Source organism: Nocardia pseudobrasiliensis NBRC 108224, assembly GCF_001613105.1.
GTDB classification, from domain to species: Bacteria; Actinomycetota; Actinomycetes; order Mycobacteriales; family Mycobacteriaceae; genus Nocardia; species Nocardia pseudobrasiliensis.
The window spans coordinates 1-57671 of sequence record NZ_BDBS01000027.1; the positions used below are offsets into that span (position 1 = coordinate 1).

General features: G+C 67.8%; 51 protein-coding genes and 1 pseudogene (1 of these 52 running past the window's edge). 24 read left to right on the top strand and 28 right to left on the bottom strand.

The window, feature by feature from the left end:
- Both NP4_RS41685 and NP4_RS20905 read left to right on the top strand, forming a co-directional pair.
- A pseudogene (locus tag NP4_RS41685) lies at positions 1-262 on the top strand (hypothetical protein); the annotation flags it as partial.
- A gap of 11 nt (positions 263-273) precedes the next feature.
- The gene (locus NP4_RS20905; protein ID WP_068000267.1) at positions 274-816 is read left to right on the top strand and encodes an HIT family protein; all 543 of its coding nucleotides are present in this window, start codon (positions 274-276) and stop codon (positions 814-816) included.
- Here NP4_RS20905 and NP4_RS20910 read toward each other — a convergent pair.
- Together NP4_RS20910 and NP4_RS20915 are read right to left on the bottom strand one after the other, a co-directional pair.
- Positions 806-1651 carry a phosphotransferase family protein gene (locus tag NP4_RS20910; protein ID WP_211335838.1) on the bottom strand — a complete coding sequence of 282 codons (846 nt, stop codon included), beginning with the start codon at positions 1649-1651 and terminating at the stop codon, positions 806-808. The genes NP4_RS20905 and NP4_RS20910 overlap by 11 nt on opposite strands.
- Positions 1652-1875: 224 nt before the next feature.
- Positions 1876-2862 (bottom strand): heme o synthase, encoded by a 987-nt coding sequence (locus NP4_RS20915; protein WP_062511888.1) that lies wholly within the window; start codon positions 2860-2862, stop codon positions 1876-1878.
- A gap of 278 nt (positions 2863-3140) precedes the next feature.
- On the opposite strand from NP4_RS20915, the gene tkt reads away from it, so the two are divergent.
- Genes tkt through NP4_RS20950 form a run of 7 tightly spaced genes read left to right on the top strand, consistent with a single transcriptional unit; the run spans position 3141 to position 10550 of the window.
- The gene (gene tkt, locus NP4_RS20920) at positions 3141-5285 is read left to right on the top strand and encodes a transketolase (RefSeq protein ID WP_068000269.1); all 2145 of its coding nucleotides are present in this window, start codon (positions 3141-3143) and stop codon (positions 5283-5285) included.
- Positions 5286-5289: 4 nt separating this feature from the next.
- A complete protein-coding gene (tal, locus tag NP4_RS20925; protein ID WP_068000274.1) occupies positions 5290-6420 on the top strand; it encodes a transaldolase in 1131 nt (376 codons plus the stop codon).
- Complete coding sequence (gene zwf, locus NP4_RS20930) at positions 6417-7988, top strand: glucose-6-phosphate dehydrogenase (protein WP_082876091.1); 1572 nt, start codon at positions 6417-6419, stop codon at positions 7986-7988. The genes tal and zwf overlap by 4 nt, the downstream gene beginning before the upstream one ends.
- Positions 7985-8893 carry a glucose-6-phosphate dehydrogenase assembly protein OpcA gene (opcA, locus tag NP4_RS20935; protein WP_174556161.1) on the top strand — a complete coding sequence of 303 codons (909 nt, stop codon included), beginning with the start codon at positions 7985-7987 and terminating at the stop codon, positions 8891-8893. The genes zwf and opcA overlap by 4 nt, the downstream gene beginning before the upstream one ends.
- Positions 8886-9620, top strand: coding sequence for a 6-phosphogluconolactonase (pgl, locus tag NP4_RS20940; protein ID WP_068000276.1), 735 nt, complete (start codon positions 8886-8888; stop codon positions 9618-9620). Before opcA ends, pgl begins: the two co-directional genes overlap by 8 nt.
- Positions 9621-9643: 23 nt before the next feature.
- A complete protein-coding gene (locus NP4_RS20945; protein ID WP_068000279.1) occupies positions 9644-9994 on the top strand; it encodes a hypothetical protein in 351 nt (116 codons plus the stop codon).
- Positions 9995-10004: 10 nt separating this feature from the next.
- Complete coding sequence (locus NP4_RS20950) at positions 10005-10550, top strand: nitroreductase family protein (RefSeq protein WP_068000282.1); 546 nt, start codon at positions 10005-10007, stop codon at positions 10548-10550.
- Here the strand turns inward: NP4_RS20950 and NP4_RS20955 are convergent, their stop codons facing one another.
- The 3 genes from NP4_RS20955 to NP4_RS20965 all read right to left on the bottom strand — a co-directional run bounded on the left by NP4_RS20955 (position 10551) and on the right by NP4_RS20965 (position 12762).
- A complete protein-coding gene (locus NP4_RS20955; RefSeq protein WP_114755590.1) occupies positions 10551-11174 on the bottom strand; it encodes a class I SAM-dependent methyltransferase in 624 nt (207 codons plus the stop codon).
- A gap of 8 nt (positions 11175-11182) precedes the next feature.
- The gene (locus NP4_RS20960; RefSeq protein WP_068000301.1) at positions 11183-11740 is read right to left on the bottom strand and encodes a DUF6508 domain-containing protein; all 558 of its coding nucleotides are present in this window, start codon (positions 11738-11740) and stop codon (positions 11183-11185) included.
- Between the two features lie 68 nt (positions 11741-11808).
- A complete protein-coding gene (locus tag NP4_RS20965) occupies positions 11809-12762 on the bottom strand; it encodes an alpha/beta fold hydrolase (protein WP_245997482.1) in 954 nt (317 codons plus the stop codon).
- 75 nt (positions 12763-12837) lie between these two features.
- Here NP4_RS20965 and NP4_RS20970 point away from each other — a divergent pair, with 75 nt between their 5' ends.
- Positions 12838-13692, top strand: a complete 855-nt coding sequence (locus tag NP4_RS20970) for an SDR family NAD(P)-dependent oxidoreductase (RefSeq protein ID WP_068000303.1) — start codon at positions 12838-12840, stop codon at positions 13690-13692.
- An 8-nt stretch (positions 13693-13700) separates the two neighbouring features.
- Here the strand turns inward: NP4_RS20970 and NP4_RS20975 are convergent, their stop codons facing one another.
- Positions 13701-14081, bottom strand: a complete 381-nt coding sequence (locus NP4_RS20975; protein ID WP_147287905.1) for a hypothetical protein — start codon at positions 14079-14081, stop codon at positions 13701-13703.
- Between the two features lie 74 nt (positions 14082-14155).
- On the opposite strand from NP4_RS20975, the gene NP4_RS20980 reads away from it, so the two are divergent.
- Positions 14156-14719, top strand: a complete 564-nt coding sequence (locus NP4_RS20980) for an ArsR/SmtB family transcription factor (RefSeq protein WP_068000304.1) — start codon at positions 14156-14158, stop codon at positions 14717-14719.
- A 3-nt stretch (positions 14720-14722) separates the two neighbouring features.
- On the opposite strand, the gene NP4_RS20985 is transcribed toward NP4_RS20980, so the two are convergent.
- Positions 14723-15556 carry a LysR family transcriptional regulator gene (locus NP4_RS20985; protein WP_068000308.1) on the bottom strand — a complete coding sequence of 278 codons (834 nt, stop codon included), beginning with the start codon at positions 15554-15556 and terminating at the stop codon, positions 14723-14725.
- 70 nt (positions 15557-15626) lie between these two features.
- Here NP4_RS20985 and NP4_RS20990 point away from each other — a divergent pair, with 70 nt between their 5' ends.
- Positions 15627-16736, top strand: a complete 1110-nt coding sequence (locus NP4_RS20990) for a YbfB/YjiJ family MFS transporter (RefSeq protein WP_245997484.1) — start codon at positions 15627-15629, stop codon at positions 16734-16736.
- On the opposite strand, the gene secG is transcribed toward NP4_RS20990, so the two are convergent.
- On the bottom strand, positions 16720-16956 hold the full coding sequence (gene secG / locus NP4_RS20995) for a preprotein translocase subunit SecG (protein ID WP_062511905.1): 237 nt from the start codon (positions 16954-16956) through the stop codon (positions 16720-16722). The two genes, NP4_RS20990 and secG, sit on opposite strands and share 17 nt — an antisense overlap.
- 52 nt (positions 16957-17008) lie before the next feature.
- Complete coding sequence (locus tag NP4_RS21000; protein ID WP_068000314.1) at positions 17009-18625, bottom strand: MFS transporter; 1617 nt, start codon at positions 18623-18625, stop codon at positions 17009-17011.
- Positions 18626-19231: 606 nt separating this feature from the next.
- Here NP4_RS21000 and NP4_RS21005 point away from each other — a divergent pair.
- The gene (locus tag NP4_RS21005) at positions 19232-20017 is read left to right on the top strand and encodes an META domain-containing protein (protein WP_068000317.1); all 786 of its coding nucleotides are present in this window, start codon (positions 19232-19234) and stop codon (positions 20015-20017) included.
- 59 nt (positions 20018-20076) lie between these two features.
- A complete protein-coding gene (locus NP4_RS21010) occupies positions 20077-22809 on the top strand; it encodes a thiamine pyrophosphate-dependent enzyme (RefSeq protein WP_425464076.1) in 2733 nt (910 codons plus the stop codon).
- Between the two features lie 167 nt (positions 22810-22976).
- Here NP4_RS21010 and NP4_RS21015 read toward each other — a convergent pair whose 3' ends face one another.
- On the bottom strand, positions 22977-24155 hold the full coding sequence (locus tag NP4_RS21015; RefSeq protein ID WP_068000320.1) for a cytochrome P450: 1179 nt from the start codon (positions 24153-24155) through the stop codon (positions 22977-22979).
- Between the two features lie 94 nt (positions 24156-24249).
- Between NP4_RS21015 and NP4_RS21020 the strand changes: the two genes are divergently transcribed.
- A complete protein-coding gene (locus NP4_RS21020; protein ID WP_068000323.1) occupies positions 24250-25062 on the top strand; it encodes an SAM-dependent methyltransferase in 813 nt (270 codons plus the stop codon).
- Positions 25063-25132: 70 nt separating this feature from the next.
- On the opposite strand, the gene tpiA is transcribed toward NP4_RS21020, so the two are convergent.
- The 7 genes from tpiA to rapZ all read right to left on the bottom strand — a co-directional run bounded on the left by tpiA (position 25133) and on the right by rapZ (position 32255).
- The gene (gene tpiA / locus NP4_RS21025) at positions 25133-25918 is read right to left on the bottom strand and encodes a triose-phosphate isomerase (RefSeq protein ID WP_068000325.1); all 786 of its coding nucleotides are present in this window, start codon (positions 25916-25918) and stop codon (positions 25133-25135) included.
- 3 nt (positions 25919-25921) lie between these two features.
- Positions 25922-27133 (bottom strand): phosphoglycerate kinase, encoded by a 1212-nt coding sequence (locus NP4_RS21030; RefSeq protein WP_068000329.1) that lies wholly within the window; start codon positions 27131-27133, stop codon positions 25922-25924.
- A 4-nt stretch (positions 27134-27137) separates the two neighbouring features.
- Complete coding sequence (gap, locus tag NP4_RS21035; protein WP_068000333.1) at positions 27138-28157, bottom strand: type I glyceraldehyde-3-phosphate dehydrogenase; 1020 nt, start codon at positions 28155-28157, stop codon at positions 27138-27140.
- Positions 28158-28338: 181 nt separating this feature from the next.
- Complete coding sequence (locus NP4_RS21040; protein ID WP_068000335.1) at positions 28339-29184, bottom strand: hypothetical protein; 846 nt, start codon at positions 29182-29184, stop codon at positions 28339-28341.
- 193 nt (positions 29185-29377) lie between these two features.
- Positions 29378-30361, bottom strand: a complete 984-nt coding sequence (whiA, locus tag NP4_RS21045) for a DNA-binding protein WhiA (protein ID WP_068000337.1) — start codon at positions 30359-30361, stop codon at positions 29378-29380.
- On the bottom strand, positions 30352-31398 hold the full coding sequence (locus tag NP4_RS21050; protein ID WP_062511865.1) for a gluconeogenesis factor YvcK family protein: 1047 nt from the start codon (positions 31396-31398) through the stop codon (positions 30352-30354). Before NP4_RS21050 ends, whiA begins: the two co-directional genes overlap by 10 nt.
- Positions 31395-32255: an RNase adapter RapZ gene (rapZ, locus tag NP4_RS21055; RefSeq protein ID WP_373863855.1), complete on the bottom strand. Its 861-nt coding sequence runs from the start codon at positions 32253-32255 to the stop codon at positions 31395-31397. The genes NP4_RS21050 and rapZ overlap by 4 nt, the downstream gene beginning before the upstream one ends.
- Between rapZ and NP4_RS42685 the strand changes: the two genes are divergently transcribed.
- Positions 32248-32442: a hypothetical protein gene (locus NP4_RS42685; protein WP_245997685.1), complete on the top strand. Its 195-nt coding sequence runs from the start codon at positions 32248-32250 to the stop codon at positions 32440-32442. The two genes, rapZ and NP4_RS42685, sit on opposite strands and share 8 nt — an antisense overlap.
- 53 nt (positions 32443-32495) lie before the next feature.
- On the opposite strand, the gene uvrC is transcribed toward NP4_RS42685, so the two are convergent.
- Together uvrC and NP4_RS21065 are read right to left on the bottom strand one after the other, a co-directional pair.
- Positions 32496-34469 (bottom strand): excinuclease ABC subunit UvrC, encoded by a 1974-nt coding sequence (gene uvrC, locus NP4_RS21060; RefSeq protein WP_068000343.1) that lies wholly within the window; start codon positions 34467-34469, stop codon positions 32496-32498.
- Between the two features lie 10 nt (positions 34470-34479).
- Positions 34480-35367, bottom strand: a complete 888-nt coding sequence (locus NP4_RS21065; protein WP_082876093.1) for a LysR substrate-binding domain-containing protein — start codon at positions 35365-35367, stop codon at positions 34480-34482.
- Positions 35368-35438: 71 nt separating this feature from the next.
- On the opposite strand from NP4_RS21065, the gene NP4_RS21070 reads away from it, so the two are divergent.
- Together NP4_RS21070 and NP4_RS21075 are read left to right on the top strand one after the other, a co-directional pair.
- Positions 35439-36455 (top strand): bile acid:sodium symporter family protein, encoded by a 1017-nt coding sequence (locus NP4_RS21070; RefSeq protein WP_068000345.1) that lies wholly within the window; start codon positions 35439-35441, stop codon positions 36453-36455.
- 84 nt (positions 36456-36539) lie between these two features.
- On the top strand, positions 36540-38093 hold the full coding sequence (locus tag NP4_RS21075; RefSeq protein ID WP_245997492.1) for an APC family permease: 1554 nt from the start codon (positions 36540-36542) through the stop codon (positions 38091-38093).
- On the opposite strand, the gene NP4_RS21080 is transcribed toward NP4_RS21075, so the two are convergent.
- The 4 genes from NP4_RS21080 to NP4_RS21095 form a co-directional block, all read right to left on the bottom strand.
- Complete coding sequence (locus NP4_RS21080; protein ID WP_068000699.1) at positions 38090-40009, bottom strand: CocE/NonD family hydrolase; 1920 nt, start codon at positions 40007-40009, stop codon at positions 38090-38092. The two genes, NP4_RS21075 and NP4_RS21080, sit on opposite strands and share 4 nt — an antisense overlap.
- Positions 40010-40075: 66 nt before the next feature.
- Positions 40076-41599 carry an FAD-dependent monooxygenase gene (locus NP4_RS21085; RefSeq protein ID WP_245997507.1) on the bottom strand — a complete coding sequence of 508 codons (1524 nt, stop codon included), beginning with the start codon at positions 41597-41599 and terminating at the stop codon, positions 40076-40078.
- A 19-nt stretch (positions 41600-41618) separates the two neighbouring features.
- Positions 41619-42848, bottom strand: coding sequence for a winged helix-turn-helix domain-containing protein (locus tag NP4_RS21090; protein ID WP_068000351.1), 1230 nt, complete (start codon positions 42846-42848; stop codon positions 41619-41621).
- A gap of 30 nt (positions 42849-42878) precedes the next feature.
- Positions 42879-43709, bottom strand: a complete 831-nt coding sequence (locus NP4_RS21095; protein WP_068000705.1) for a hypothetical protein — start codon at positions 43707-43709, stop codon at positions 42879-42881.
- A gap of 280 nt (positions 43710-43989) precedes the next feature.
- Between NP4_RS21095 and NP4_RS21100 the strand changes: the two genes are divergently transcribed.
- On the top strand, positions 43990-44808 hold the full coding sequence (locus NP4_RS21100) for an IclR family transcriptional regulator (RefSeq protein ID WP_245997509.1): 819 nt from the start codon (positions 43990-43992) through the stop codon (positions 44806-44808).
- Here NP4_RS21100 and NP4_RS21105 read toward each other — a convergent pair.
- Positions 44754-47672, bottom strand: a complete 2919-nt coding sequence (locus NP4_RS21105) for an ATP-binding protein (RefSeq protein WP_147287906.1) — start codon at positions 47670-47672, stop codon at positions 44754-44756. The genes NP4_RS21100 and NP4_RS21105 overlap by 55 nt on opposite strands.
- 295 nt (positions 47673-47967) lie before the next feature.
- Between NP4_RS21105 and NP4_RS21110 the strand changes: the two genes are divergently transcribed.
- Positions 47968-49638, top strand: coding sequence for an FAD-binding dehydrogenase (locus tag NP4_RS21110; protein WP_068000358.1), 1671 nt, complete (start codon positions 47968-47970; stop codon positions 49636-49638).
- Positions 49635-50333 carry a haloacid dehalogenase type II gene (locus NP4_RS21115; RefSeq protein ID WP_068000360.1) on the top strand — a complete coding sequence of 233 codons (699 nt, stop codon included), beginning with the start codon at positions 49635-49637 and terminating at the stop codon, positions 50331-50333. Before NP4_RS21110 ends, NP4_RS21115 begins: the two co-directional genes overlap by 4 nt.
- Positions 50334-50335: 2 nt before the next feature.
- Here the strand turns inward: NP4_RS21115 and NP4_RS21120 are convergent, their stop codons facing one another.
- Entirely contained in the window at positions 50336-51373 is a 1038-nt protein-coding gene (locus NP4_RS21120; RefSeq protein WP_068000363.1) for a beta-ketoacyl-ACP synthase III, read from the bottom strand.
- Between the two features lie 92 nt (positions 51374-51465).
- On the opposite strand from NP4_RS21120, the gene NP4_RS21125 reads away from it, so the two are divergent.
- On the top strand, positions 51466-52050 hold the full coding sequence (locus NP4_RS21125; protein ID WP_068000367.1) for a TetR/AcrR family transcriptional regulator: 585 nt from the start codon (positions 51466-51468) through the stop codon (positions 52048-52050).
- A 4-nt stretch (positions 52051-52054) separates the two neighbouring features.
- On the opposite strand, the gene NP4_RS21130 is transcribed toward NP4_RS21125, so the two are convergent.
- A complete protein-coding gene (locus tag NP4_RS21130) occupies positions 52055-52759 on the bottom strand; it encodes an HAD family hydrolase (RefSeq protein ID WP_211335839.1) in 705 nt (234 codons plus the stop codon).
- 49 nt (positions 52760-52808) lie between these two features.
- Between NP4_RS21130 and NP4_RS21135 the strand changes: the two genes are divergently transcribed.
- Positions 52809-53609, top strand: coding sequence for an ABC transporter ATP-binding protein (locus NP4_RS21135; RefSeq protein WP_068000370.1), 801 nt, complete (start codon positions 52809-52811; stop codon positions 53607-53609).
- Between the two features lie 3 nt (positions 53610-53612).
- On the opposite strand, the gene NP4_RS21140 is transcribed toward NP4_RS21135, so the two are convergent.
- On the bottom strand, positions 53613-55079 hold the full coding sequence (locus NP4_RS21140) for an amino acid permease (protein WP_068000372.1): 1467 nt from the start codon (positions 55077-55079) through the stop codon (positions 53613-53615).
- A 225-nt stretch (positions 55080-55304) separates the two neighbouring features.
- Between NP4_RS21140 and ggt the strand changes: the two genes are divergently transcribed.
- Positions 55305-57254, top strand: coding sequence for a gamma-glutamyltransferase (ggt, locus tag NP4_RS21145; protein WP_068000374.1), 1950 nt, complete (start codon positions 55305-55307; stop codon positions 57252-57254).
- A 66-nt stretch (positions 57255-57320) separates the two neighbouring features.
- Here ggt and NP4_RS21150 read toward each other — a convergent pair whose 3' ends face one another.
- Positions 57321-57671: the 3' portion of a DUF4333 domain-containing protein gene (locus NP4_RS21150; protein ID WP_068000378.1), read on the bottom strand. 165 nt of this gene lie beyond the right edge of the window; 351 of the gene's 516 nt are visible here — the last part of the coding sequence; the start codon falls outside the window, past its right edge; the stop codon is at positions 57321-57323.

A 57671-nucleotide genomic window follows, 5' to 3' on the forward strand; every position in this document is an offset into this window, starting at 1 on the left:
GGTCCCCTTCGACCCCCGCCCGCCCCAACCACCCCGCCGCCGCGGCCGAGGTATCGTTCCGCTGATCATTCTCATCTTCCTGGTGGTCATTCTCGCCATGGCCGCCCTGTGCACGGGCGGCTCGAAGAAACCCGCCCCCGCCCCGTCCTCCCCCGGCACAACCCACACCACCAACACCCCCTTCACCACCGCCCCGAACAAGACCATCCCCACCCAAACCCCGGGCCCGGCTTGCTATCCGTTCCAGCCTTGCCCTGGATAAATACGGTATTCATGAAGCCACAGCACAGGATCGGGACGATCGATACCGACGCCTATATCGACAGAATCCAGGCCGACAACGCCGCCGGTCGGTGCTTCATCTGCGAACTGGCCGACGAACAGACGACTCGCACACGCGAAACCGTCGCCTACCGCGACGAACACTGCGTCGTGTTCTTCCCGCCTTGTCCCCGCCTCTACGCCTACTGCCTGCTCGCACCTCGACGCCACGCGACACATGTCGTCTCGGATTTCACCGACGACGACTACCTCGCACTCCAACTGCGCATCCATCGCCTCGGCCGGATCCTCACCGAGATCACACCCACCGAACGCCTCTACGTCTTCAGCTTCGGCAGCATGCAGGGCGTCGCACACGTGCATTGGCACTTGGCGCCACTCCCGCCCGGGACTCCCTTCCGCGAACAGCAATTCGCCGCGGTAGACACACCCGACTATCTCGTCATCGAAAAGCCGGAGCTCGAGGAACTGGCGCAGCGGATCGGAGCTGGCATGGCCCATGCCGAACGGGCGACCCGCGGTTTCACGTCATAGTTCTGATGTCCTCGGCGATTCCGGGCAATGGGGACATGTTGCCGATGGAGGCAAACCAATCCCAGAGCTCCAGGGCGTGATAGAGCCGGTACAGCGCGAATCTGTCCGGCCAATCGTCGGGCAGTGGCCCATACCCGTCGAACAACCCGGTGCGTTTGTCGGCGTTGCCTTGGATGGCGTAATAGTCGGTCTTGGCGAGGTCGATCAGCGGATCTGCGGCGATGGCGTTTTCGACGTCGATGAAGCCGGAGACCTCCCAGCCGTCCGGCACAGGGCGGATCAGGACATTGCCTTCATGGAAATCGTTGTGGCACAGCACGGGAGCGGCGCATCGAGCGAAGCTTTCGATGCGCGGATCGAGATAGCGGCCGATCGCGTCGTGCACTTGCGGGTCGCCGCCCAAGTGGCGGAATTCTCGTAGCTTCTTCGTGAACTGACGGATCATGTAGCTGGAGTTGTCCGGCTCGGGATCGATCACCTCGGTGGTGAGATAGCCGTAGTGGACTTGCCGGATGCGATGTATGGCAGACAAATTCGCGCCCAGTTGACGATAGATCCGGATGAGGTCGGCGCTGTCGAGGCCCGCGGAGATCTGCGAAAGAGGTTGTCCTGGAACGACGGTCATGACGGTGAACGCGGCTCCGATAACCCGTGTGTCATGCTCGGCGTACAAGATCTCGGGGGCCGATCCGATGTCGTGATGATCGAGCACCCTGTAGACGTGGACTTCCTTGGCCTGCTTCCAGCGCCACCGCTCATCGTAGATTTTCACGATCACGCTTGCCGCCGGCTCGGCGCAGCACACTTCGTAGACGCCACTGAGCTGCCCACCCATTCGTAGCAGCACCTCACCGACAACCACGTCCGGCCAGATGGGGCGCAGGGCCCGCGCGGCGTCAGCGGTACCGAGTGGGTGTGGTCGCATTCACCGCACTGTAGGCACGGCATCCGCGATGATCGATCGAATTTCGTCACTCGGCACGAGCGGGCCGATCTCGCCGGGCGGTGCGCGCACCGAGACTCGGATGATGCTCGATTTGGCCGGGGGCGGTTAGGTTTTCAGCCGAACAGGCTGTGGCCGATGGTGTGCCAGCCGAGCACCGAGTCCACGGCCAGGCCGCAGAAGACCACCGCGAGATAGTTGTTGGACTGCAGGAACAGCCGCAGGGGCTTGACCGATTCGCCGCGGCGGACGCCGGAGTAGAGCTGATGGGCCATCAGCAGGAACCACGCGCCCGCGACGATGGCCACGGCGGCGTAGACCAGACCGGTGGCGGGGATCAGGGCCAGGGTGGCCAGCACGGTCAGCCAGGTGTAGATGACGATCTGCTTGGTGACCGCGCGCTCGGTGGCCACGACGGGAAGCATCGGAACGCCCGCGGCCCGGTAGTCCTCCTTGTAGCGCATGGCCAGCGCCCAGGTGTGCGGCGGGGTCCAGAAGAAGATCACCAGAAACAGCACGATCGCGGGCCAGCCGATGGTTCCGGTCGCCGCGGACCAGCCGACCAGCGCGGGCATACACCCGGCCGCGCCACCCCACACCACATTCTGCGAGGTGCGGCGCTTGAGGCCGAGGGTGTAGACGAAGACGTAGAACAGAATCGTCGCGACCACCAGCAGACCCGAGAGCAGATTGGCCTGCCACCACAGCCACGCGAACGACCCCGCGCCGAGGACGACACCGAAGATGAACGCGTTGCGCGTCGGCACCGCCTCGCGAGCCAGCGGCCGACGCGAGGTCCGCTTCATCACCTTGTCGATATCGGCATCGGCGACGCAGTTGAGCGTATTGGCGCTCGCCGCACCCATCCAGCCGCCGAACAGCGTCGCCAGGATGAGCCGGATATCGATATGCCCGCGATCGGCCAACAGCATCGTCGGGATGGTGGCGACCAGCAGTAGCTCGATGACGCGCGGTTTGGTGAGCGCGATGTAGGCCAGCACCCGCCGCGTCAGCGCCGCGACCGGACCCGTGCCGGTGACACGGTCGGCCAGCGCCGTCGCGGAGGAGCCATGTGCACCACCCGGCTGTTGCCCAATCCGCACTGTCTCTCCTCGCAGGTGGTGCACTCGATCCGATAGGAACTACTACGCACGATGGTAGACCCCGCACCGGTGTGGTCTCGCACGCACCCGCCGCGAATCCGCCCGTGCCGCAGGCATGGTCCGCGTTCGGCGCGGTAGTCATCCACCGTAACGAAGCCGCCACGACGAGCCGAGAGCGGGCGGGGTTCCCGCATCGGGAGATTGCGCCGACCTCTAGGGTGGTGGGTAAACAAAGCCGCCGCGACATCATTGACGAGAAGGTCAGGAGAAACCCGGTCGTGTCAGTCACAGACGACATCCGCGCCCTTACTCAGCCGAACCACCCGGACGACTGGACCGACCTGGACACGCGTGCCGTCGACACGGTCCGTGTCTTGGCCGCCGATGCCGTGCAGAACGCCGGCAACGGCCACCCCGGTACCGCGATGAGCCTCGCGCCGCTGGCCTACACCCTCTATCAGCGGGTGCTGCGCTACGACCCGAGCGATACGGACTGGACCGGCCGCGACCGCTTCATCCTGTCGGCGGGTCACTCCAGCCTCACCCAGTACATCCAGCTGTACCTGTCGGGTTCGGGCCTCGAGCTCGACGATCTGAAGCATCTGCGCAAGTGGGGTTCGCTGACCCCGGGCCACCCCGAGTACCGGCACACCCGCGGCGTGGAGATCACCACCGGCCCGCTCGGACAGGGTCTGGCCTCCTCGGTCGGCATGGCCATGGCCGCCCGGCGCGAACGCGGTCTGTTCGATCCGCAGGCCCCGCAGGGCAAGAGCCCGTTCGATCACTTCGTCTACGTCATCGCCTCCGACGGCGATATCGAGGAGGGCGTCACCTCCGAGGCCTCCTCGCTCGCGGGCACCCAGCAGCTGGGCAATCTGATCGTCTTCTACGACGACAACCGCATCTCCATCGAGGACGACACCACCATCGCCCTGTCCGAGGACACCGCCGCGCGCTACCGCGCCTACGGCTGGCATGTGCAGGTGATCGAGGGCGGCGAGGACATCGTCGCGATCGAGAAGGCCGTCGCCGAGGCCAAGGCCGTGACCGATAAGCCGTCGTTCATCCTGCTGCGCACCATCATCGGCTATCCCGCGCCGAACAAGATGAACACCGGCGCCTCGCACGGCGCCGCGCTGGGCGCCGACGAGGTGGCCGCCACCAAGAAGATCCTCGGCTTCGATCCCGAGCAGAGCTTCGAGGTCGACGACGCGGTCATCGCGCACACCCGCGCCAACGCCGCCGACCGCGCCAAGGCCGCGCGCGCCGCCTGGCAGGAGCAGTTCGACGCGTGGGCACAGGCCAACCCGGACAACAAGAAGCTGTTCGATCGCCTCGAGCAGCGCAAACTGCCCGAGGGCTGGGTCGACGCACTGCCGAGCTTCGAGACCGATCCCAAGGGCATGGCCACCCGCAAGGCCTCGGGTAAGGTCCTCGCCGCACTCGCGCCCGTTCTGCCCGAATTGTGGGGCGGCTCGGCCGATCTCGCCGAATCCAACAACACCACCATGCCCGATCAGCCGAGCTTCGGCCCCGAGTCGATCTCGACCGGCATGTGGAAGGCCAACCCGTACGGCCGCACGCTGCACTTCGGCGTCCGCGAGCACGCCATGGGCTCGATTCTCAACGGCATCGCGCTGCACGGCCCGACTCGCCCGTACGGCGGCACCTTCCTGGTGTTCTCCGATTACATGCGCCCGGCGGTCCGCCTGGCCGCGCTCATGCGCGTGCCCGCGATCTACGTCTGGACCCACGACTCGATCGGCCTCGGCGAGGACGGCCCGACCCATCAGCCGATCGAACATCTGGCCGCGCTGCGCGCCATCCCGGGTCTGAACGTGGTCCGCCCCGGCGACGCCAACGAGACCGTGCACGCCTGGCGCGCGATCCTGGAACTCGAGAGCACCGAACGGGATTCGCACTTCACCCCCGCGCAGGGCCCGTTCGTCGACGGCCCGTCCGCGCTGGCGCTGACCCGCCAGGATCTGCCGACCGTCGAGGGCACCAGCTACGAGGGCGTCCGCAAGGGCGGCTACATCCTGGCCGAATCGTCCACGGGCACACCGCAGGTGATCCTCATCGCCACCGGTTCGGAGTTGCAGCTGGCCGTGCAGGCCAGGACTACGCTGGAGGCGCAGGGTGTCGGCACCCGCGTGGTCTCGATGCCGTGTGTGGAGTGGTTCGATGCGCAGGATCAGGCCTACCGCGACGAGGTGCTCCCCCCCGCCGTCCGCGCCCGGGTCACCGTCGAAGCCGGAATAGCGATGCCGTGGCATCGGTTCGTCGGAGATGCGGGTGAAATCGTGTCGATCGAGCACTTCGGTGCCTCGGCCGACTTCAAGACCCTGTTCCGCGAGTTCGGCATCACCGCCGACGCCGTGGTCGAGGCCGCCCAGCGTTCACTCGACAAGGTGAAGGGATAAGCGAATGGCACAGAACGAGAAACTCGCCGAACTGTCCGCGGCGGGTGTGTCGGTATGGCTCGACGATCTGTCACGCGACCGCATCCGGTCCGGCAGCCTCGCCGACCTCATCGCCACCCACAGCGTGGTCGGCGTGACCACCAACCCCACGATCTTCCAGGGCGCGCTCAGCAAGGGCCACGCCTACGACGATCAGATCAAGGAACTGGCCGCGCGCGGCGCCGATGTCGACGCCGCGATCCGGACCATCACCACCGATGACGTGCGCGCGGCCTGCGATGTGTTCGCCGAGGTCTTCGACCGCAGCGGCGGCGTGGACGGCCGGGTCTCGATCGAGGTCGACCCGCGCCTGGCCTTCGACGCCGACGCGACGGTCGCCCAGGCGATCGAACTGTGGAAGATCGTCGACCGTCCCAATCTGTTCATCAAGATCCCGGCCACCGAGGAGGGTCTGCCCGCGATCACGAAGGTGATCGCCGAGGGCATCAGCGTCAATGTCACGCTGATCTTCTCCGTGGAGCGCTACCGCAGCGTCATGGGCGCCTACCTCGACGGTCTGCGCAACGCCCGGATCGCGGGCCACGATCTGGCCCGAATCCATTCGGTCGCATCGTTCTTCGTCTCCCGCGTGGACACCGAGATCGATAAGCGGCTGGAGGCGATCGGCACGCCGGAGGCCCTCGAACTGCGCGGTAAGGCGGGTATCGCCAACGCCCACCTGGCCTACGCGGCCTACCAGGACGTGTTCACCAACGGCGCGCACACCTCGACCTTCGACAATCTGTCCAGCTCCGGTGGCAACCGGCAGCGGCCGCTGTGGGCGTCGACCGGTGTGAAGAATCCGGACTACTCCGACACCATGTACATCACCGAACTGGTCGCGCCGAATACGGTCAACACCCTGCCGGAGAAGACCCTCGAGGCCTACGCCGATCACGGTGAGCTGCGCGGCGACGCCGTCAGCGGTAAGGCGGGCGAGGCCCAGGCGGTCTTCGACAAGCTGTCCGCGGTGGGCATCGATCTCGACGACGTCTTCGCGGTGCTCGAGCGCGAGGGCGTGGAGAAGTTCGAGAAGTCTTGGGACGAATTGCTTTCCGCGACGAAGGCCGAGCTCGAGACCACCGGGAGCAACTGACCGTGGTGGCCGCACCGGAGTCGACGGCCGCGACCGGGAATCCGCTGCGCCAGGAGGGCGACAAGCGACTTCCCCGCATCGCGGGGCCGTGCAGCATGGTGATCTTCGGCGTCACCGGAGATCTGTCCCGCAAGAAGCTGATGCCGGCCATCTACGATCTCGCGAACCGCGGGCTGCTGCCGCCCGGGTTCGCGCTGGTCGGTTTCGCGCGCCGGGACTACGCTGACGAGGATTTCGCCAAGGTCGTGCTGGAGGCCGTACAGCAGCATTCGCGCACGCCCTTCCGACAGGAGGTCTGGGACCAGCTGTCGGAGGGTATTCGCTTCGTCCAGGGCACCTTCGAGGACGACGCCGCCTTCACCCAGCTGGCGGCGACGCTCGAGCAGCTCGATCGCGAACGCGGCACCGGCGGCAATCACGCCTTCTACCTGTCGATTCCGCCCAACGCGTTCCCGCAGGTGCTCAAGCAGCTCTCGCGCACCGGACTGGCCCAGCCGCCGGATCCGGGCCCGGGTAAGCCCAAGCCGTGGCGGCGTGTGGTGATCGAGAAGCCGTTCGGGCACGATCTGAAAAGCGCCCAGGAGCTCAATGCCCTGGTCAATCAGGTCTTCCCGGAGGAGACGGTCTTTCGCATCGACCACTATCTCGGTAAGGAGACGGTGCAGAACCTGCTGGCGCTGCGCTTCGCCAACGAGATGTTCGAGCCGATCTGGAATTCCAACTATGTCGACCACGTGCAGATCACGATGGCCGAGGACATCGGATTGGGCGGGCGCGCGGGGTATTACGACGGTATCGGCGCGGCCCGCGATGTCATCCAGAACCATCTGCTGCAGCTGCTGGCGCTGACGACGATGGAGGATCCGGTCAGCTTCCAACCTCGGGAGTTGCAGACCGAGAAGATCAAGGTGCTCTCGGCGACGAAACTGGTCGAGCCCCTGGATCAGACGACAGCGCGTGGCCAGTACACCGCGGGCTGGCAGGGCAGCGACAAGGTGGTGGGCCTGCTCCAGGAGGAGGGCTTCGATCCGCATTCGCGCACCGAGACCTACGCCGCCATCACCCTCAATGTCGACACCAGGCGCTGGGCGGGCGTGCCGTTCTACCTGCGCACCGGAAAACGCCTGGGCCGCAGGGTGACCGAGATCGCGGTGGTGTTCAAGCGGGCTCCGCATCTGCCGTTCGATCAGACCATGACCGAGGAGCTCGGCCAGAACGCGCTGGTCATCCGGGTGCAGCCGGATGAGGGCATCACCCTGCGATTCGGCTCCAAGGTGCCCGGGTCGAGCATGGAGGTGCGCGACGTCAATATGGACTTCAGCTATGGCGAGTCGTTCACCGAATCCTCCCCGGAGGCCTACGAACGGCTGATCCTCGACATGCTGCTCGGGGAGCCGTCGCTGTTCCCCCTCAACGAGGAGGTCGAATTGTCCTGGCGCATACTCGATCCCGTGCTCGAGCATTGGGCCGCCGACGGCCGGCCGGAGAAGTACGAGGCGGGCACGTGGGGTCCGTGGTCGGCCGATTCGATGCTCGCGCGCGACGGCCGGGAATGGCGGCGACCGTGATCGTCGACATGCCCGCGACCAATACCCGCGACGTCGCCAAGCGGTTGGTGCAGCTGGCCGAGGCCAATGGCGTCATCACCACCGGCCGCGTGCTCACCCTGGTGGTGTGCACACTGGACAGCTCCGAGGCCGAGGACGCGATCGACGCGGCCAACGACGCCAGCCGCGAACATCCCTGTCGCGTCATAGTTCTCGCGCGCGGCGACCGGTTCGCCGAGACCAAACTCGACGCCCAGATCCGCGTCGGCGGCGACGCGGGCGCGTCCGAGGTGATCGTGCTGCGGCTGCAGGGTGAGCTGATCAGCCACGAGAACAGCGTGGTCATCCCGTTCCTGCTGCCCGACGCCCCGGTGGTGGCCTGGTGGCCGCGCGGGGCGCCGGAGTATCCGGCCAAGGATTCGGTGGGGCGCTTGGCGATTCGGCGCATCACCGATGCCACCTTCGCCTCCGATCCGCAGAAGACGATCCGCAAGCGGATGACCTCCTACGCCCCCGGTAATACCGACCTCGCGTGGAGCCGGATCACCTACTGGCGCGCGCTGCTGGCCGCCGCGCTGGACGTACCGCCCTACGAGCCGGTGGAATCGGTGACGGTTTCCGGCCTGCGTGAGGAGCCCGCGCTCGATGTCCTCGCGGGATGGCTTGCGGCGCGGTTGAATTGCCCCGTGCACCGGCGCACCGGCGAGCTGAAGGTGGAGTTGCACCGGCCGACGGTCTCGATCGCGATCTCGCGGCCGCAGACCGGACGCACCGCGACCCTGTCGCGGACGGGCGAGCCCGATCAGCGTTTCGCGTTGGCGCGCAGGGAAACCAAGGATTGTCTGGCGGAGGAGTTGCGCCGCCTCGACGCCGACGAGGTGTACGCCGAGGCGCTCGCAGGGATCGAGAGGGTTGTCTATGAGTGAGCCTGGCATCGAAATCCACGCTGACGCGGCCGCTTTGGCCGTGGCGGCGGCCACCCGGTTCATCGAGACCGTGACCGCCGCACAGCGCGAGCGCGGCTCGGCATCGGTGGTGCTGACCGGCGGTGGTACCGGCATCGCCACCCTGGAGCAGGTCCGCAAGCAGACCAACGACATCGACTGGTCCCGCGTCGACATCTTCTGGGGCGATGAACGTTTCGTGCCCTCGGGCGATGCCGAACGCAACGAGCTGCAGGCCCGCGACGCCCTGCTCGACCACGTGGGAATCGACCCGACCCGGGTCCACCCGGTCGCCGCCTCCGACGGCGAATATCCGGATCCGATCGAGGCCGCCGCGGAATACTCGGCCGCCGTCCACGCCCACCTGGCCGAGCACGGCGCCTTCGACCTGCACCTGCTCGGCATGGGCGGCGAGGGCCACATCAATTCGCTGTTCCCGCACACCGACGCGGTCCGCGAGGAACACGAACTCGTTGTCGCCGTGACGAATTCCCCCAAACCCCCGCCGGTCCGGGTCACCCTGACCCTGCCCGCGGTCCACAAGGCCCGCCACGTCGTCCTGATCGTCGGCGGCGAGGCCAAGGCCGCGGCCGTCGCGGCGGCCGTCGCGGGCGCATCACATCTGGACATCCCCGCCGCGGGCGCCAAGGGCAGCGAATCCACCACGTGGCTGCTGGATACCGCGGCCGCGGCGGATCTGCCGCACTGAACAAGATCGATAGACTGGGCGGCGTGCCGATCATCGAGGTGAGTTACGCGCCGTCCGTGTCCGAGGCCACGTTGCGGGAGTTGTCACAACAACTTCCGCATCTGGTGTCGGTGGCGGTGGCGTGTCCGGAGGAGCCCTACGATCGGAAGCTGCGGCCCGGGGATGCCGAGGTGCGGTTTCGGGAGCGGGGACCGTTCGATCGCGGCGGGCTCGAGGTGACCATCGAGGTGCGGTCGAAATTCTTTGCCAGCCGGGCCGACAACCGGCAGGAGCGGGTGGAGCGGCTGCATCGGGATATCGAGAAGGCCGTGGGGTTGGCGGAGTTCGGGGTGTATCTGTCACTGCCGGTGGCGGCGTGGGAGCAGAGCGAGTAATTGATTCGGGATGAGCGATTCGTCGGCAACCGGTAGCGTCGGCGCGGTGGACGAGGCGATCACGACATTGCGGGCGGTGCGGCATTTCATGCCGAACCCGGTACCGCGGGTAACCATCGAAGAGGTCATCAATGTGGCGCGCTGGACGGGGTCCGCGCGCAATCGGCAGCCGTGGCGGTTCGTCGCGGTCACCGATCCCCGCATGCGGGCGGGTCTGTCGCGGCTCGGCGACTACGCCATGCTGCTGGGCCGCGCCCCGCTGGTGTTGGTATTGCTGTCGGAGGACAACGGTTTCGCCGATACCGAATTCGATCTCGGCCGCATAGCCCAATCGGTCTGCCTGGCGGCCCAGCAGCGCGGCCTCGGCAGCTGCGTGACCACGCTGCATCCCGACGACAATGTGCGCGCCGCCGCCGAAATCCTCGACGCCCCGCCCGGCTGGCTGCCCCGCCACGCCATCGCCCTCGGCTACACCGACGACGACAACCAACGCTCCCCCACGGCGATTCCCGTCGGCCGCCTGCCCGTCGAGGACCTACTCACCTGGGTGCCGTGATCACCCGGGTTTGCGCCACACGAGTTCGTAGCGCCACTGCAGCAATCGGGTGACGCGCGCGCCGGGCAATATCTCCCTGACCTCGCCGCGAATCTCCCGCAGCGTCAGCCGCGGCGCACACATCGGCACACCCGCCTCGTCCAGGGTCCGCCGATACCGCCGCGCCCGTGGAACACACAGCAGCAGCCCGCGCCGACCGTAGACGGTCAGCGCCGACAAGATCTCCGGCAACACATCGCGCGGCAAATCCGCCCGGTGCAGCGCGGTCGCGATCAGCACACCGCCGGGCCGAAGCGCCTCGGCCAGTCTCGGCAGCACATCCGGCAGCGACATATGATGCAGCGCACTGATACTGGTGACCGCGTCATAACTGTCGGCGGTCAGCGGCATCACCGCGATATCGCCGAGCAGACACCGCACATTGCCCGGCACCACCCGCCGCGCCGCCGCGATCATTTCCGGCGCACGATCCACCGCGTCGACCTGCTCGGCGATCCGAGCCAGCCGTCCCGCGAAAACCCCGGTGCCGCAACCGACGTCCAACACGCGTGAGCACGGTCGAGGCAACGCCCGCAACAGCCTCGGGTGATAGTAGGTGTTGTTGTCCCAGGCCAGAAATCCCATCGGATCCATCAGAACGCGCCGCGGCCGACCCGGCGAACAATCCGTCGCCAACGGGATTCCGACGGCCGCCGCTGCCGATCGTGCCAGGTCCGCAGCGCCCGCCAGGCGGCGGGCAGTGTGCCGTCGTTCAGCGCGCCCGCGGTCGTCCCCTCGGTGAATCTGTCGCCGCGCTCGATCGCGGTCAGCAGCCGGAGCACATCCGCGATCGGCGCGGCGGCCACGGCATCGGGCTTACCGAGGTAGCGCTCGATGCCGTCGCGCCAGCGCATCCAGGCGAAGCCGACGATCAGATCCGACTCGTGGAGTACGCGGCTGATCTCGAACATGGTGTCGCTGTAGCGAACCCACGGCAGCCGCATACTTCCGTCGGGAAGACGCTCGGGGGTGATCCAGCGCGCATGGGAACCCGGGTCGTCGATCACGGCGTCGACAGCGCGCCACAGACGATCCCACTGCTCGGGCGATACCGCGCGCAGCCGAGCCTCGAGCGCGGCGTCGTCCGGGCCGTCCACCGGCTGCGGCGACAGCCCGACCCGTCGGCCTTTCTCGCTCTCGTCCTCGGTCACGGCGGCCCCCTTCGATCGTCGAGACGCGATGCTACCCAACACCTACCGGCGGCCGCAGCCGAGACGAATCACACGCGCGCGGGCAGTTCCAGCGCCGCGAGATGTCGCACGAGGAATTCGTTCACCGCCGCGGTGCGCTCCAGCTGCACCAGATGTCCTGCGGCAGGGACTTTTTCGACGGCGCGCAGATCCGGGACATGGGCGCGCATGGTGGCCAGCGGGTCACGGCCGCTGAAACCCTCCATGTCCGGGTCGTTTTCGCCGTAGAGGAAGTGGGCGGGGACCTCGATGGTGGTGGGCAGGTCGGCGGTCAGTTCCCAGTTGCGGTCCAGGGCGCGGTACCAGCTCAGTGGGCCGGTGAAGCCGGTGCGGGTGAATTCGGTTGTCAGCGTGTCGAGTTCGGTTTCGTCGAGCCAGGGCCAGGGGAACGCGGGGGCCTGCGGGAGGACGTCGAGGTAACCGAGGCCGGGAGGGTTGCGCCAGGTGTCGAGGTAGTGGTAGTCGCCGCTGAGGGAGTAGTAGACGCGGGCGAGGAATTCGCGCGGGCGGGCGGCCAGTTCGGCGTCGGCCACGCCGGGGGTCTGGAAGTAGGACAGGTGCAGGAAGTGCCGCTCGGCGGCCTTGGTCCAGAATGCCGACGGCGGTTTCGGCGGCCGGGGGGCGTAGGGATTGTTGAGTACGAAGATCGCCGCCACCCGCTCGGGCGCGCGCAGCGCGAGCTCCCACACCAGTTGCGCGCCGAAGTCCAAGCCCACGAAGACCGCCCGCGGCGCGCCGATATCGTCGAGCAGCGCGAGCAGATCGCCGATCACCGCGCGATTGGTATGCGCCTCGATCCCATCGGGCGATTCCGTCCGCCCATAACCGCGCAGATCCGGCGCGATGGCCCGATATCCCGCGGCCGCCAGTGCGGGCAGCTGCCGATGCCAGATGTACCAGCCGTGCGGAAACCCGTGACAGAAAATCACCGGATACCCCTGCCCCTGTTCGGCCGCATGCAGCCGAACCTCGCTCGTCGTCACGAACCGATGTGTCGGCTCCACTCCGCCTCCCAGGTACTAGAACGTGTTCCTATTTCACGGTAATGTCCCGGAGTCGTGAACGGAATACTCAGCGACCGGGTCGCGGTGGTCACCGGCGCCAGCCGCGGCATCGGCAAGGGCATCGCGCTGGAGTTGGGCGCCGCGGGCGCGACGGTGTACGTCACGGGCCGAACCGAGACCCCGGGGCGACTGCCGGGTACGGTCGCCGAAACCGCCGAGCGGATCACCGAACTCGGCGGCATCGGCATCGCGCGGATCTGCGACCACCGCGACGACGAGGTCGTCGAATCGCTGTTCACCGAGATCCGCGCCGCGCACGGCCGCCTCGACATCCTGGTCAACAATGTCTACAACTCTCCCGCCTCGGCCCGCTGGCTGGGCCGCCCGTTCTGGCAGGTGCCGCCGAAGGCGTGGGACGAGAGCTTCGATATCGGCGTCCGATCCCATTACGTGGCAAGTCATTTCGCCGCCGAGCTGCTCATCGACACGGGCGGGCTGATCGTGAACATCTCCTCACCCGGCGCCGAGCACTACACCCACAACACCGTCTACGGCGTCGCCAAGGCCGCGGTCGATCGCCTGACCGCCGATCTGGCCCACGATCTGACCGATACGGCCGTCACGGTCGTCTCGCTGTGGCCAGGGATCGTGAATACCGAACTGCTGCAGATGGTTCCGCCCGATACCGAGGGCCGCCGTTTTGTCACTCTGCCGGGTGAGGGCACCTTCGATCTGAACGCGGCCGAGACGCCGCGTTTTCCGGGCCGCGCGGTCGTCGCCCTGGCCGCCGACAGCGGCCGTCGCGCTCGCACCGGAAAGCCCTGGCGGGTAGCCGAACTCGCCGACAGCTACGGTTTCACCGATATCGACGGTCGCATCCCTCGCGCGGAGCCGATCCCACCGGCCTGAGCGCCGCTTCACTCACGCCGTCCGCGACATGAGCGCAGCGCCAGATGCGCGCAGACACCCGCGAGCAGCAACTCCCCGATCGCCGAGGCCGCGGCCTGGGTCAGCTCGGCCCCGTAGACCGATGTGGTGAGGTCGAACCAGCAGTCCAGGCCCGCCGCGGCCGCGGTCGCGGAGGCGGTGATCCGATACCGCTCGTCGCCGCGCCGCAGCAGCAGCACGGTGCCGATACAGCCCGCCACCAGGAGCAGATCGAGACCGATCCAGGCCAATGCCCAGTTCCGCACGTGGGTTTCGTCCGGCAGCGTCAGGCTCAGCAACACCATCCAGGGCATCAAGACCCCCGCGGCGACGCCGAGGAAGACCGCCGGCCTCACATCGTTCGTTCGCATGCCGACCACAGTACGAATGCAAAGACTTCTCTGCAAATAAAATTTTGCAGAGAAGTCTTTGCTAGGCTGTCGCCATGGCGAATCGCGATGTCGAGGAGATGACCAGCGCCGAGCGCACGGCGCTGTACCGAACCCTCGCGCATCCGCTGCGCGGGCAGATCCTGCGATATCTGAACGATCACCCCGAGGCCAACTCGACCACGCTGGCCGAATTCCTCGGCGAGAGCACCGGAACGACCAGCTACCACCTGCGCAAACTGGCCGAATCTCGGCTCATCGAGGAGGTTGCCGAGAAGTCGCGGGGGCGTGAGAGATGGTGGCGGGCACTACCGTTCAGCCATATGACGCCGGATCCGGCGACCATGGAACCGGCCGAGCGCGCGGCGGCCGAACATCTGAGCAAGCTCAAGATGGCGGCCGATATCGAACTCTATGCGCGCGCCAACAAGGAGTGGACCGGCCCGGCGGGCTGGGCGCAGGTCTCGCGCTACAACACCTACATGGACCACGACCAACTACAGGCGTTCATGGACGACTATATGGATCTGGTCGAACGCCACAGCTACCGCCGCGAGGACGCGCCGCCGCAGGCGCGCCGCATGGCGTTTCGATTCTTCGCCGTCACCAACGACGAGTGAACCTCACGCCACATCGAGGAATCGCTGCACCGAACGCGCCGGGGCGGGCGTGCTGCGCCAGACCAGATGCACATGCGACGCCGGAGCATCGGGCACCTCCACATAGACCACGCCCGGATGCGGCGCGCGACTACGCGCCAGCTCGGGCACCGCGCCGATGCCGCGATCGGCGGCGATCAGCTCGATCCACTCGTCGAAATTGGTGCAGGTGACGATGGGGCGGTCGGGACGCGGTGCGGCCCAGGAGGTTTCGTCGGTGGTGCCGGTGATGGTGTTGACCACCAAGGGATATCGCGCCACATCGCCCCAGCGCAGATGGCGGGCGCGCGCCAGCGGCGAGCGGGCCGAGACGGCCAGTACTCGCCGTTCCACCGCGATCGCACGGGTCGCCAGTTGCGCGGGCAGGCGAATATCCTTGCGGTACAGGGCGATATCGATACTGCCGGACAGCAGCGCGGCGATCGGGTCGTCGATGCGATGGATCTCCACATGCCCGCCCAGCGCCTCGAATCGGGTCCGCGCGGCGGCGAACCAGGCATCGGGAAGCAGCCACGAGAAGCCCACCGACACCGCCGAGCGCAGCTGCAGATCGGCGACCGCCGAATCCAGATCGGCGATCGTCCGGCGGGCCGCGATCAGAAACTGCTCCCCCTCGTCGGTGAGGTCGAATCGGCGCGAGGTGCGCTCGATCAACCGGCAGTCCAGAATGCGCTCCAGCTGCTGGATCGTGCGGGTCAGCGACGGCTGGGTCATATGCAGGCGCTGCGCGGCGCGGGTGTAGTTGCGCTCCTCGGCCACCGCCACGTAGGACCGCAGATGCCGCAACTCCAGATCCATGCGTCCAGCGTATACACGGTGTCCAGAAAGTATTTCACGGGGGCGATCGCGCGGCCTAGCGTCGAATGGCGTGACGATCATCCTCCCTCGACAGCACAGCATGGCGCCGGCGGTGCGGGCCTCGGCCGGACTGGCGGCGGCCATGGGCATCGGGCGGTTCGCCTATACCCCGCTCATGCCGGTCATGATCGATGCCGGTCGGATCGGCGCGCAGACGGGCGCGGTGATCGCGGCCGCGAACTACGCGGGCTATCTGCTCGGCGCGGTCGTACTGGCTCGTCGCCCACAGTGGAACGGCCGCAACACCTTTCGCACCGCGGCCGGGGCCCTGGTGCTCAGCGAGGCGCTCATGGCGGTGCCCGCGCCCGCGATCGTGCCCGCGGCGCTGCGACTGATCGCCGGGGTCGCCAGCGCGGTGGTGTTCATCGGTTGCGCGGCGATCGCGGCCCGGCACGAGAATCGGCGACGGGCGGCCGGGATCACCTTCGCGGGTGTCGGTTGCGGTATCGCGGCAACGGGCGTGCTGGCCTTGCTATTCGGTCCGCTGGTGTCCTGGCAGGCGCTGTGGCTGGGCGCGGCAGCGCTCACCGCGCTACTGCTGTTTCCGGCGCTGCGCCTCGAGATCGTGCCCGGCACGCGCGCCCATACGGCGACGACCCGGGCGGTGTGGCCGTGGCGGGCGCTGCTGCTCACCTATTTCCTGGAAGGCCTGGGTTATATCGTGATCGGCACCTTCCTGGTGGCCGCCGTGCACGACGAGACCCTCGGCACATCGCTGTGGGTGATCGTGGGTGTGGCCGCCGCACCCGCGACCGTGCTGTGGGGTGTGGTGGCCCGGCGGCGAACTCCGGTGCGCGCCATGGCGATCGCGCTCGTACTGCAGTTCTTCGCGGCACTGCTGCCAGCCCTGTCCCCCGGCACCGTACCGGCGCTGGTGTCGGCCGCGCTGTTCGGCGCGACCTTCATGGGCATCACGATGCTGGCGATCGAGATCGGCGACGATCTGGCCGGAGCCGGGGCCGCCGCCACGCTCACCGCGGGATACGGATTGGGCCAGGTGCTGGGACCGCTGGTGGTGACGCCCGTCCTGGGCTCGAGCTACACCGCGGCGTTCGCGATCGCCGCCGTCGTACTGGCGGCGGCGACCGCCGTGGCGCTGTCGATCAGGACGCGAACTTGATCTCGAAGCCGATGCCGAGAATCGAGATGAGCCAGATCAGTCCGATGAAGATCGTGATGCGGTCCAGGTTCTTCTCCACGACGGTGGAACCGGACAGGCTCGCCTGCACACCGCCACCGAACAGGCTGGACAGGCCTCCACCCTTGGCCCGGTGCAACAGGACCAGCAGCACCAGCAGCACGCTGGTGATGATCAGGAGGATATCCAGGAACAGGCGCATGCCCGACAGTTTATGCAAAGCCCCGCGCAAGTCCCGCATCAGCCACGGCCGATCACCCGCGTCGCCAGGTCCGCACCTGTTGAACGGGCTGCACGGCGACCAGGTGCAGGGTATTGCTCTCCCCGGTCGTGTACTTCTCGATCCGATCCTCGACCAGCTGATCCTGTGCGGTGAGGCGCACCTGATGCTGACGCATATGCTCCTCCCACGACCGGACCACGAATGCCTCGATATAGCGGTCGGCCACCCCTACATCGCGATACAGCCGCCACTCCATCGCACCCGTGCGCTGGCGTGAGCGCCCCACCCGGGCCATCGCCTCGGAGAAATCCGCGGCCGACTCCTCCGGGACGTAATAGGTGACCAGCACCAGCACCGGACCGTCCTCGGGATCGGGTTCGATCTCGAGGATCGGTTCGGGCCAGTACGCGGCGTGCGTGGTGTCCAGCGAGCTCACCCGCACCGGTAGCCACAGAGTGCTCACCGCGCATCCGCCCAGCAGGATCGCGGCACACCACAGCGCGGCGGTCGTGCCGTACGCCCCGGCCACCACACCCCACACCAGCGAGCCGACCGCCTGCCCGCCCATGAACACCAACTGGTACACCGACAGTCCGCGCGCCCGCACCCAGCCGGGCAACAGTAGCTGCATGATCGAGTTCATCGTCGACAGCGCGACCAGCCAGGAGAATCCGCCGAATACCAACGCCACCAATACGATCGCCGCGATCGGCACCGCGGCCGCGGCCAGTGTCGCGACTCCGAACAGCACCGCCGCCAGGGCCAGCAGCCGCGTCGGACTCAACGCCCGCCGCAGCCGCCCCAGTTGCGTCGCCCCGACCACCGCACCCACACCCAGCGCGCCCAGCAGCAGGCCGTATCCCGACGACGACAGTCCCAGCCGACCGTGCGCGATCACCGGCAGCAGGGCCCACAGCGCACTGGCCGGGCCGATGAACAGGATCGATCGCAGCAGTACCCGTCGCACCGCGGGCGAGGCGCGAATGAACCGCAGCCCGGCCTGCAGGGCCGCGATCGGCCGCTCGGCGGGCAGATCCTGATCGTCACTCGGCCGCCGCCACAGGATCAGCACCCCCACGACCCCGAGGAACGACACGGCGTTCACCGCGAACACCAGCGTCGGCCCGACCAGCGACACCAGCACGCCCGCGATCGCGGGCCCGACCGCGCGACCGACATTCTGACTCATACTCCCCAGCGCCGCAGCGGCCGGAATCTCGTTGCGCGGCACCAGCTCCGGCTGAATCGCCTGCCACGCGGGCGCGGTCATCGCCTGCCCGATACCGAGCAGGAACAGCAGCGTCAGCAACAGCAGCGGCGTAATCCGCCCGCTCGCGGTCACCGCCGTGAGCAGCGCCGCACACACCGCCATCGCCGCCTGCGCCCCGATCAGCAACCTGCGCCGATCGAGCAGATCGGCGAGCACCCCCGAGGGAATCGACAACAACATCACCGGCAACGTCGTAGCGGTCTGCACCAACGAAACCCACGTCGCCGCCCCCGGCTCATCCACCAGCAACCACTGCGCCCCGACCGTCTGCATCCAGGTCCCGAGATTGGACACCAACTGCGCGATCCACAACGCCCGGAACACCCGCGACGTCAAGGGAGCCCAGGTCGACACGGCCACTGTCGAAGGAGCGGTCATACCGCGAGCCTAATCAGGCAACCGACCCGCCCCGCAGACGCAAGGCCGCCGCCCCGCCACCCATTCCGCCACACGTGACAGCACCGACCCGCAAAAGCCCGGGGCCGAGCCGATCCCACGAATCACGCCACCACACACGAAAGAAGCGACCGCAGACGCCCGGGCGGAGCCGATCCCACGAATCACGCTGCCACACGCGACAGCACCGACCCGCAAACGTCGGGCCGATCCAATTCCCGACCCGCGCGACAGCATCGCCCACCGCATGTACCCGAGGCCGAGCCGACTCTCCGCTCACGCCACCACACGCGAAAGAAGCGACCTGCAAGCGCTTGGGTCGAGCCGGTTCTCGACGCGCACGACAGCACCGACCCCGCAGTCACCGGGGCCGAGCCAACTCTCGAAGCACGCCACCGCACACGGCAGAGCCGATCCTCACTTCGCGCCGAACCGACTCTCCACACGCGACGGATAGAGACCCCCGCAGGGGGCTGGCCGAGTCAGTTCCCCAGACTCACGCGCCGCACGCGTCGACACTGACCACTCCGGCGAATCGCCGGGTCGTCGGCGGCGCTCGCGTTGCTGGGGCGCGGCTAGGATCGGCTCATGTCCGCCCATGTGCTGCGCTGGATTCCGGTGGTGGCGATCGCGGGATTGGCGATCGGGTGCTCGTCGGGTCATGGTGATTCCGATCGGCCTACGCCGATGGGGCATACGTTCGTTTCCACGAAGGTGGACGGGACGCCGATTCCGGGCGGTGGGCCGCTCGTGCTGACCTTCGCCGACGGGCGGGTTTCGGCTCAGGCGGGATGCAATACGAGTAGCGGGCCGGTCGCTTTCGACGGGGATGTGCTGCGGGTTTCGGGGCTGGCGACCACGATGATGGGCTGTCCGGGGGAGCGCGGCGGGGCCGACGGCTGGCAGACCGAACTGTTGCAGGCCGCGCCGACCTGGAAGCTGGACGGCACCACCCTCACGCTGACGGGCAACGGCAAGACGGTCACCCTGTTGGACAAGAAGGCGGCCCAGCCCGATCGAGCGCTCACCGGCACCACGTGGACGGTCACCACACTGGTGCGACCCAACGGCCAGGTGACCTCGCAGGTGCTGGAACAGACCGAGCCGAATCTCACCATCGCCTCCGATGGTCGGGTCAGCGGCAGCGCGGGCTGCAATCGGATGACCGGAACGGCCGAGGTCGCCGCGGGCGGCCAGGAGGTCACCTTCCGCATCGCCACGACGAAGATGGCCTGCGAACCCGATGTGATGGAGGTCGAGCGGCAGGTGCTCGAGGCCCTGGACGGCCGGACCCGCGCCACCGTCGACGCCGACACCCTGACCCTGCACAACGACGGCAACAACACCGGGCTCGTACTGCGCGCCGAATCCTGATCCGAGCCGGTGTAAAAATTTCGGCCCACGAGGCGCTGCGGCATAACATTATTGGAGATGTGATCAACGAACGAGAAGCAGAACTGGATCGACGGTTTCGCGAGGCGGTACGGGCGGCGGCACCGGGGATCCGGCGCGCCACGACCGATCCCATCCGGACGGGCAGCCACTACACGGGTGTGACCTGCCTCGAGATCTTCGACGCGCAGGCCGCCAGCCGCCATCTCGATCTGGCCGCGCGCGGACTCACCGCGGCCGGCCGCGGTTTCTACAGCATCGGTTCGTCCGGCCACGAGAGCAATGCGGTGCTGGCCGCCGCGTTGCGCGTCACCGATCCCGCACTGCTGCACTATCGTTCGGGCGCGTTCTTCGTCCACCGCTGCCGCCAGGTCCCCGGCCTCGATCCGATCCGCGATGTGCTGCTGGGCGTGGTGGCCGCGGCGGCGGATCCGATTTCCGGTGGGCGGCACAAGGTTTTCGGTTCCAAGCCCGCCTCGGTGATTCCGCAGACCTCGACCATCGCCTCACATCTGCCGCGTGCGGTCGGCCTGGGCTTCGCGCTGGATCGTGCGGCCCGGCTGGGTGTGCGCTGCGAATGGCCCGCCGACGCGGTGGTGCTGTGCACCTTCGGCGACGCCTCGGCCAATCACTCGACCGCGGCGGGCGCGATCAATGCCGCGATTCACACGGCGTATCAGCAGGTGCCGATGCCGGTGCTGTTCGTATGCGAGGACAACGGCATCGGCATCAGCGTCCCGACGCCGACGGACTGGATCGAACGGGCCTACGGCTCCCGGCCCGGCCTGCGATATTTCACCGCCGACGGCTCGAATCCGCTGGAGGCACTGGCGGTTTCGGCCGAAGCGGCCCGCTGGGTCCGCGAGAACCGCCGCCCCGCCTTCCTGCGGATGCGCACCGTGCGCCTGCTCGGTCACGCGGGCTCCGACGTCGAATCCGCCTACCGCCGCGCCGCCGATATCACCGCGGAAATGACCCGGGACCCGGTGACCGCCACGGCCGTACTGCTGGTCACCTCGGGTGTCGCCACCGCCGATCAGATCCTCGAACGCTACGACTCGATCGGCGCACAGGTCGCCGAAACGGCCGCCCGCGTATCCGAGGAGCCCAAACTCGCCTCCACCGCCGAGGTCATCGCACCGCTCGCACCGGACCATCCGCGCGCGGTCCGGGAGGACGCGCTGCGAACCGAACCGTGGGCGGACAGCAGCGCCGACGCCGATCGAACCCCGCTCGCCGCCAACGGTTCCGACGCACAGGGCCTCCGCCCCGGAACATCCGTCGCCGCGGCGGGCAGTCCGACGATCACGAACAACCTCGCCACAACAGGCAGCCCCGACAACGCGACGGACAACCCCACGATCACGAACAACCTCGCCACAACAGGCAGCCCCGACAACGCGACGGACAACCCCACGATCACGAACAACCTCGCCACAACAGGCAGCCCCGACAACGCGACGGACAACCCCACGATCACGAACAACCTCGCCACAACAGGCAGCTCCGGCGGCGCGGCGGGCAGCGGCGACGGCATGGAAGGCCTTGTGGCGTCTGGCTCCGCCGGGACACGGCCGGACGACGCACGGGTGGGCTCGGAGCGGTCGGGCACGATATCCGATGCGGGTGAGACGGCCGCTGATATCGGGTCTCCACCGGCCAGCTCGCCGGTCGTGAGCGCGCGGCCCGCCGATCGTGTTGCGACGGCGGCGATTCAGGCCCGGCGCCACGACAGCGCGGGGCCGATGACATTGGCGCAGGCGGTCAATCACACCCTGGGGGCGCTGCTCGAACGTGACGGCGACATTCTGGTCTTCGGCGAGGATGTCGGTCGCAAGGGCGGGGTGTACGGCGTCACCAAGGGGTTGCAGAAGACCTTCGGGCGGCGACGGGTTTTCGATACGTTGCTCGACGAGCAGAGCGTGCTCGGCACCGCACTGGGCGCGGGGCTGGCCGGATTCGTGCCGATTCCGGAGATTCAGTATCTGGCGTATGTGCACAACGCGCTGGATCAGATTCGCGGTGAGGCGGCGACGCTGCGGTTCTTCTCCGGTGGGCGGTATCGCAATCCGATGGTCGTCCGGATCGCGGGATACGGGTATCAGAAGGGGTTCGGCGGGCATTTCCACAACGACGATTCCGTGGCCGCGCTGCGCGATATCCCCGGTGTGGTGGTGGCCTCCCCCGCCCGCGCCGACGATGCCGCGGCCATGTTGCGCACCTGCGTGTCGGCCGCGCGCGTGGACGGGCGGGTGTGCGTCTACCTGGAGCCGATCGCGCTGTACCACACCCGCGATCTGCACGAATCCGGTGACGACGGCTGGCTCGCCCCGGTTTCCGGCGACGCCGTCGACATCGGACGCGCCCGCGTCTACGGCGACGGCGCCGATCTCACGATCGTCACCTTCGCCAACGGCGTCCGCATGAGTCTGCGCGCGGCCCGCCGCCTGGCCGAGCGCGGCATCGCCGCGCGCGTACTGGACCTGCGCTGGCTGAGCCCGCTGCCGGTGGACGATCTGCTCGACCACGCCCGGGCCACCGGCCGCGTTCTGATCGCCGATGAGACCCGCCGCAGCGGCGGCGTCTCCGAATCCGTCTGCGCCGCACTGCTTGACGGTGGTTTCACCGGACCCATCTCCCGGGTCACCAGTGTCGACAGCTTCGTTCCGCTGGGCCCGGCGACGGCGCATGTCCTGCTGGACGAGGCGACCATCGAAACGGCCGCGGAGAAATTGGCCGCCCAGCCCTGCGAACGGGCGGAAACCCGGTCGTAGGCGGGACCGAGGCCCGGCCGTGTGCCGAACGAGACGCGCCGCCGAATTCATCGGCGGCGCGCTCTCATCCGGCGTGCGTTCGGTTACGGCCGAACCAATCGGAAAAGGCGACACGCCACGGTCCGGGCATCACCGGGCGGGCCGAGCAGGGCGACTCGACCCGATGATCAGCGTGCGGTGACCGTTGTCGGGAGGCAGGTGAAGCCGCGGTTGTTGGAGGCGTGGATTCGTTTCGTGGCGGCGGGATCTATTTCGTAGTCGGTGATGTGGGCCGAGATCTCCTGCAGGGCGATGCGCAGTTCCAGCAGACCAAGATTGGAACCGAGGCAGTGGTGGCGGCCGCTGCCGAAGACCAGGGACGGCCCGGTGTTGCGGTTCAGGTCGAAGGCGTCCGGATTTTCGAAGACCTCCGGATCGCGATTGGCCGAACCGGAGAGCAGCAGTATGCGAGCGCCGGTGGGGATGCGCACGCCGTGCAGTTCGATTTCCTCGGTGGTGGTGCGCAGATTGTTCTGGGTCGCGGGGTCGTAGCGCATACCCTCGGCGATGAAATCGTCCAGGCGACCGTCGAAGCCGAGCCGACGCTGATCGGGATGTTCCCAACCCGCGTGCCAGAGGTTGCCCAGCGACAGCATCGTGGTCTCGATTCCCGCGCCGATCAACAGGATCAACACGCCGACGATTTCCTCCGGCGTCAGCCGGTCCTCGCCGTCGGCCGCGTCCAATAAGCCGGAAAGCAGGTCGTCGCTGCGCTTCTTACTGCGTTCGATGGTCAGCTCGGTGTAATAGCCGACCAGCGCGCCGATGGCCTGCATCGCCTCCGGACGAAGATCGGTAGACTCCTCATCGGTGTACATGATCTCCATGCCGAGTTTCAGCACCATGTCTCGGTCGGCCTCGGGTACGCCAACCAACTCGGAGATCACATGCGTCGGGAACGGTCCCGCGAATTCGCTCATCAGATCGAACGAGCCGCGTTCGAGCAGCGGCCGCAGCAAACCGCGCGCGATCTCGCGAATCCGCGGTTCCAGCGACTGCACGCGACGCTGTGTGAACGCTCGAGTCACCAATCCGCGCAGTCGAGTGTGCTTGGGTGGATCCATGGCCACGAACGAGAAGAACCGCTCGGCCTGCGGACCCCAGAACGCGGGCTCCATGCGCAGGCCGTTGGCGCTGGAGAACCGATCGGAATCGCGAAACGCCGCCAGCACGTCGGCGTGCCGCGACAATGCCCAGAAGTCGTCGACCTCGTTCCGGAACACCGGCGCCTGCTCACGCAGGCGGGCGTAGTACGGGTACGGATCGTCGTGGACGTCGAAATCGTAAGGGCTGTACTGCAATTGCATTGACCGAGCCTTCCATGAGCGCGGCGGTGTCGCTACCCGGTTCGCGAATTCGAACTGACACCGATCACAGTAGTCGAGAGGAAAGAGGGCGAAAGTGGACTCCGAATGGGCACCACCCGGGATCGACGTGTCGAAACCGCACCCCGCCCGACGGTACGACTATTGGCTGGGCGGTAAGGACAATTTCGAGGCCGACCGGAAATCGGCCGAACAGGTGGCCGAGGCGTTCCCCAGCGTGCAGTTCTCCGCGCTGGAGAATCGCGCCTTCCTGCGGCGCGTGGTGACCTTCCTGGCCGCTGAGGCAGGTATCCGGCAGTATCTCGACATCGGCACGGGCCTGCCGACCGCGGGCAATGTGCACGAGATCGCCCAGGACATCGCGCCCGACTCGCGCATCGTCTACGTCGACAACGACCCGATCGTCGCGGTGCACGCCCGCACGCTGCTCAACAGCGCGCCCGAGGGCAAAACCGCCTATATCGAGGCCGACGTGCGCGATCCGGAAGTCATCCTCGACCATCCGGACCTGCTGGCCACCTTGGATCTGGCGCAGCCGGTGGCGCTGATGCTGGTGGCGATCATGCATTTCATCGTCGACGAGGAACGCCCCTACGAATTGGTACGCAGGCTGTGCCGGGCGCTGCCGTCGGGCAGTTATCTGGTGATCAGCCATGCCACCAGCGACCACCTCACCCCCGAGGACATCGCCGAGAACGAGGCGGCCAACAAACGCAGCGGCATCCCGTTTCGACTACGGTCGACGGCCGAATTCATCCCGTTCTTCGATGGTCTGGAACTGGAATCGCCGGGCGTCGGCTCGATCATGTCCTGGCGCCCGGAGGGCTGGCGGGCGCATCCGCGGCCCGAGGCGGTCTCGATGCTGGGCGCGGTGGCGCGAATCCCCTAGGGCGAGACGACAGGCGAGACGACAACGGCCCGGCACCGCCGATGCGCGATACCGGGCCGTCTCGAGCCGATCAGGGCAGCGGGCCGCCCGCGGCGATGGCCGACAGGGTGGCGAATTCGTCTCCCTTGAGGGAGGCGCCGCCGACCAGGGCGCCGTCGATATCGGTCTGGTTGACCAGTTCACCGACATTCTTGGCATTGACCGAACCGCCGTAGAGCACCCGAACGCCCGCGGCGACCTCGGCATTGGCCAGTTCCGCCAGCTCGGTGCGGATCGCGCCGCACACCTCCTGCGCGTCGGAGGGGGTGGCGACCCGACCGGTGCCGATGGCCCAGACCGGTTCGTAGGCGATGACGACCTTCGAGATCTCCTCGGCCGTCAGGCCCTTGAGCGAACCGCGCAGCTGCTCGAGGTTGTAGGCGACGTGCGTCTGCGACTCGCGAACATTGAGACCCTCGCCGATGCAGACGATCGGGGTCATCCCGTTCTTCAGCACCTGCTTGGTCTTGGCCAGCACGATCGCGTCGTCCTCGTTGTGGTACTGCCGCCGCTCGGAGTGGCCCACCACGATGAAGCTACAGCCGAGTTTGGCCAGCATGGGTGCGCTGATCTCGCCGGTGTAGGCGCCCGAGGCGTGCACCGAGACATCCTGCGCGCCATAGGTGATCAGCAGCCGATCGCCCTCGATCAGCGTCTGCACGCTGCGGATGTCGGTATAGGGCGGGATGACCGTGACGTCGACCTTGTCGAAGTACTTGTCCGGCAGCGCGAAGGCGATCTTCTGCACCAGGGCGATGGCCTCGAGGTGGTTGAGGTTCATCTTCCAGTTGCCGGCGATGAGGGGTTTACGAGCCATCGTTCAGTCCTCCAGCACCGCGATGCCCGGAAGTTCCTTGCCCTCCAGGTACTCCAGCGACGCGCCGCCGCCGGTGGAGATATGCGAGAAACCGTCCTCGGGCAGACCCAGCGTGCGCACGGCCGCGGCCGAATCGCCGCCACCGACCACCGTGAACGCCCCCTTACCGGTGGCCGTCACGATCGCCTCGGCCACGCCGCGGGTACCGGCGGCGAAGTTCTCGAACTCGAACACGCCCATCGGGCCGTTCCAGAAGATGGTCTTCGCCTCGGTGAGCAGCGCCGCGAAGCGCTTGACCGACTCCGGGCCCACGTCCAGGCCCATCCAGCCCTCGGGAATCTCGTTGGCGGGCACGATCTTCGAATCCGCGTCGGCGGCGAACTTGTCGGCCGCCACGATGTCCACGGGCAGGTGGATGACGTCGGCGAAACGGTCCAGCAGATCCTGGCAGGTCCCGACCATCTCCTCCTGCAGCAGCGAGGTGCCCACCGAAAGGCCCTGCGCCGCAAGGAAGGTGAAGCACATGCCGCCGCCGATCACCAGGGTGTCGACCTTGGGGGCGAGCGCCTCGATGACCGCGAGCTTGTCCGAGACCTTGGAACCGCCGAGCACGACCGCGTACGGCCGCTCCGGATCGGTGGTCAGCTTCTTCAGCACCTCGACCTCGGTGGCGACCAGACCGCCCGCGTAATGCGGCAGCAGCTGGGCCACGTCGTAGACCGAGGCCTGCTTGCGGTGCACCACACCGAATCCGTCGGAGACGAAAGCGCCGTCGTCGCCGACCAATTCGACCAGTGCCCGGGCCAGCTTGGCGCGCTCGGCGTCGTCCTTGCTGGTCTCACGGGGATCGAAGCGGATGTTCTCCAGCAGCAGCACATCGCCGTCGGTCAGACCCTCGGAGCGCGCGAGCGCGTCCTGGCCGACCACATCGCCCGCGAGCTGGACATTGCGGCCCAGCTCCTCCGACAGCTTCGCCGCCACGGGGGCCAGCGACAGCTTCGGATCGGGCTCGCCCTTCGGGCGGCCCAGATGCGCGGTCACGACCACCTTGGCGCCGGCCTCGGCCAGCGCCTTGATGGTGGGAGCCGAGGCCACGATGCGGCCCGGATCGGTGATGGAGCCGCCGTCGAGCGGGACGTTCAGGTCGGAGCGCACCAGCACGCCCCGACCCTCGACACCCTCGGCCAGCAGGTCTTGAAGTGTCTTGACTGCCATGGCTTTACAGCGACTTGCCGACGAGACCGATCAGATCGGCCAGGCGGTTGGAGTAGCCCCACTCGTTGTCGTACCAGGAGTAGACCTTGACCTGATCGTCGATCACCTTGGTCAGCGGCGCGTCGAAGATCGACGAGTGCGGATCGGTGACGATGTCACTGGACACGATCGGGTCGACGCTGTACTTCAGGATGCCCTTGAGCGGTCCCTCCGCGGCGGCCTTGAACGCGGCGTTGATCTCCTCGACGGTGGCCTTCTTGGCCAGGTCGGCGGTGAGGTCGGTGATCGAGCCGGTGGGGATCGGCACGCGCAGCGAGTAGCCGTCCAGCTTGCCGTTGAGCTCGGGCAGCACCAGGCCGATGGCCTTGGCGGCGCCGGTGCTGGTCGGCACGATGTTCAGCGCGGCGGCGCGGGCGCGGCGCAGATCCTTGTGCGGGCCGTCCTGCAGGTTCTGGTCCTGGGTGTAGGCGTGGATGGTGGTCATCAGGCCCTTGACGATGCCGAACTCGTCATTGAGGACCTTGGCCAGCGGGCCCAGGCAGTTGGTGGTGCACGAGGCGTTGGAGATGATGTTCTGGCTGCCGTCGTACTTGTCGTCGTTGACGCCCATGACGACGGTCAGGTCCTCGCCCTTGGCGGGCGCGGAGATGATGACCTTCTTCGCGCCGGCCGCGATGTGGCCCTTGGCCTTGGTGGCGTCGGTGAAGATGCCGGTCGACTCGACGACCACGTCGACGCCGAGGTCGCCCCACGGCAGGGCCGCCGGGCCCTCCTTGATGGCCAGGGCCTTGATCCGCTGGTCGCCGACCACGATGGTGTCCTCGCCGTCGAGCGAGACGTCCTGCGGGAGCCGGCCCAGGATGGAGTCGTATTTGAGCAGGGTCGCCAGGGTGGCGTTATCGGTGAGGTCGTTGACCGCGACGATCTCGATATCCGTGGTACCCAGCGCCTTCTGCGCTTCCACCGCCCTGAAGAAGTTACGACCGATGCGGCCGAAGCCGTTGATGCCTACCCGGACAGTCACGTTATCGCTCCTCAGCTTTCAAGCGGATTCGTTCCGTTGCAAAGTCCACCCTAATGCCCGCCTGTCACCTCGATGACATGCCCCTGCTCACAGCGAATACAGCCCCCTGAGCAGGGGCGAGTCCGTCCGGTCCGCCGGGCGGACGGACCGGTCGGCGGCTACTGCCGAATCGGGCCGAAAATCACTGTCCGGCCTTGGAATCCAGGGCCCGAACGATGAGGTCCTTCACTTCCGCGAAGTTCTCCTCGGTCGACAGCCGGAACGAGTCGAACTCTCCCAGCTTCTGGTCGATCCGGTCGAATCGGGCATCCATTGTCTCGAACCGAGCCCGCGTCTCGCCCTGAAACTCGGCCAGACGTTCCCCAAGGGTGTTCGTCAGCTTCCGCTGAACATCCGCCCGCCTGTCGAGTGTCGCGAACCCGGCCTCGAGCGATGCCTGCCCAGCCTCCAGAGAGGCTTGCCCGTCGGCCAACCCGGCTACCTTGGCATTGAGTTCCGCGTACCCCACGACAAGCGAGGCCTGGCCCTCCGCCAGCCCAGCCACTTTCGAACTGAGCTCCGCCTGCCCGTCGATCAAAGCCGCCTGCCCTGTCTCCAAAGCCGACTGCCGCTCCAACAAGCCTTCCTGCCCGACCTCGACCGCTGCCTGACGTTCCAACAATGCGCCCTGTCCGGCCTCGAGTGCCGTGAACCGCTCATTGTGCTCCGCGTGGCGCGCATCATCTTTGGCGTCCATGGCCGCTAGATGCGCTTCCAGCCATTCCAAGCTTTCGGCAGGCGCATCCACCTTCACCTTCAAGTAGGCCAGGGCCTCGGGCAACGGGCCGTACTTCTCCTCGAACGATCCGAACTTGGCGTCCAGAGCCGCGAACTCGTCTTGGATCTCTTCGAAGCTTTGGCGGTTCTCCTCGCGGTGAGCGTCCACCTTGGCATCCACCGCATGGACCGCGGAGAACACCGCATGACCCTCCGCCCGATTCGCTTCCAATGCGGCCACCCTCGCCTCCAGCTGAGCCAATGTCGTCATCGCCTCTCCCCCTTGTGCGTTCGGTTTCGCCTGCCGATCAGGCCTCCGAACTTACCGCACCGGACCCCCTCCGGAGGGCGGTCGAGGGGGTGGTTGTGGATAACTTCTCGCCTGTGGACAAGTTTGTCCGGATATGCGAAAACCGCCGCCGCACAAGGGAACTCGTGCGACGGCGGTCATCGGAAATGGCTTGTCAGGCGTCTTCGAGGAGTTCCGCGGTGACGGCGGATTCCGTATCGGGGATGCCCAATTCCTTGGCGCGGCGATCCGCCATGGACAGCAGGCGTCGGATGCGGCCCGCCACCGCGTCTTTCGTCATCGGGGGCTCGGCCAGCTGGCCCAACTCCTCCAGGGAGGCCTGGCGGTGCTGGACACGCAGCCGTCCGGCGGCGGCCAGATGCTCGGGCACATCGTCGCCGAGGATCTCCAGTGCGCGTTCGACGCGGGCCGCGGCGGCGACCGCGGCGCGGGCCGAGCGACGCAGATTGGCATCGTCGAAATTGGCCAGGCGGTTGGCCGTCGCACGCACCTCGCGGCGCATGCGACGTTCCTCCCAGGTCAGGCGCGTGTCCTGTGCGCCCATCCGGGTCAGCAGCGCGCCGATGGCCTCGCCGTCGCGGACCACGACGCGATCGGTGCCGCGCACCTCGCGGGCCTTGGCCGAAATACCCATGCGCCGGGCGGCGCCGACCAGCGCCAGGGCGGCCTCGGGGCCGGGACAGCTCACCTCGAGGGCGGAGGAGCGGCCGGGTTCGGTGAGCGAGCCGTGCGCGAGAAACGCTCCGCGCCAAGCGGCTTCGGCATCACCGATACTGCCGCCGACCACCTGGGCGGGCAGGCCGCGCACCGGACGACCGCGCACATCGAGCAGACCGGTCTGGCGGGCCAGGGCCTCACCCTCCTTGGATACGCGCACCACGTACCGGGAGGTTTTGCGTAGCCCACCGGCCCCGAGGACGTGCACGTCCGAGCCGTAGCCGTACAGCTCGAAGATCTCCCGGCGCAGCCGCCGCGCGATCGAGCCCATATCGACCTCGGCCTCGACGATCACGCGGCCGCCGACGATGTGCAGGCCGCCGGCGAACCGGAGTAGCGCCGACAACTCCGCCTTGCGTGAACTCACCTGCGAGACGGAGAGACGGCTCAGCTCGTCCTTCACCTCGGCTGTCATCGCCACGAGACCCGCTCCTTTCCACCCAACGCGGACCGCACCTGCTGGCCACGGTGCCGTCCTTCGACTCGAAGCCCTGCCAATTCCGGCCGAGGTTGCCGGATCACCTGATCCAGTGCGGCGGCTAGCTTTCCAGGGTGGTGCCGGTCCGTCCCCGCCTCGGCGACATCAGCGAAGATTACTCGCGCACGCAGCTGTTCGGCAGCTCTTGCCACATGTTCGCGTTCCCTACCCTCGGGTACGGACCCGGAATCCACCACCACGTGGTCGACCGCGAAATCCGGTGCGTGCTGGGACAATACATGCAGGTGCCGTTCGGCGGAGAATCCGGCCGTTTCTCCGGGTTCCGCGGCGAGATTGAGCACCAGCACCTTTCGGGCCCGGGTGTGGACCAGGGCTTCGTGCAAACCGGGCACCAGCACATGCGGAATAACGCTGGTGAACCACGAACCCGGACCGAGAATCACCAGGTCGGCATGTTCGATGGCGGCCGTCGCCTCCGGGCTCGCAGGCGGATCCTGGGGGATCAGCCGCACCCGGCGCACCTTACCCGGTGTGGTCGCCACCGCCACCTGCCCCCGGATACAGCGGCTCACCCGCGGGTCGGCCTCCAGGCCCGAGACGTCGGCCTCGATGGTCAGCGGAGTCGCCGACATCGGCAGCACCTGACCCGCGGTGCGCAGCACCTTACCCATCTCGTCGAGGGCCGCGACCGGATCGCCGAGCACCTCGGTCAGGCCCGCGAGGATCAGATTGCCCACGGAATGTCCGGCCAGCGCGCCGGTTCCGCCGAAGCGATGCTGCACCGCGCGGGCCCACAGGCCGTCGGTGTCCTCGGCCAGCGCGGCCAGGGCCATCCGTAGATCTCCCGGCGGGAGCATGCCCAGTTCGGCGCGCAGCCGCCCGGACGAACCCCCGTCGTCGGCGACGGTGACGACCGCGGTGATCTCCCTGGTCAACCGGCGCGCCGCCGTCAGGGTCGCGTACAGCCCGTGACCACCGCCCAGCGCGACGATCGCGGGCGCGGAGTCGACTTCGGTCATTCCCGCCCCAGGTCTCGATGCACCACACGCACGACGTCGTGATCGGAGTCGCCGAGCATTTCGCCCAGCGCTTCCGCCATCGCCACACTGCGGTGTTTACCGCCGGTGCAGCCCACTGCCACGGTCATGTAACGCTTCCCCTCTTGGCGGTACCCGTTGGTCGTCAGGTCGATCAGGTGATAACAGGTCCGCAAATAGTCGTCGGCGCCCGGCTGAGACAACACGTATTCGCTGACCACCGCGTCCTGTCCTGTGTATTCACGTAGTTCCGGTACCCAATGCGGATTGGGCAGGAAACGCAAATCAAACACCATGTCGGCGTCCAGCGGAACTCCGTACTTGAAACCGAACGATTGGATTGTCACCTGCAGTGCTGTCGGCGTGCCGCCGCCGTAGGCCTCCTCCAGCTTGCGATGCAGTTGATGCACCGACAATGCCGTGGTGTCGATGACCAGATCGGCTGCGGTCTTCACCTTCGCCAAACGTTGCCGCTCGGCGGTGATGCCGGCCGACAGCGTACCGTCGGCGCTTTCGCTCTGTAACGGGTGGCGTCGTCGAGCGAATCCGAACCGGCGGATCAGCACGTCGTCGGAGGCCTCCAAAAACAGCACCCGGGTCCGCACACCCCCGCCCCGCAACTGCTCGGTGACACCGGACAGATCGCCGGTGAAGAAGCGGCTGCGCACATCCATCACCAGTGCGAGCTTGCGAATCGGCGGCTCTGCGGCCGAACCCAATTCGACCAGACGGCCGATCAATTCGGGCGGCAAATTGTCGGCGACGTACCAGCCCAGATCCTCGAGCACCCGCGCCGCGGTGCCCCGCCCCGCACCGGACAGGCCGGTGACGATGACCACCTCGACCCCCACGCCGTCGGGCTCGGGCCGCACGGGCACCGCCGACGCGTGCGGATCCGCCGCGCTGCTGTTCGATTCGACGCTGGTCATGTCCCTGTCAGGTCCGTCTCTGGCTCGTCATTCGATCATCCTGCCCTGCATGCGCTTCCGACGGCGGGCACACGCCAGGGACGAAACCGAGACGTGACGATTCCACCCTGTGCGCGCCGCCGCGGACGCGATTTCACCGAGATTCGCGACTCATTCACCGTTGAGGGCCGCGAGCACTGCCTTCGCCGTGGCCACCCCGATGCCCGGCACCTCCGTGATCTCCTCCACCGTAGCCTCCTTCAGCCGAGCCACCGAGCCGAAGTGGGTCACCAGCGCGGTGCGTCGTGATTCACCGAGCCCGCGCACGGAGTCCAACGCGGAGGCGGTCATGCGGCGCGAGCGCTTACTGCGATGGAAGGTGATGGCGAAGCGATGGGCCTCGTCACGGACGCGCTGCAGCAGATACAGCGATTCGCTGTTGCGGGGCATGATCACCGGATCGGACTCGTTGGGCACCCACACCTCCTCGAGGCGTTTGGCCAGGCCGATGACCGCGACATCGGTGATACCCAGCTCATCGAGGACCTCGGCGGCCGCGTTCACCTGCGGCGCGCCGCCGTCGACGACGAACAGATTGGGCGGATAGGAGAAGCGGCGCGGTTTGCCGGTGGTCGGATCGATACCGGGCGTGGGATTGTCCGGCTCCTCGGCCAGGGCCTCGAGATCTTTGCGCAACCGATGGAACCTTCGGCGTGTCACCTCGGCGATGCTGGCCACATCGTCGGAGCGGCCGCCGCCGGCGGCCTCCTTGATGGTGTAGTGCCGATACTCCGATTTGCGGGCCAGCCCGTCCTCGAACACCACCAGCGAGGCCACCACATCGGTGCCCTGCACATGGCTGATATCGACGCATTCGATGCGCAGCGGCGCCGAATCCAGATCCAGCGCGTCCTGAATCCCTTGCAGCGCGGCCGATCTCGCGGTCAGATCCCCCGCCCGCTTGAGCTTGTGCTGGGTCAGCGCCTCGGAGGCGTTGCGCTGCACGGTCTCCATCAGCGCCTTCTTGTCCCCGCGCTGCGGCACCCGCAACTGCACGGCGGATCCGCGCAGCTCCGACAGCCAGCCCTGCACCTGATCCGGATCGGTCGGCAGCGCGGGCACCAGCACCTCGCGCGGCACCACGGTCGCGGCGGTCTCGGTATCGGTGTTCTCGGCGAAGGCGGCCTGTTCGCCGTAGAACTGGGTGAGGAACTGCTCGACCAGCGCGGGCAGCTCACCGACCGCGGCCGCCTCGTCGACCGCGTCGCCGGATTTGTCGACCACCCAGCCGCGCTGACCGCGCACCCGGCCGTCGCGCACGTGGAAGATCTGCACGGCCGCCTCGAGCTCGTCGGTGGCGAAGGCGATCACATCGGCGTCGGTGCCGGTGCCCAGCACGACCGCCTGCTTCTCCAGCGCGCGTTCGAGGGCCTGCACGTCGTCGCGTAGCCGCGCGGCGGCCTCGAAATCCAAGTCCGCTGCGGCCTCCTGCATCCGACGGCGCAGGTCGCGCACCATCCGGTCGGTCTTACCGGAGAGGAAGTCGCAGAAGTCCTCGGCGATGCGGCGATGTTCCTCGGCGCTGACCCGGCCGATGCAGGGGGCCGAACATTTATCGATATACCCCAGTAGACACGGCCGCCCGATCTGGCTGTGCCGCTTGAACACCCCATTGGAACAGGTGCGCACCGGAAACACCCGCAGCAGCAGATCCACCGTCTCGCGGATCGCCCACGCGTGGGCGTACGGGCCGAAATAGCGGACGCCCTTCTTGCGCGCGCCCCGATAGACGAACACCCGCGGGAAGTCCTCGTTCATGCTCACCGCGAGCATCGGGTAGGACTTGTCGTCGCGATAGCGGACGTTGAAGCGCGGATCGAATTCCTTGATCCAGTTGTATTCCAGCTGAAGCGCTTCCACCTCGGTCGTGACGACCGTCCACTCCACGCTCGCCGCCGAGGTGACCATCTGCCTGGTGCGCGGATGCAGCGAGGCGATATCGGCGAAATAGGAATTCAATCGGCTGCGCAGACTCTTCGCCTTGCCGACATAGATGACCCGCCTGTGGGCGTCCCGGAATTTGTAGACGCCGGGTTCGACGGGGATGGTGCCCGGCGCGGGCCGGTAGGTCGCGGGATCTGCCACGGCAACCAGGTTAACGACCTGCACCGACAGGTGAACTCGCAGTGGCCGCCCGCAGCCGCCGAGCCCCCGCTGTGATGGCCTCGTACAGCGCCCGCTCATGTTCCGACATCGCCTCGTGGCGGCGCAACAGCACGAATTCCAGCTCCCCCAGCCCGGGTAACCGAGCATCCTCGACGGCGAAAAGCCCCGGCGGCAGCAGACTTTCGGCATGCACGATCACACCGAGCCCGGCCAGCACGGCCGCGCGCAGCCCGAGCTGGCTGTCGCTGACACAGGCGATGCGCCACGTACGCCCCTCCCGTTCGAGCGCCCGCAGCGCGACGTGGCGGGTGATACTGGGCGGCGGATAGGTCACCAGCGGCACCGGATCCTCGAAACCCGTTGCGCCCGAACGCCCGGCCCAGACCAGCCGATCGCGCCACAGCAGCTCGCCGTGCTGTTCGCCGGGCAGCCGCTTGGCGACCATCAGATCCAGCTCCCCTGCCGCCATCCGGGTCTTGAGGTTCTCGCTCAGCCCCACGTGCAGTTCCAGATCCACTCCCGGATGGCTGCGCTGGAATTCGAACAGCACATCGGGCAGTTCGCGGCCCATTACATCGTCGGACGCGCCCAATCGAATCAGACCGGTCAGTCGCGATTCGGAGAAGTAGCGCTCGGCCCGCGCCTGCGCGTCGAGGATGGCGCGCGCGAATCCGACCATGGCCGCGCCGTCGGCGGTCAGCGCGAGATTGCGGGTGTCGCGCCGGAACAGCTCCCGGCCCGACGCCTGCTCGAGCCGCGCGATATGTCCGCTGACCGTCGACTGCCGCAGGCCGAGGATGCGGCCCGCCGCGGTGAACCCACCGGCCCGCTCGACCGCGAGGAACGTGCGCAGCTGATCCGGATCGAACATATTGATCACGATACGCGTTCCTATATATCGATTCCAACGTCTATCGCGATCAGTCCGATCGGAATTATCGTGCGGTAATGAAGTTTCTCGCCAAGCTGCGTATTGATGCCTTCATGCTCGGCATCCTCGCCAGCGTGCTGGTGGCCGCGGTGCTACCGGCCCGTGGCGCGGCCGCGGGCGTGCTGGAATGGGCCACCACGATCGCCATCGGAGTGCTGTTCTTTCTCTACGGCGCCCGGCTCGAACCCCGGGAGGCCATTCGAGGCCTGAAGCATTGGCGATTGCATTCGGCGGTACTCGCGGTCACCTACCTGGTGTTTCCCCTGATCGGATTGGCGCTGCGGCTGCTGGTGCCCTCGGTGATCACCGAGGAGCTCTACACCGGCGTGCTGTATCTGACGCTGCTGCCCTCGACAGTGCAGTCCTCGATCGCGTTCACCTCGATCGCCCGGGGCAATGTCGCGGGTGCGGTGGTCAGCGCGTCGCTGTCCAATCTCATCGGCGTCTTCGCGACCCCGCTGCTGGTCATGCTGCTGATGCAGACCACCGGCGGCGCGACGGTCTCGCCCAAGGCGATCGTGTCGATCGTGCTGCAACTGCTGCTGCCGTTCCTGGCCGGTCAGGTGCTGCGCTCGCGGCTGCGCTGGCTGTTGAAGCACGCGACGGTGACCAAGACGGTCGATCGCGGTTCGGTGTATCTGGTGGTCTACGCGGCCTTCAGCGCGGGCATGGTCGAGCACATCTGGAGCGGCATCTCGCCGTGGTCGCTGGTCGCGGTGGTCGGCATCTGCGTCGGCATGCTGGCCGCGGTACTGGGCCTCACCTCGGTGGTCAGCAAGCTGTTCGGATTCGATCGCGGCGACCGCATCGTCATGATCTTCTGCGGCTCGAAGAAGAGTCTGGCCAGCGGCCTGCCGATGGCGACGGTGCTGTTCGCCGGACACGCGGTCGGGCTGATCGTGCTGCCGCTGATGATCTTCCATCAGATCCAGCTGTTCACCTGCGCGAGCCTCGCGGGCCGCTGGGGGCGCGAGGCCGAGCGGGCCGAAGCCGCACAACCGGTTTCGTCCGAGCAATCGGCCGTCGCGGCCTGACGGTCTCGGGGCCTCCCGGACACCGGTCCGGGAGGCCGCCGCACCGATGCGGTGTTGCCGGTAAATAGCCCTTACCCTTACCCGGTGACATCCCCCAGCACCTTGCGTTCCGGTGCGCTCTCCCTGGCTTCCAGCGTGGTGATCGGCGTGGCGTCGGCCGGTCCCGCCTACAGCATCACCGCCACACTCGGCCTGGTCGCCGCCGCGGTCGGATTGCACGCGCCCGTCATCGTCCTGATCGCCTTCGTGCCGATGTTGCTGGTGGCGATCGGTTATCGCGAACTCAATCAGGTGGAGCCGGATCCGGGGACCACCTTCGTCTGGGCCACCCGCGCGTTCGGGCCCTTCACCGGATGGATGTCGGGCTGGGCGATCGTGGTGTCGGACCTGCTGGTGATGGCGAGTCTGGCGCAGATCAGCGCGCAATACACCTTCCTGCTGCTGGGCGCGCACGGGATCGGATCCGATCCGACCAGCGGCTGGGTGCTGCTGCTGGGCATCTGCTATCTGATCGTGATGACGCTGGTCGCGGTGTACGGCATCGATGTGTCCGCGCGACTGCAGTCGGCGCTGCTGACCGTCGAATTCGGCATGCTCGTGGTGTTCTCGGTGGTCGCGCTGGTGCGTGTCGCGACCGGACACGCGCCCGCCGGAGCGCGGATGCCGGAGCTGGCGTGGTTCGATCCGTTCGCGATCGGCACCTTCTCCGATTTCGTCACCGCAGTGCTGCTGATGGTGTTCATCTACTGGGGCTGGGATTCGGCGGTGTCGGTGAATCAGGAGACCGTCGACCCGCGACGCACGCCCGGGCGCTCGGCAGTGTTGTCCACGATCACGCTGGTGACGTTGTATCTACTGGTCACCGTGGCGAGCCAAGCCTTCGCCGGGGCCGGTCGCGACGGGCTGGGTCTGGCCAATCCGGAACATGTCGACGATGTGCTGGGCGCGCTGGGCGCGGCGGTCTTCGGCGAGGGCGCCCTGGGCGACGTCCTTGTGCGCCTGCTGTTTCTGATGGTGCTCACCTCGGCGGCGGCCTCCACCCAGACCACGATCCTGCCGACCGCGCGCACGACCTATTCGATGGCGGTGCATCACGCGCTGCCCAAGGCGTTCGGCCGCATCGATCCGCGCTGGCTCACCCCGACGTTCTCGACCGTCGTCTTCGGCGGATTGTCGGTGGCGCTGTACGTTCTGCTGAATTTCGTCTCCGGCGGCCGGTTGATCAGCGAGGCGGTCACCGCGATCGGCATCTCCATCGGGCTGTACTACGGCCTGACCGGACTCAGTTGCGCCTGGCTGCATCGGCGCGAATTCACCGCCGACGCACGGACTTTGCTGATCAAGGGCATCCTGCCCGCGCTGGGCGGCTTCGCGCTGCTGTTCGCGGCGGGCTGGACGGCCGTCACCTCGTGCGACGCGGGATCCGACGGCGCGGCCTGGGCGATGCCGTTCCCGCCGCACTGGCGGATCGGGGCGATCTTCCTGCTCGGGGTCGGCACGCTGCTGATCGGCATCCCGATCTATCTGGTGCTGGCGAAGGTGATGCCGAGATTCTTCCGCGGCGAGGTGCTGGCGCGGCGACTGCCCGCGCCCTCGGACACCATCATCGCCGAGGATGCGGCCGTCACGAATACCTAACGCGGCAGCGGGAATTCACTCTTTCCGTTGTCACCCGCCGGAATGATCGGCAGCACCACCGAGGAGGGGTGGTCGGCGTCGTGCAGGATGGTCTGGGTGGCGCCCTGGGTCGCGGCGCTCTGACCGAACGGCTCACCGGTATTCGGATTGGGCGCGTATTGCGGATAGTCGCTCGAGGAGATCTCGACGCGAATCCGCGAGCCCGCCTTGATCAGGTAGCTGCTCGGCCAGATCTTGATCGTGTACTGATAGGGCTGTCCGGGCACGATCGGTGTGGGCTTGTCCAATGATTCGCGGAACGCCGCGCGAATGATCCCGTTGTTCAGATTGATCGACGACCCGTCCGGCGCGACCGCGACCAGTTTGGCGGTGAAGTCGGTATCGGGCGCGGTCGAGGAGGCCCACAGTTTCACATCGGTGGGCCCGGTGATCTCGGTATCGGTGGCCAGCGGTTCGGTGGTGTAGGTCAGCACATCCGAACGCTGTTCCACCACATACTGATCGAACGGTCCCTGCGGTCCGCTGCTCGCCCCGCAACAGGAATGCCCGCCCGCGCTGGGCACCGGATTCAGTGGGTCGTAGTAGTAATGATCCGGCTGCTGCGGATCCTTCGGCGCGTCGGCGGTCAGCGCGCCCGCGCGGCCCGCGGCGCTCGAACCACCGTTGCCGGACAGGTAATACGTCGTCCAGCGAGTGTTCGGCAGCGGCCAGGCATCCGCGGTCTTCCAGCGATTGGCGCCCATGACGAAGTAGTCCACGCGTGGCTGCCCGGAGACCTGATTGTCCTTGCCCTTCAGGAAATGGTCGTACCAGGCCAGCATCAGCTCGTTGATCGGGCTGTTGCCGCCGGGCCCGCCGTCGAGCATCGGGGCCGACACATGTGAACCCGGACGGCCCCAGCCCACGTGATCCCACGGTCCGATCACCAGGCGCTGATTGCGACGCGCGTCGTCGCTGCCGCCGCGGGCCACCATGCCCGAGAAGTTCTCCACCCCGCCCGCGAGAAACGCGTCGTACCAACCCTCCATATCGAGCACCGGAACCTTCACCGCGGAATACCGGTCGCGAATGCTCCACTGCTTCCAGTAGTCATCGCGGGTGGAATGGCGGATCCAGTCGAAGAACCAGGGCGCCACGGCCGGATCGCCCGGATGCATGGGCGGGAACTGTTGGTACGGGCGAAAAGCCAGCCAGCGGCTGTAGTCGGCGCCGTCGGCTTGCAGTTGCTTCGCGGTGCCGGTGTCGCCGCGATTGGTCGCCGCGGAGGTCGCGATCGTCTCCATGGCCCAGGGTTCGACGAAGGCCAGTCGGAACGCGCCGCCGTCGTAGGTCCAGCCGTCGTAGTAGTCGGAGGAGGTGTTGGCGGGCACGATCGTGGTCAGATGCGGTGGCGTCTCCACCGCGGCCAGCCACTGGGTTGCCCCGACATAGGACGAGCCGTACATGCCGACCTTGCCGTTGGAACCCGGCAGCGCCGCGGCCCACTCCACCGAGTCGTATCCGTCCGTGCGATCGTTGGCGAATTCGACGAACGTTCCGGCCGACGCGCCCTGGCCCCGAATATCCTGCACCACAACCAGATAGCAGTGCGAGGCGAACCAGTCCGGCGTCTGATATCGGGACGGCTGGATCTGCGCCGCCGCCTTGCCGTATTGGGTGCGCATCAAGATCACCGGTACCGGATCGGCGCTCTGCGGCCGATACACATCCGCCTTCAGCACCACACCGTCACGCATGGTCGCCGGGACATTCTCCTGTTTGGTGACCGAGCACGACCCGCGGCCCTCGGCCGGTGGCCATGGCCCCGCCGCCGCGGTCTGACCCCCGCCCCGCGTTCCGGATCCGCCGCAACCGCTCACAACCAGGACAGCGATCGCCGCGAGGGCACTGCCGCGAAAGACTCGGTTGTGTCGCATCCGCTGCCACAACATCAGGCGACGGTAGCACCGAATGGAACCATCCGGCACGGGGTTTCGCGATCTTCACCCCGACTTTCCGACGCCATCGGTCCCGCTGCCGAACCAGGCGGTGAGGGCGTCGGTCATGGCCCCGGGATCCGCGGTGGTCGCGACGATGTGACCGTCGGGCCGGATCAGCGTCGCCGACGCGTCCAAGTCGGTGGGATCGGTTGCCAGATAGCGGATTCGGGTGAACCAGCCGGTAGCCAGCGCGGCGAAGCGATGGTCCGGGGTGGCGTCCAGGAGCAGGCCGTGACCGGACCGGGCGTGCTCGGCGAGGCGGGTGCCGTCGGGCAGCTCGCGATCGGGCGCGCGTCGGCCCGCGCCCGGGCCCAGTTCGTAGCGGATGGACAGACCCGAGATGTCCTCGGACAGCATGCGATTCGCATCGGGCAGCCGCAGCAGCCGCGTCATGGTCTCGCGCAGGGCGGGCATATCGACGTCGGGGTGGGTCAGCACACCCTGCGCCCGGGTGTTGGCCAGCACCGCCGCACCCACCGGATGGCGCTCCCTGTGATAGCTGTCCAACAGGCCGGGCGGGGCCCAGCCGTGCACCGCCGCGGCGAGCTTCCACCCCAGATTGAACGCGTCCTGCAGTCCCAGACCCATCCCCTGCCCGCCGAGCGGCGAATGGATATGGGCGGCGTCGCCCGCCAGGAACACCCGTCCGCTGCGATAGGACTCGACCTGGCGGGTCGCGTCGGTGAACCGCGAGCCCGAACGCAGTTCACCCAGTTCGATATCCGGCCCGAAGCCGCTCCGCAGCGCCCGCTGCACCTCCTCGCGAGTGATCTCCTCGTCGCGGCCCACGTGCTGATCGCGGCCGGAACCGAACAGGAACCGGTAGAGCCCGGCGCGCAGCGGGAGCAGGAAGACGAAATCGGTACGGGTCGGATCGAATTCGGGCATCGCCCACGACTCGGCCACTCCGGCGGGCTTGCGGGCCAGTGTGATATCGCAGACCACCGCCGTGTAGCGGCCGTCGCGCCCGGGAAACGGCACGCCCACCAGCTTGCGCACCGTACTGCGGCCGCCGTCCGCGCCGACGAGATAGCGTGCGGTGCATCGGTATTCGTCGCCATCTGCGGCCAGCAGCGCGACCACACCGTCGTCGTCGGCCGATATCCCGGCCTCGATCGCGATCAGTTCGTGACCGCGTCGTGGCGCGCCGCCGTATCCGGCCAGCACCGCCTCCAGCGCCCGCTCGACATCGGCCTGCACGATGCCGATCTGATAGGCGAAGCGGCTGTCGAGCGCCGAATAGTCCAGCGGGATACCCGCGTAGTGCCCGGCGGTCAGCTTGGTGAACGCCAGCTCGAGCATCGGATCCAGCCAGCCGCGCCAGTCCAGGATCTCCGCCGAGCGCGGTTGCAGATTCAGCGCCTTGGTCTGTCGGCTGCGTTCGTGGTCGCGATCCACGATCACGACCCGCACACCGGCCAGGGCGAGCTCGTCGGCCAGCATCAACCCGGTCGGCCCCGCCCCAACGATCAGGACATCGGTGTCGGGTGCACCCATACCCTCCAGCTTGCCCAACCGATCCCCCACGCCGCCACTCCTTTACGTATCAGCTCACCGCGATCGCGGCGTGGCTCAACGCGTCGGCCAGATCGCCGCGCTCACCCACCTCGATGGTGTCCAATTCCAGCCAATCGGCCATCTCGCGCAGCGCCCGGGCCAGCTCCGCGATCACATACGGCGAATTCCATCCCGGTTCGGCGAACGCACCCGGCACCAGCAGCCGCCCGCTCGCGCGCTCGGCCCGCAGATCCACCCGCGCGACCAGTTCACCGTCGAGCAGGAACGGGAAGACGTAATAGCCGTGCACCCGTTTGGCTTCCGGGGTGTAGATCTCGATGCGGTAGTGGAAATCGAAGATCCGCTCGGTGCGCGGCCGGAAGAAGATCAGCGGATCGAAGGGGCACAGCAGCGCCGCGCCGGTCACCCGGCGCGGCGTGCGCGCCCCGGCCGCCAGATACGCGACCCGATCCCAGCCGGGCACCCGCACCTGTTCGAGTTCGCCCGCATCGACCAGTTCGGCCAGGGCCGGTTCGGTCTGACGCCGGTGCAGCCGGTAATAGTCGCGCAGATCGGGTTCGGTGCCCACGCCCAAGGCCGTGGCGGCGCGACGCACCAATTCCCGCACCGCGTCCGGTTCGTCGACCCGGCGGGCCAGCACCTCCGGCGGCAGGACGCGCTCGGTGAGGTCGTAGTGACGCTGGAAGCCAACCCGCTTGTCCACCGACAGCTCGCCGGTGGCGAACAGTACCTCGCAGACCACCTTGGTATCGCTGTAGTTCCAGCCCCAGTGGTCCTTGCTGCGCGGCCGGTCCAGTTCCAGATGCCGCTCGACCTCACCGGCCGTACTCGCCCCGAATTCGCCGATCACATCCAGCACATCCTTGGGCAGGGAAGGGTTGCGGCGCAACACATTCTGCGCACCACCCCAGCGTCCGTTCCGATACTGCTCCATCCGCCACCGCATCAGCGGCCAATCCTCGACCGGGATCAGCGCCGCCTCGTGCGCCCAGTATTCGACCAGCCGCCGCGGTCGCCGCCCGCTGTGACTCCACGCCGCCTCGTCGAGCACCGTTCGGTCATACCCCCCGATACGACTGAACACCGGCGCGTAGTGCGCCCGCACCACCGCCGAAACCGAATCCAACTGCAGCAGTTGGGTTCGCTCCAGCGTTCGCAGAATCGAGCGGCGGTTGGGCGGCGACGCCGGGTGAGGCGTAGCGAATCCCTGGGCGGCCAGGGCGGTCCGGCGGGCCGCGGCGGCGGTCATGGTGCGCACAGGCGAACCATGCCAGAGGGCACCGACAAGTTATGCCGTCGGCTGCACCCGGGCCGCCACGGCCTGTTCGACGACGGCGAGCGCGTCGACCGGAGTGCGGTGGGCGCCCTTCGCGTCCTGACCCAGCTGCGGCCAGCCCTTGCCGTCCGGACCGCGCAGCTGGGTCCAGATGTCGCGGGTCTTCTCCAGCAGTTCGCGCTGCTCGGCCTCGTTCAATGCGGACATGAGTTCCTCCTCCATTCCCACGCCGCACTGTGCGGCGAAGTCTTCCGGCGACATCCCGTTGGCGGCGTTCATATCGCAGCTGCCGAAGGGCTGGCAGCCCTCGGGCAGGCCGCCGCCGAAGCCGTTGCCGTCGGTGTACTGATGGGCGATCTGGCCGGGCAGGTTGGGATTTCGGCCGTAGCCCGCGCCGATCAGACGCAGACCGTCCGGGCGGTCGGACCACATGCCGAACAGATCGCCGGTATTGGCGTAGCCGATCACCCGTCGGGGGTCGCCGAGCCAGTCGGCCAGTTCCCAGTAGGCGCGGTTGATGCCGTCGGACTGATCGCCGCTCGGATTGCCGCCGGATTCGACGTCGATCATCGTGATCATGCGCGGATGCGGTCCGCCGCAGCCGGCCACCATATCGCGATGGGTGCGCACCGTCTCGGCCCAGTTGGGCCGCCAGTAGAAGTAGACTATGAAGCAGGCCAGGCGCCCCTCGTCGGCGGCAGCCGTGGCCCAGGCGTAGTTCGCGGCGAAGTTGGGATCCCGGAAGGTTCCGTCGTTGGAACGGAAACTCAGGATTCGGTACGGGTAGGAATCGTCTACCGGTGCCTGAAAGTACGAGACATCGGCAAAGAGACTGTCCACCATCATCATTCCTTTCGATCGGCGTTGCGATCAGTTTCCGAGGCGGGCATCTCAGCGGCGTCTCATGCGCATTTCATCGGAAACAGACCGATGAGGCCTTGCAGATGGTGTGAAACATCGTTGCAATCGGCCCCGATATGCGTGCATGATCGTCGCGCCGAGCGTGGCGGTCAGAAGCCGGTGGCCTTCCGCTCGGGGGTTTCGGACATCGGACCGACGGCATCCGGATCGTCCGAAAACGATCCGCGGCAGCGGGAGGTCGAAGATGAACAGCGTGCAGGCTGTGACCAAGAATGCGTCCGCGGGCGGGCGCAGTGTGCTGGAGGGCGCGTTCGCGCTGCTCGAAGCGCTTGCCGATGGTGAGGATCGCGGCTTGACCGATGCGGCCGCGGCCGCGGGTCTGCCCAAGGCGACCGCGCATCGGCTGCTCGATCAGCTCGTCGCACTCGGCGCGGTCGAACGCCGCGACGGGCGATATACGTTGGGGCCCCGCACTTTCCGGCTCGGGCAGGCCTGGCGTCCGGCACGGCTGCTGCGGGCCGCGGCGGCGCGGCCGCTGGGTAAGCTCGCCGCCACCACCGAACGCGGCGGCTTCAGCCTGGCGGTGACCGAGGGCGGGCAGACCCTGCTGGTGGCCGGAATCGGGCGCGAGGTGAACGAGGCGTTCCCGCTGCGCGCGGGCGTACTGCTGCCGCCCGCCACGGCCGCGGAGAAGATTCTGCGAGCCACCGGCTTCGCCGAACCCCCCGAGGGCTGGTCACCGCGGGAGTGGACGCGCGCGACCCGCGCCGCCCGCGACCGCGGCTTGGCCTACGACCTGGATATGCGCTACGTCGGCGTGGCGTGTGTGGCCGCGCCGGTACACGCGCCCTCGGGCGCGGTGGTGGCCGCGCTGGCCGCGAGCACCTTCGATCTTCGTCAGGTCGATACCGTCGCCGAGGCCGTGCGCCGCAGCGCCGCACAGGTCGGCACCGAACTGGCCCGAATTCTGCGGGCCGAGCGGGCGGTCTCGCCGTGGACCGCCCGCGAGGCGTGGCCCGCGCTCGATCAGCCCGCGGTGGCGAACGGCTCGTCGCAGGCCAGCCACTCGCGCACGGCCTGAAGCCGGGTGGTGTAGCGCGCCCAGCCGAATCCCGATTCGGCGTGGTCGCGCGCCACCCCGTCGACCAGTTCGCGGGCCACCGTGCGATCACCGTCGGCGGCGGCCAGCGCGGCCGAGATCGCCCGCGCCGCAAGCCATTGCGTCCCACCCGGCGGCGTCTCGGCATAGACCCGCTCCAGTAGCGCACGCGCGGATTCCACCTCACCCTTGGCGATCAGGATGTCGGCGAGATCGATATCGGCCATGCTGATGTCCTCGCCGAGACAGGCCTGCGCGGTGCGGCAGTGGGTCTCGGCGACATCGAGCCGCCCGGCGGCCAATTCGACGGTGGCGCGGACCAATTCGTTGAGCGACAGGATCTGGCGGTCGTCGAGCCGCTTGGCGTACAGATCCGATTCCTCGGCCGCGCTCAGCGCCTCGGCCACCCGCTCCAGCGCCAGCAGGGCCTTGGCGGAGTTGCTCAGCCCGCGGGCCAGGCCGTGCTCGTCGCCGAGTTCGCGATCGATGTCCAGCGCCCGCCGATAACTGCCCAGCGCCGCGAGCGGACTGCCCGCGAACAGCTGGGCGGTGCCCCGGGCATCGGCGAACGCCGACATCCGGGTCCGATCGCCGACCCGTTCGGCCAGCAGCTCACCGGTTTCCAGGGCCGCGATGGCGGTGCGCAGCCTACCGCGCTCGATATCCACGATGCCCTGGTAATACCGCACGCCCAGCAGCAGCGCCTCGTCGTCGATGCCGCCGGCCAGCTCGGCCGCCTCGCCCAGCAGCCCGGCGGACTCATCCAGTCCGCCGGTCATGAGCACGTGAAAGGCGTGACGGCTCAACGCGTTCGCGCGTTCGGCCGCGGTCGCGCCGGGCGCGTCGATCAATGCCCGGAAGTGCCGCTGCGCCTCCTGATACCAGGACCGGACCAGCCACGGTTCGTGCAGCGCCGTCGCGAGCCGCAGACCGGTGTGCGCCCAGTCCGCATCTGCCGCATTCTCCAGTGCCGCCAACAGATTCGGCCATTCGGCGAAAACACCGGCCACCGCCGTGGCCGAGGCGAAATCGTCGCTCGCGCCCGCGGTCTCGACCAGCTCCAGGCACCAGTCCGCATGGCGCTGGCGCGTCGGGGAGATCTCCTGCGCGGCGGCCAATTTCGTCAGCGCGTAGGCGCGGATCGTCTCGAGCAGGGAGAAGCGGCGACCGTCGCCGTCGACGTGCACGGCGACCAGGCTGCGATTGACCAGTTCGGCCAGCGCCGGGGCGATCTCGGCGGCCTCGAGTTCCGCGGTCGGCGCGACAGACTCCGCGGCCTCGAGGACGAAACCGCCCGCGAAGACCGAGATCCGCCGCAGCACCGCCTGTTCGGAGGGTTCCAGCAGTTCGTAGCTCCAGTCCAGGGCCGCCTGCAGACTGCTGTGCCGCCCGCCCGGACCACCGACCAGCAGCCGCACCCGGGCGTCGATCCGCTGCGCGAGCTGGGCGACGGTCAGGGTGCGGGTCAGACCGGCCGCGAGTTCGATGCCCAGCGGCAGCCAGTCCACCGCCGCGCAGACCGACACCAGATCGGCCTGCTCGCTCGCGGTCAGCGGCCCGGCCGAGCGGTCGGCGAACAGCTCCACACTCGTCGCGCGATCCAGCGCGCCCAATCGGATCACGGTCTCGCCCGGATGATCCACCGCGCGCTGCGAGGTGATCAGCACGGTCAGGCCCGTCGCCTCGCGCAGCAGGATCTCGGCGGTGTCGCGCACCTCGCCGATCAGATGTTCGGCCCCGTCGAGCACCAACACCGCGTCGCGCAGCGCGGACGCGGCCGCGGCGACCCAATCCTGCTGCGGCGCATCCACTCCCAGCGCGACCGCCACGGTCGGCCCGACGGTCTCGGCGCGCTGTAGCAGCCCCAATTCGACCAGTGTCACCGCCCGGCCCGTACTCACCAGTCGCCGCGCGGCCTCGAGAGCCAGGCGCGACTTCCCGCTGCCCGGCGGGCCGACCAGGCTCACCACACCGGGCCGCGCGGCCGCGCCCAGCACCGTCGACAGCTCGCGCCGACGGCCCAGGAAGGTATCGGTCGGCACCGGAAGCGCCGTGCCGACCTCGCTGCCGACCGGTTCCGGCTCGGGCGTCGAACGGCCCGTGGCCACGCGCAATCCGGGATCGTGATTGAGGATGCGCAGTTCCAGCTCCGCGGTCTCCGGGGCCGGATCCACTCCCAGATCGTCCGACAGCGCCCGGCGCAGCCGCTGCAGGCGTTTCAGCGCGTCGGCCTGACTTCCGGTGCGGTACACCGCGGTCGCGTGCAGCCGGGCCAGCGGCTCGTGCAGCGGATGCTCGGCGACCAGGGCCGCCAGTTCCGCGATCACCTCCGCCTCGGCGCCGAGTTGCACGGCCGCGTCGAGTCCGGTCACGGTCAGGCCGAGCCGCCATTCCTCCAGACGCGCGGCCTCGGCATACGCGAACGGCACGGCGATCAGATCGGCCAGCGCCGGTCCGCGCCAATACGACAGCGCCTCCCGCGCCGCGGCCCGCACCTCCTCGTGTCGCCCGGCCCGCCGCGCGGCGTGCATGCGATCGGCCGCGGCCTCGGCGGCGGCCAGATCCGCGACGACGATGCTCGCGCGATAGCCCGCGGGTGAGCGCCGCACCGCGTCGGCATGGCCGCCCAGCGCCGCGCGCAAACGCGAAATGAGTACGCGCAGACGGGGAATCGGCCGATTCAGATCGCCGTCGCCCCACAGGTCCACGGCCATCCGCCCGTCGGGCACCGGTGTTCCGCGCGCCAATCCCAGCCGGACCAGGACCGCCCGCTCCAACGGCCGGTCGACGGCGATCTGCTGCCCGTCGGCCCGCACCAACACCGGGCCCAGTACATATACCTCCACGGGGGGCTCCTCCAGCCCGCCCCCGCGCTGTGGACTCGCTTCGCTCATCGCCCCTCGCGATCATTCTGTTGATGCACCGGACGCACGAATCTCGCTCCGTCAAAGCGGCTGCCGCATACATGGCCGTGCAGTTCGAATTCTACGAACATGAAAGGCCCCCGAGCGTGCCCGCGACGCAGATCATGGCCGACCGACCGTGCTGGGCGGAAGTAATCGGTCCGGTCAACGGACCGCCTCTGCTACGCTGAGCCAAACGGATACACTGATGTATCCAATCGGGTCGAACGGAGGGCATATGGCACCGCCGCAGCAGCCGGATGTGATCGTCGTCGGAGCCGGGCTCGCCGGGCTCGTCGCCACCTACGAACTGACCCGGGCCGGTCGCAGGGTTCTGGTCATCGATCAGGAGAATCGCAACAATCTCGGCGGACAGGCATTCTGGTCGCTGGGCGGCCTGTTCTTCGTCGACAGCCCCGAACAGCGTCGGCTGGGCATCAAGGACTCCCTCGAATTGGCCTGGCAGGACTGGCAGGGCTCGGCCGGATTCGATCGCGACGACGAGGACCTGTGGGCCCGCAAATGGGCCCGCGCCTACGTCGAGTTCGCCGCCACCGAGAAGCGCTCGTATCTGTACGACCTCGGCCTGCGCGTGACCCCGGTCGTCGGCTGGGCCGAGCGCGGCGGGGCCGCCGCCGACGGTCACGGCAATTCGGTGCCGCGCTTCCACCTCACCTGGGGCACCGGACCCGAGGTGCTGCGGGTGTTCCTGGAACCGGTACTGGCCGCCGAACAGCGCGGCCTGGTCGAATTCGCGTTCCGCCATCGCGTGGACGAGCTGATCGTGGAGGACGGCGCGGTCGTCGGCGCGCGCGGCGGCGTCCTCGAACCCACCGATCTGGAGCGCGGTAAGGCCTCCTCCCGAAATGTGGTGGGCGAATTCGAATTCCGCGCACCCGCGGTCCTGGTGTCCTCCGGCGGCATCGGCCACAACCACGAGCTCATCCGCAAGAACTGGCCCACCGACCGACTCGGCCCGTGCCCACAGACCATGATCTCCGGCGTGCCCGCCCATGTGGACGGCCGGATGCTGGCGATCAGCGAGGCCGCCGGCGGTCGCATCGTCAATCGAGATCGCATGTGGCACTACACCGAGGGCATCCACAACTGGGATCCGATCTGGCCCGATCACGCGATCCGCATCATTCCCGGCCCGTCCTCGCTGTGGTTCGACGCCAACGGAAAGCGGCTGCCCGCACCGTGTTTCCCGGGTTTCGACACCAACTCCACCATGAAGGCGATCCTGTCGACCGGCTACGACTACTCGTGGTTCGTGCTGACGCGCTCGATCATCGAGAAGGAGTTCATGCTCTCGGGCTCCGAACAGAATCCGGATGTCACCGGCAAGGATCTCAAGGTCGCGCTGCGCAGCCGGTTGACCAAGGGCGCGCCCGCGCCGGTGCAGGCGTTCGTCGATCACGGCGTGGACTTCGTCGTCGCGGACAATCTGGCCGAGCTGGTCACGGGGATGAACAAGATCGCTCGCGGCCCGCAGCTCGACGCCGAGGAGCTGGAACGCCAGATTCTGGCGCGAGATCGCGAGGTGGCCAACAAGTTCGGCAAGGACGCCCAGCTGATGGCGGTGGCCAATGCGCGCCGGGCGCTCGCGGACAAGATCGCCCGGGTCGCGACCCCGCACCGCATCCTGGATCCGGCGCACGGCCCGCTGATCGCGGTGCGGCTGAATGTGCTCACCCGAAAGACCCTGGGCGGCTTGCAGACCAACCTCGATTCGCAGGTCATCGGTCCGGGCGGCGAGCCGCTGCCCGGCCTGTACGCCGCGGGTGAGGTGGCCGGGTTCGGTGGCGGCGGTGTGCACGGTTACAACGCCCTCGAGGGCACCTTCCTGGGTGGTTGCATCTTCTCCGGCCGCGCGGCCGGGCGAGCCATGGTCCGGGCCCTCGCGTGATCGAACGACCCCGGGCCCTGCTGTTCGATGTGCAGGGCACCGCGACGGATTTCCATACCACCGCGGCCCGGCAAGCTCGGCGGCTACTCGGTTCCCGGTATCCGGATCTGAACTGGTCGCGATTCGTCAACGATTGGCGTGCGGCGTATTTCGAGGGCACCAAGGCGGTCGGCGACGAGTGGATCAGCGTCGCCACCATCTATCGCCGCGCCCTCGACGATCTGCTCACCCGCCGCGACCTGGAACTCGACGAGACCGCGCGCCGGGAGCTGACCGATACCTGGAAACGCCTGGACCCCTGGCCGGACGCGCGGCCGGGTCTACTGCGGCTGCGCCCGGCCTACACCCTGGCCACCCTGTCCAATGCCGATGTCGATGCGGTGGTGTCGATCTCGCGCCACTGCGACTTCCCCTGGCACGCGGTTTTCGCGGCCGAGATGGCCGGGGCCTTCAAACCCGATCCCCGCGCCTACACCCTGGCCGCCCGCTATCTCGGACTGCCGCCGGAGGCGATCATGATGGTCGCGAGCCACAAATACGATCTGCGCGCGGCCGCGGCCGAGGGGATGCGCACCGCCTTCGTCGCCCGGCCCGACGAATACGGCGATCCCGCCCTCGCCGACGTGGAATTCGAGGCCGAATTCGACATCAACGCGGGCGATTTCGGGGATCTGGCCGATCAGCTGGGCTGCTGAGTTCAGCCGATCCGGGGCAGGCTGACCACCTGGCCGGCATAGGCCAGTCCGGCGCCGAAGCCCAGCAGCAGCGCGGTATCGCCGGGCTTGGCCGCGCCGGAGCGCAGCAGCTCCTCCATCGCCATGGGAATGGATGCGGCGCTGGTGTTTCCGGTCTCGACGATATCGCGCGCGACCGCGACGCCCTCCGGAATGCTCAGCGCCTTGATCAGCGCGTCGATAATGCGCATATTCGCCTGATGCGGCACGAAGGCGTCGAGCTGATCGGCGGTGACGCCGGCGACGTCGAGCGCCTCGCGACACGCCTTCTCCAGGAATGTGACGGCCCAGCGGAATACGGCCTGCCCGTTCATCCGGATGTAGGGCCGCACCGTGGTGCCGCCGGTCGCCTCGGCCTCGGCGACCTCGGCGAAGTACTCCTGGAAGTCCTTGTCCTGCTTGATGGCCTTGGTCTGGCTGCCGTCCGAACCCCATGCCACCGGGCCGATGCCCTCGGCCTCGGCCGGACCCACCACGACCGCTCCCGCGCCGTCGGCGAAGATGAACGCGGTGGTGCGATCGGCCGGATCGAGCAGATCCGACAGCCGCTCCACGCCGATCACGAGCACATAGCGCGCCTGCCCCGAGCGCACCAGATTGGCGGCATTGGCGAGTCCGTAGCAGAATCCCGCGCAACCGGCCGAGACGTCGAAGGCCGCGGTGTCGTGCATACCCAGTTCGGTCGCCACGACCGCACCCGCGGACGGCCCCAGCACCATCTGCGAGGAGGTGGCCAGTACGACCGTGTCGATCTGCTCGGCCGCGATACCCGACGCCGCGAGCGCGTTGCGCGCGGCCTCGGTGCTCATGGAGATGATGGTCTCGTCCTTGTCGGCCCAGCGCCGCGCGGCGATGCCGGACCGGGTCTTGATCCACTCGTCGGAGGAGTTGATCTGCTCGACGATTTCCGCGTTGGGAACGACCCGCCGCGGACGGTATACGCCGAGGCCGAGCAGACCGGCGTGGGCGACGGGGGTGGCGGTGGCAATCTGGGCCGGCAAGACGACTTCCTCTCCACGTGAACCAATCGGTTCATCCGCCTACGATCTAACATGAACCGATCGGTTCACACAAGAGTCGGAAGGGGCTCTGAATGACTACGGCTGGACCGCGTGCCCGATTGCTCGCGAACACGATCACCCTCGTTCAGGAGCAGGGCGTGCACGCGGCCGGGCTCAGCGAGCTGCTCGAGCGCAGCAATGCCTCGCGCAATTCGCTGTACCAGCACTTCCCCTCCGGTAAGGGCCAACTCGTGGAAACCGCCGCGCGGATCGTGTCGCGCCTGGTCTACCAGCACCTGAGCACGATGGCCGATGCGCTGGCCGATGCGCCCTCGACCGGGCGCTGGCTCGACGATCTGTTCGCCTTCTGGCGTCGGCCGCTGGAATCCAGCGATTACCGCAAGGGCTCGTTCATGATGGCCGCCGCCCTCGACGAACTGGATCCGAGCGTGCAGGCGGCCGCGGGCCAGGCCTTCAAAGACTGGACAACCCGGCTCGCGGACGGTATGGCCGCCGCGGGCATCGGCCAGTCGGCCGCGGGACCGCTGGCCGGACTGCTGCTGTCGGTGATCGAGGGCACGATCGTGCAGAGCCGCGCCCTCAAATCCGTCGAACCCTTCGCCGACGCCCGCGCTCAATTGGCGATCCTGCTCGACCAGCACCTACCGGCGCACTGATCCGCTAGAGCAGACCGTAGGGCGCCAGCGCGTCGAGCAGTCCGGTCCGGCGCTCGAAGGTGGGCAGCGGGTCGACCAGCGCGAACTCACAGCCGATCGCGGTCGCCGCGCCGTCGGCCTCGGCACTGTCACCGACCATCAGGGCGTTGCGGGCGCCCACCCGCTCGAGAGCCCATTCGAAGATCCGCGGATCCGGCTTGACCGCACCGATCTCATAGGACAGTGCGAACGCCGCGACATGCGGATCCCAGCCCCGGGCGACGAAGGCGGGCCGGAAGTCGAAGGCGATATTGCTGACCACCGCGACCGGAATGCCCCGGGTCGCAAGACCTTCCAGCACCTTGCCGGTATCCGGATAGGGCGTCCAGCCGTCCGGATCCACACTGCGGGCATAGAGCCGCTCGGCCCGCTCGGCGGCCAGCCCGGACTGCCGCAGCACCTCGAGGTAGGCCTTGCGATGCAGTTCGGAGTCCAGATCCCGGTTGTCCCAGGCGTATTGGGCCGCTTCGTCGAAGCGCACCGACTGTCCGATCGGGGTCGTCATTCGGCGCAGAATCTCCGCCGATTCGTTCGCGTCCATCGGACGCCCATCGGCGGTGATGAGATCCGCCGCCCAACTCTCGTCGTCCTCGAGCCGGAACAGGGTTCCGGAGAAATCGAAAAGCACCGCGTCCACTGTCACGCGGGCCAGCGTACCGAGTCGTCCCATGATATGGCTCACACATCAGCTTGTCTGAGGAGTTTGCTACCGTGATCGCATGGCCGCCTCCCCCATTCTCCAGGTCGGCGCCGTCGACTTCGTGCGCAACCGCAATGCCATCCTCAGCGAGATCTCGCTGTCGGTGGCACCGGGCGAGCACTGGGCGCTGCTGGGCCCCAACGGTGCGGGCAAGACCACGCTGCTGAAGCTGCTCGGCGCCATCGAACATCCGACCCGCGGTTCGGTCGAGGTCCTCGGCCATCGGCTGGGCCGGGTGGATATGCGCGAATTGCGTACGGCCATCGGCCATGTCGACCCGCGTCACGCCCCGCCGTATCCGCTGACCGCGCACGAGGTGGTGCTGACCGGACGCACCAATACCGCCGATCTCAAACAGCGCTGGAGTCCGACCGCGGCCGATATCGCCGAGGCCGACCGGCTGATCGAACTGCTCGGGCTCGCGCATCGCCGAGATGCCCGCTGGCCCACCATGTCCCAGGGCGAGCGGGGCCGGGCGCTGATCGCTCGCGCGCTCCTGCCCGATCCGCGGCTGTTGCTCCTGGACGAACCAGCGACCGGATTGGATGTGGCCGGTCGCGAACAGCTCATCGACCGCCTCGACGGCCTGCGGGTCGCCCATCCGGAACTGGCCTCGGTCCTGGTGACCCATCACCTCGAGGAACTGCCGCCGGGCATCACCCACGCCATGCTGCTGCGCGCGGGCCGCAGCGTCGCCCAGGGTCCGGTCGAGCAGGTACTCACCGATGCCAATGTGAGCGTCTGCTTCGACCACCCGATCCGGCTCACCCGGATCGAGGGGCGCTGGCAGGTGCGCACGGACCGCTCGGTGCGGGCCTAGGGATCAGTCGCCGTCGATCGGAATATTCGCCACGACCGGGAATTCGCCCGTATAGCCCTCGCGTTCGCGGGCGATGCTCAGCACCCGCTTGCGGGCGGCGAACCAGCCGAGTACCAGCGCCGGGACGAGCACGATCAGGCTGGCCACCGTCCAGGTGCCCACCGGATAGTCGAAGGCCGTCAGCACCAGCACGGTGAACAGGAAGACCAGCGTGGCGAAACTGGTGTAGGGCGCGCCGAACATCCGGAACGCCGGGCGCTCGGCATCGCCGCGCTTCCACCAGCGCCACAGCTGCAGTTGGCACAGCACGATCGTGGCCCAGGACGCGAGAATGCCGAGTGAGGCCACATTCAGCACGATCTCGAAAGCCCGCGCGGGAACGAAGTAGTTCAGCGCGATACCGCACAGCGCGACCACGCTGGTCAGCAGGATGCCGCCGAAGGGCACGCCGCGACTGTTCATGCGGCTGGTGAACTTCGGCGCGCTGCCGTTCATCGACATCGACCGCAGAATGCGTCCGGTCGAGTACAACCCGGCGTTCAGACTCGAGAAGGCCGCGGTGAGCACCACGAAGTTCATGATCGAACCGGCATTGCCGATACCGAGCTTGGAGAAGAACGTGACGAACGGGCTCTCCCCCGCCGAATACGAGGTGTAGGGCAGCAGCAGCGCCAGCAACACCAGCGAACCGACATAGAACACCGCGATTCGGAAGATGACCGAATTGATCGCCCGCGGCATGATCTTCTGCGGATTCTCCGTCTCGCCCGCCGCCGTACCGACCATCTCCACGGCCGCGTAGGCGAACACCACGCCGGAGGTGACGGTCACCAGCGGCAGGACGCCGGTGGGGAACCAGCCGCCGGAATTGGAGATGACGCCGAAACCCGTACTCTGGCCCTCGATCTCGAAGCGACCGGCCAGGAAGATCGTGCCGATGATCAGGAACGACACCAAGGCGACGACCTTCACCAACGCCGCCCAGAACTCCAGCTCACCGAACCATTTCACCGAGATCAGGTTGATGCTCAGCACGATCAACAGCGCGATCAGTGCCAGGATCCACTGCGCGATCGGCTGGAACGGACCCCAGAAGTGCAGATACGTCGCGATCGCGGTGGTGTCGACGATGCCGGTCATCGACCAGTTCAGGAAGTACATCCAGCCCGCGACGAAGGCGGCCTTCTCCCCGTAGAACTCGCGCGCGTAGGACACGAACGAGCCCGACGACGGCCGGTGCAGCACCAGCTCGCCCAGCGCGCGCAGAATGAAGAACACGAATACACCGCACACCGCGTAGACCAGGAACAGTCCCGGACCCGCATTGTGCAGGCGGCCGCCCGCACCGAGGAATAGGCCGGTACCGATCGCACCGCCGATGGCGATCATCTGCAGCTGACGTGGCTTGAGGCTCTTGTGGTAGCCACTGTCTTCCGCGTCGAGGTACGTGTTGCCTCGCACTTGGGTCATCTGTCGGTTGTTCCTTCGTCGACTCCGTGAGGCCCTGACGTTACCTGGTCAATAGCCGGGCCTCGCACACTGGCCCAGGGTGTCGGCCCGCTGACACAATAGAGTGTTTTCCGGCAAATCTCGTCTGGCCGACTGGAAATAGCTGCGCAAATGCTCCGGTCGGACAATCGGCGCGAGGCGGCCGAATCGCCACCCGCCGTCGTACCCGGGCGATAAGGTCCGACCATGAGGCGCACGCGACAAACCTGGACCGCCGCGACCGCTGCGGCGCTGCTCGCCACGGTGGTGCTGACCGGTTGTTCATCTTCTGACTCCAACTCGGCGGATCGCACATGCGCCGATGCCCCGAACGGGACAATGCTGGCCGCCGCGCCCACGGGGCCCGCTCCGACCAGCGTGAATCTGGCGACCAACCCCGAGATCGCCACCGGCTTCCGCAGCAATATGACCCCGGTGCGCACCAAGACCTTCGCGGTCTCCTCCGCCAATCCCCTTGCGACACAGGCGGCCTGCCATGTGCTCGCCGCCGGCGGCACCGCGGCCGACGCGCTGGTGGCCGCGCAGATGGTGCTGGGCCTGGTGGAACCGCAGTCCTCCGGCATCGGCGGCGGCGCGTTCCTGATGTACTACGACGCCGCGTCGAAATCCGTCGACGCCTACGACGGCCGCGAGGTCGCCCCGGCCTCGGCGACCGAGAACTATCTGCGCTGGGTCAGCGATACCGATCGGACTGTGCCGCAACCGAACGCGCGCGCCAGCGGCCGCTCCATCGGCGTGCCGGGCGTGCTGCGGCTGCTCGAGCTGGCGCACAACGATCACGGCAAACAGACCTGGAAGGATCTGTTCACCCCGGCCGTCGACCTCGCCGACAACGGCTTCAAGATCAGCCCCCGGCTGGCGGCCCAGATCGCCCAGGCCACCCCCAATCTCGCGCGCGACGAGGGCGCCAAGGCGTATTTCCTGCAGCCCGACGGCACGCCCAAGCCGGTCGGCTTCAATCTCACCAACCCCGCCTACGCGAAGACGCTGGGCGCCATCGCCTCCGACGGTCCGAAGGCCTTCTACACCGGGGCCGTCGCACAGGACATCGTCGACGCGACCGCCACCACCTCCGGCGGTCGCACGCCCGGCCAGATCACCCTGGCCGATCTCGCCGGCTATCAGGCCAAGAAGCGCACGGCCCTGTGCACCGACTACCGCACGCACGAGATCTGCGGTATGCCCAATCCGTCCTCGGGCGGCATCACCGTGGCGGCCACGATGGGCATCCTGTCGAACTTCGATCTGTCGGTTCTGCCGCCGGATAATATCGACCGCAACGGCGGCAAGCCCAAGGCCGACGCGGTGCATCTGATCTCCGAGGCCGAGCGGCTGGCCTACGCCGATCGTGACAAGTACGTCGCCGACTCCGATTTCATTCCGCTGCCGGGCAATTCACCCGACACGCTGCTGAACAAGGACTACCTGAAACAGCGCGCGGGCCTGATCAATCCGCAGCACGCCATGGGCACCGCTCAGCCCGGCGATTTCGGTCCGGTCCCGGTCGGCAACGGCCCGCAGCCGCCCGAACACGGCACCAGCCATGTCTCGGTGGTCGACAAGTACGGCAACGCCGCGGCGCTGACCACGACGGTGGAATCGGAATTCGGCTCGTTCCACGTGGTGGACGGGTTCGTCCTCAACAACCAGCTCACCGACTTCAGCGCCAATCCGACCGCGCCGGACGGCGCGCCGATGGCCAATCGCGTACAGGCGAACAAGCGGCCGCGCAGTTCGATGAGCCCGACGCTGGTCTTCGATCGCGCCGCCGACGGCTCGCGCGGCAATCTCACGTTCGTCGCGGGTTCCCCCGGCGGCTCGGTGATCATCCAGTTCGTGGTGAAAACCCTGGTCGGCATGCTGGATTGGAATCTGGACCCGCAGCAGGCGGTGTCGCAGGTGGCCTTCGGCGCGGCCAACACCCCGGTCACCGGAATCGGCGGTGAACATCCGGCGATCAATGCCACCGACAAGGGCGATCACGATCCGCTGGTGCAGCGATTGCGTGAACTCGGACATCAGGTTTCGGTGGATGCCCAATCCAGCGGGCTGAGCGCGCTGAAGCGCGAAAGCGACGGTTGGATCGGCGGGGCGGATCCGCGCCGCGAGGGCGCGGTGATGGGCGACGGTAAGTAGCGGTTCTCGGTGACCGGGCCGGCCACCCCCGGCGATCGAAATCGCCGCGCCGGCCCGTTCGCGGGCTCAGCTGCTGAGGCCGACCGAGAACGAGTATTGATCGTCCTTCACAGCGGAGACGACGAAGGTCACCGGAACGGTCTTACCGCTCGCCTCGGTGACCGTGCACTTACGAGAACTGTTGGCCTCCATCTTCTGCAGGCCCTGGCAGTCGACCTTGGTGACCTCTCCGTCGGCGATCTGCCGGTACATCCGGGAGATCTTCGCCTTGGCGTCGTCGACGGCCACCACGTGGTCGTCGAACGCCGCCTCGACGGTGGCCTTGCCGCCGTCGACCTTGGTCACCTTGGCGGTGATCGGCCAGGTCTTGCCGGCGCTGTCATTGGCCTTGCACTTCACCGTCGCACCGGTTTTGGC

Coding starts and splice junctions, on each gene's coding strand:
- NP4_RS21110 (WP_068000358.1), top strand. CDS start 47,968: ATGGCACCGCCGCAGCAGCCGGATGTGATCGTCGTCGGAGCCGGGCTC.
- NP4_RS21125 (WP_068000367.1), top strand. CDS start 51,466: ATGACTACGGCTGGACCGCGTGCCCGATTGCTCGCGAACACGATCACC.
- NP4_RS20950 (WP_068000282.1), top strand. CDS start 10,005: ATGAGCGATTCGTCGGCAACCGGTAGCGTCGGCGCGGTGGACGAGGCG.
- NP4_RS20905 (WP_068000267.1), top strand. CDS start 274: ATGAAGCCACAGCACAGGATCGGGACGATCGATACCGACGCCTATATC.
- NP4_RS21015 (WP_068000320.1), bottom strand. CDS start 24,155: ATGCAATTGCAGTACAGCCCTTACGATTTCGACGTCCACGACGATCCG.
- NP4_RS20985 (WP_068000308.1), bottom strand. CDS start 15,556: ATGGATCTGGAGTTGCGGCATCTGCGGTCCTACGTGGCGGTGGCCGAG.
- ggt (WP_068000374.1), top strand. CDS start 55,305: ATGAGGCGCACGCGACAAACCTGGACCGCCGCGACCGCTGCGGCGCTG.
- tpiA (WP_068000325.1), bottom strand. CDS start 25,918: ATGGCTCGTAAACCCCTCATCGCCGGCAACTGGAAGATGAACCTCAAC.
- NP4_RS21095 (WP_068000705.1), bottom strand. CDS start 43,709: ATGGTGGACAGTCTCTTTGCCGATGTCTCGTACTTTCAGGCACCGGTA.
- NP4_RS21005 (WP_068000317.1), top strand. CDS start 19,232: ATGTCCGCCCATGTGCTGCGCTGGATTCCGGTGGTGGCGATCGCGGGA.
- NP4_RS21050 (WP_062511865.1), bottom strand. CDS start 31,398: ATGACCGAAGTCGACTCCGCGCCCGCGATCGTCGCGCTGGGCGGTGGT.
- NP4_RS21070 (WP_068000345.1), top strand. CDS start 35,439: ATGAAGTTTCTCGCCAAGCTGCGTATTGATGCCTTCATGCTCGGCATC.
- NP4_RS21140 (WP_068000372.1), bottom strand. CDS start 55,079: ATGACCCAAGTGCGAGGCAACACGTACCTCGACGCGGAAGACAGTGGC.
- NP4_RS20975 (WP_147287905.1), bottom strand. CDS start 14,081: ATGCGAACGAACGATGTGAGGCCGGCGGTCTTCCTCGGCGTCGCCGCG.
- NP4_RS20955 (WP_114755590.1), bottom strand. CDS start 11,174: ATGGGATTTCTGGCCTGGGACAACAACACCTACTATCACCCGAGGCTG.
- NP4_RS20980 (WP_068000304.1), top strand. CDS start 14,156: ATGGCGAATCGCGATGTCGAGGAGATGACCAGCGCCGAGCGCACGGCG.
- secG (WP_062511905.1), bottom strand. CDS start 16,956: ATGCGCCTGTTCCTGGATATCCTCCTGATCATCACCAGCGTGCTGCTG.
- tal (WP_068000274.1), top strand. CDS start 5,290: ATGGCACAGAACGAGAAACTCGCCGAACTGTCCGCGGCGGGTGTGTCG.
- NP4_RS21030 (WP_068000329.1), bottom strand. CDS start 27,133: ATGGCAGTCAAGACACTTCAAGACCTGCTGGCCGAGGGTGTCGAGGGT.
- NP4_RS21130 (WP_211335839.1), bottom strand. CDS start 52,759: ATGGGACGACTCGGTACGCTGGCCCGCGTGACAGTGGACGCGGTGCTT.
- NP4_RS21135 (WP_068000370.1), top strand. CDS start 52,809: ATGGCCGCCTCCCCCATTCTCCAGGTCGGCGCCGTCGACTTCGTGCGC.
- NP4_RS42685 (WP_245997685.1), top strand. CDS start 32,248: ATGACCACCTCGACCCCCACGCCGTCGGGCTCGGGCCGCACGGGCACC.
- NP4_RS21040 (WP_068000335.1), bottom strand. CDS start 29,184: ATGACGACATTGGCTCAGCTGGAGGCGAGGGTGGCCGCATTGGAAGCG.
- NP4_RS21080 (WP_068000699.1), bottom strand. CDS start 40,009: ATGCGACACAACCGAGTCTTTCGCGGCAGTGCCCTCGCGGCGATCGCT.
- NP4_RS21000 (WP_068000314.1), bottom strand. CDS start 18,625: ATGACCGCTCCTTCGACAGTGGCCGTGTCGACCTGGGCTCCCTTGACG.
- NP4_RS20910 (WP_211335838.1), bottom strand. CDS start 1,651: ATGGGTGGGCAGCTCAGTGGCGTCTACGAAGTGTGCTGCGCCGAGCCG.
- pgl (WP_068000276.1), top strand. CDS start 8,886: ATGAGTGAGCCTGGCATCGAAATCCACGCTGACGCGGCCGCTTTGGCC.